Annotated in this window: 46 protein-coding genes and 3 pseudogenes (1 of these 49 running past the window's edge); 12 read left to right on the forward strand and 37 right to left on the reverse strand. The window is 39.7% G+C overall.

The annotated features are described in order from the left end of the window. Positions 1-430: 430 nt before the first annotated feature. From P20495_RS16655 to P20495_RS16645, 3 genes are all read right to left on the reverse strand, one after another. Entirely contained in the window at positions 431-1405 is a 975-nt protein-coding gene (locus P20495_RS16655; RefSeq protein ID WP_008134282.1) for a transposase, read from the reverse strand. Positions 1406-1853: 448 nt separating this feature from the next. Then, complete coding sequence (locus tag P20495_RS16650) at positions 1854-2528, reverse strand: glutathione S-transferase family protein (RefSeq protein ID WP_008134283.1); 675 nt, start codon at positions 2526-2528, stop codon at positions 1854-1856. A gap of 49 nt (positions 2529-2577) precedes the next feature. Beyond that, entirely contained in the window at positions 2578-3336 is a 759-nt protein-coding gene (locus P20495_RS16645; RefSeq protein WP_008134284.1) for an SDR family NAD(P)-dependent oxidoreductase, read from the reverse strand. 138 nt (positions 3337-3474) lie between these two features. On the opposite strand from P20495_RS16645, the gene P20495_RS16640 reads away from it, so the two are divergent. Next, positions 3475-4398, forward strand: a complete 924-nt coding sequence (locus P20495_RS16640; RefSeq protein WP_008134286.1) for an AraC family transcriptional regulator — start codon at positions 3475-3477, stop codon at positions 4396-4398. Positions 4399-4497: 99 nt separating this feature from the next. Here P20495_RS16640 and P20495_RS16635 read toward each other — a convergent pair whose 3' ends face one another. Next, positions 4498-5100 carry a LysE family translocator gene (locus P20495_RS16635; protein WP_008134287.1) on the reverse strand — a complete coding sequence of 201 codons (603 nt, stop codon included), beginning with the start codon at positions 5098-5100 and terminating at the stop codon, positions 4498-4500. 234 nt (positions 5101-5334) lie between these two features. On the opposite strand from P20495_RS16635, the gene P20495_RS20135 reads away from it, so the two are divergent. Then, on the forward strand, positions 5335-5835 hold the full coding sequence (locus P20495_RS20135) for an Lrp/AsnC family transcriptional regulator (RefSeq protein ID WP_050548455.1): 501 nt from the start codon (positions 5335-5337) through the stop codon (positions 5833-5835). A gap of 128 nt (positions 5836-5963) precedes the next feature. Here the strand turns inward: P20495_RS20135 and P20495_RS21460 are convergent, their stop codons facing one another. From P20495_RS21460 to P20495_RS16630, 3 genes are all read right to left on the reverse strand, one after another. Next, the gene (locus P20495_RS21460) at positions 5964-6164 is read right to left on the reverse strand and encodes an EAL domain-containing protein (protein ID WP_277910881.1); all 201 of its coding nucleotides are present in this window, start codon (positions 6162-6164) and stop codon (positions 5964-5966) included. 69 nt (positions 6165-6233) lie between these two features. Then, the gene (locus P20495_RS20140; protein ID WP_033015104.1) at positions 6234-6587 is read right to left on the reverse strand and encodes an MmcQ/YjbR family DNA-binding protein; all 354 of its coding nucleotides are present in this window, start codon (positions 6585-6587) and stop codon (positions 6234-6236) included. 99 nt (positions 6588-6686) lie between these two features. Next, positions 6687-7952, reverse strand: a complete 1266-nt coding sequence (locus P20495_RS16630) for a replication-associated recombination protein A (RefSeq protein WP_202945843.1) — start codon at positions 7950-7952, stop codon at positions 6687-6689. Between the two features lie 167 nt (positions 7953-8119). Between P20495_RS16630 and P20495_RS16625 the strand changes: the two genes are divergently transcribed. Then, positions 8120-8995 (forward strand): AraC family transcriptional regulator, encoded by an 876-nt coding sequence (locus P20495_RS16625; protein WP_158308533.1) that lies wholly within the window; start codon positions 8120-8122, stop codon positions 8993-8995. Between the two features lie 39 nt (positions 8996-9034). On the opposite strand, the gene P20495_RS16620 is transcribed toward P20495_RS16625, so the two are convergent. Further along, positions 9035-9598, reverse strand: a complete 564-nt coding sequence (locus P20495_RS16620) for an NAD(P)H-dependent oxidoreductase (RefSeq protein WP_008134293.1) — start codon at positions 9596-9598, stop codon at positions 9035-9037. Positions 9599-9934: 336 nt separating this feature from the next. Here P20495_RS16620 and P20495_RS21900 point away from each other — a divergent pair, with 336 nt between their 5' ends. Beyond that, positions 9935-10264 (forward strand): AraC family ligand binding domain-containing protein, encoded by a 330-nt coding sequence (locus P20495_RS21900; protein ID WP_158308534.1) that lies wholly within the window; start codon positions 9935-9937, stop codon positions 10262-10264. A gap of 312 nt (positions 10265-10576) precedes the next feature. Here P20495_RS21900 and P20495_RS22390 read toward each other — a convergent pair whose 3' ends face one another. The 4 genes from P20495_RS22390 to P20495_RS16610 all read right to left on the reverse strand — a co-directional run bounded on the left by P20495_RS22390 (position 10577) and on the right by P20495_RS16610 (position 14541). After that, the gene (locus P20495_RS22390; RefSeq protein ID WP_008134295.1) at positions 10577-11293 is read right to left on the reverse strand and encodes a site-specific integrase; all 717 of its coding nucleotides are present in this window, start codon (positions 11291-11293) and stop codon (positions 10577-10579) included. 758 nt (positions 11294-12051) lie between these two features. Further along, the gene (locus P20495_RS16615) at positions 12052-12285 is read right to left on the reverse strand and encodes a hypothetical protein (RefSeq protein WP_008134296.1); all 234 of its coding nucleotides are present in this window, start codon (positions 12283-12285) and stop codon (positions 12052-12054) included. 334 nt (positions 12286-12619) lie between these two features. Further along, the gene (locus P20495_RS20155; protein WP_033015109.1) at positions 12620-13711 is read right to left on the reverse strand and encodes an IS91 family transposase; all 1092 of its coding nucleotides are present in this window, start codon (positions 13709-13711) and stop codon (positions 12620-12622) included. Then, on the reverse strand, positions 13708-14541 hold the full coding sequence (locus tag P20495_RS16610) for a tyrosine-type recombinase/integrase (protein WP_008134300.1): 834 nt from the start codon (positions 14539-14541) through the stop codon (positions 13708-13710). The genes P20495_RS20155 and P20495_RS16610 overlap by 4 nt, the downstream gene beginning before the upstream one ends. Before the next feature lie 304 nt (positions 14542-14845). Between P20495_RS16610 and P20495_RS20160 the strand changes: the two are divergent. Continuing rightward, a pseudogene (locus tag P20495_RS20160) lies at positions 14846-15693 on the forward strand (integron integrase). A 384-nt stretch (positions 15694-16077) separates the two neighbouring features. Here P20495_RS20160 and P20495_RS16605 read toward each other — a convergent pair. The 5 genes from P20495_RS16605 to P20495_RS16585 form a co-directional block, all read right to left on the reverse strand. Then, positions 16078-18333 carry an acyl-CoA dehydrogenase gene (locus P20495_RS16605; RefSeq protein WP_007375505.1) on the reverse strand — a complete coding sequence of 752 codons (2256 nt, stop codon included), beginning with the start codon at positions 18331-18333 and terminating at the stop codon, positions 16078-16080. A gap of 489 nt (positions 18334-18822) precedes the next feature. Then, the gene (locus P20495_RS16600) at positions 18823-19851 is read right to left on the reverse strand and encodes a zinc-binding dehydrogenase (RefSeq protein WP_008134310.1); all 1029 of its coding nucleotides are present in this window, start codon (positions 19849-19851) and stop codon (positions 18823-18825) included. 10 nt (positions 19852-19861) lie between these two features. After that, positions 19862-21274 carry a TolC family protein gene (locus tag P20495_RS16595; RefSeq protein ID WP_008134311.1) on the reverse strand — a complete coding sequence of 471 codons (1413 nt, stop codon included), beginning with the start codon at positions 21272-21274 and terminating at the stop codon, positions 19862-19864. Continuing rightward, positions 21267-24419 (reverse strand): efflux RND transporter permease subunit, encoded by a 3153-nt coding sequence (locus tag P20495_RS16590; RefSeq protein WP_007375508.1) that lies wholly within the window; start codon positions 24417-24419, stop codon positions 21267-21269. Before P20495_RS16590 ends, P20495_RS16595 begins: the two co-directional genes overlap by 8 nt. Before the next feature lie 9 nt (positions 24420-24428). Beyond that, on the reverse strand, positions 24429-25598 hold the full coding sequence (locus P20495_RS16585) for an efflux RND transporter periplasmic adaptor subunit (RefSeq protein WP_008134312.1): 1170 nt from the start codon (positions 25596-25598) through the stop codon (positions 24429-24431). Positions 25599-25717: 119 nt separating this feature from the next. Here P20495_RS16585 and P20495_RS16580 point away from each other — a divergent pair, with 119 nt between their 5' ends. Next, positions 25718-26656 (forward strand): LysR family transcriptional regulator, encoded by a 939-nt coding sequence (locus tag P20495_RS16580; protein ID WP_008134313.1) that lies wholly within the window; start codon positions 25718-25720, stop codon positions 26654-26656. Between the two features lie 30 nt (positions 26657-26686). On the opposite strand, the gene P20495_RS16575 is transcribed toward P20495_RS16580, so the two are convergent. From P20495_RS16575 to P20495_RS16550, 7 genes and pseudogenes are all read right to left on the reverse strand, one after another. Next, the gene (locus P20495_RS16575) at positions 26687-27685 is read right to left on the reverse strand and encodes a GGDEF domain-containing protein (protein ID WP_033015114.1); all 999 of its coding nucleotides are present in this window, start codon (positions 27683-27685) and stop codon (positions 26687-26689) included. Positions 27686-28099: 414 nt separating this feature from the next. Then, positions 28100-29070, reverse strand: a pseudogene (moaA, locus tag P20495_RS22765) (GTP 3',8-cyclase MoaA). A gap of 95 nt (positions 29071-29165) precedes the next feature. Next, complete coding sequence (locus tag P20495_RS16570) at positions 29166-31457, reverse strand: xanthine dehydrogenase family protein molybdopterin-binding subunit (RefSeq protein WP_008134319.1); 2292 nt, start codon at positions 31455-31457, stop codon at positions 29166-29168. A 12-nt stretch (positions 31458-31469) separates the two neighbouring features. Beyond that, on the reverse strand, positions 31470-31958 hold the full coding sequence (locus tag P20495_RS16565) for a (2Fe-2S)-binding protein (RefSeq protein ID WP_008134323.1): 489 nt from the start codon (positions 31956-31958) through the stop codon (positions 31470-31472). Positions 31959-32061: 103 nt separating this feature from the next. Then, on the reverse strand, positions 32062-32676 hold the full coding sequence (locus P20495_RS16560; RefSeq protein ID WP_008134325.1) for a nucleotidyltransferase family protein: 615 nt from the start codon (positions 32674-32676) through the stop codon (positions 32062-32064). Next, positions 32670-33698 (reverse strand): XdhC family protein, encoded by a 1029-nt coding sequence (locus P20495_RS16555; RefSeq protein WP_008134326.1) that lies wholly within the window; start codon positions 33696-33698, stop codon positions 32670-32672. The genes P20495_RS16560 and P20495_RS16555 overlap by 7 nt, the downstream gene beginning before the upstream one ends. Positions 33699-33859: 161 nt before the next feature. Further along, positions 33860-34723, reverse strand: coding sequence for a DUF6279 family lipoprotein (locus P20495_RS16550; RefSeq protein WP_008134327.1), 864 nt, complete (start codon positions 34721-34723; stop codon positions 33860-33862). A 577-nt stretch (positions 34724-35300) separates the two neighbouring features. Between P20495_RS16550 and P20495_RS16545 the strand changes: the two genes are divergently transcribed. Continuing rightward, positions 35301-36026 (forward strand): tetratricopeptide repeat protein, encoded by a 726-nt coding sequence (locus P20495_RS16545; protein ID WP_007375520.1) that lies wholly within the window; start codon positions 35301-35303, stop codon positions 36024-36026. 62 nt (positions 36027-36088) lie between these two features. Here the strand turns inward: P20495_RS16545 and P20495_RS16540 are convergent, their stop codons facing one another. The 11 genes and pseudogenes from P20495_RS16540 to dnaK form a co-directional block, all read right to left on the reverse strand. Further along, positions 36089-37507, reverse strand: a complete 1419-nt coding sequence (locus P20495_RS16540; protein WP_008134329.1) for a coniferyl aldehyde dehydrogenase — start codon at positions 37505-37507, stop codon at positions 36089-36091. 180 nt (positions 37508-37687) lie between these two features. Further along, the gene (locus P20495_RS16535) at positions 37688-39157 is read right to left on the reverse strand and encodes an SLC13 family permease (protein WP_007375522.1); all 1470 of its coding nucleotides are present in this window, start codon (positions 39155-39157) and stop codon (positions 37688-37690) included. 9 nt (positions 39158-39166) lie between these two features. Then, on the reverse strand, positions 39167-40123 hold the full coding sequence (locus P20495_RS16530) for a porin (protein WP_007375523.1): 957 nt from the start codon (positions 40121-40123) through the stop codon (positions 39167-39169). A 176-nt stretch (positions 40124-40299) separates the two neighbouring features. Next, on the reverse strand, positions 40300-41664 hold the full coding sequence (locus tag P20495_RS16525) for a sigma-54 dependent transcriptional regulator (RefSeq protein WP_008134330.1): 1365 nt from the start codon (positions 41662-41664) through the stop codon (positions 40300-40302). Further along, positions 41657-43387: an ATP-binding protein gene (locus tag P20495_RS16520; protein WP_008134332.1), complete on the reverse strand. Its 1731-nt coding sequence runs from the start codon at positions 43385-43387 to the stop codon at positions 41657-41659. The genes P20495_RS16525 and P20495_RS16520 overlap by 8 nt, the downstream gene beginning before the upstream one ends. A gap of 372 nt (positions 43388-43759) precedes the next feature. Further along, positions 43760-44023, reverse strand: a complete 264-nt coding sequence (locus P20495_RS16515) for a hypothetical protein (RefSeq protein ID WP_008134333.1) — start codon at positions 44021-44023, stop codon at positions 43760-43762. Between the two features lie 150 nt (positions 44024-44173). Further along, positions 44174-44425 (reverse strand): hypothetical protein, encoded by a 252-nt coding sequence (locus P20495_RS22410; RefSeq protein ID WP_007375527.1) that lies wholly within the window; start codon positions 44423-44425, stop codon positions 44174-44176. A gap of 42 nt (positions 44426-44467) precedes the next feature. Then, on the reverse strand, positions 44468-44872 hold the full coding sequence (locus tag P20495_RS16505) for a DUF1761 domain-containing protein (protein WP_007375528.1): 405 nt from the start codon (positions 44870-44872) through the stop codon (positions 44468-44470). Between the two features lie 123 nt (positions 44873-44995). Next, a complete protein-coding gene (gene ybaK / locus P20495_RS16500; RefSeq protein ID WP_008134337.1) occupies positions 44996-45457 on the reverse strand; it encodes a Cys-tRNA(Pro) deacylase in 462 nt (153 codons plus the stop codon). A 99-nt stretch (positions 45458-45556) separates the two neighbouring features. Next, a pseudogene (dnaJ, locus tag P20495_RS16495) lies at positions 45557-46697 on the reverse strand (molecular chaperone DnaJ). 200 nt (positions 46698-46897) lie between these two features. Continuing rightward, on the reverse strand, positions 46898-48814 hold the full coding sequence (gene dnaK / locus P20495_RS16490) for a molecular chaperone DnaK (RefSeq protein ID WP_008134339.1): 1917 nt from the start codon (positions 48812-48814) through the stop codon (positions 46898-46900). A 241-nt stretch (positions 48815-49055) separates the two neighbouring features. Between dnaK and P20495_RS16485 the strand changes: the two genes are divergently transcribed. From P20495_RS16485 to P20495_RS16470, 4 genes are all read left to right on the forward strand, one after another. After that, the gene (locus P20495_RS16485; protein ID WP_008134340.1) at positions 49056-49871 is read left to right on the forward strand and encodes a thioesterase family protein; all 816 of its coding nucleotides are present in this window, start codon (positions 49056-49058) and stop codon (positions 49869-49871) included. 184 nt (positions 49872-50055) lie between these two features. Beyond that, on the forward strand, positions 50056-51222 hold the full coding sequence (locus tag P20495_RS16480) for a paraquat-inducible protein A (protein WP_008134341.1): 1167 nt from the start codon (positions 50056-50058) through the stop codon (positions 51220-51222). Beyond that, on the forward strand, positions 51219-52874 hold the full coding sequence (pqiB, locus tag P20495_RS16475; RefSeq protein WP_008134342.1) for an intermembrane transport protein PqiB: 1656 nt from the start codon (positions 51219-51221) through the stop codon (positions 52872-52874). The genes P20495_RS16480 and pqiB overlap by 4 nt, the downstream gene beginning before the upstream one ends. Further along, positions 52874-53482 (forward strand): PqiC family protein, encoded by a 609-nt coding sequence (locus P20495_RS16470; protein ID WP_008134343.1) that lies wholly within the window; start codon positions 52874-52876, stop codon positions 53480-53482. The genes pqiB and P20495_RS16470 overlap by 1 nt, the downstream gene beginning before the upstream one ends. Here the strand turns inward: P20495_RS16470 and P20495_RS20175 are convergent. Continuing rightward, entirely contained in the window at positions 53479-53985 is a 507-nt protein-coding gene (locus tag P20495_RS20175; protein ID WP_033015121.1) for a GNAT family N-acetyltransferase, read from the reverse strand. The two genes, P20495_RS16470 and P20495_RS20175, sit on opposite strands and share 4 nt — an antisense overlap. Before the next feature lie 323 nt (positions 53986-54308). Between P20495_RS20175 and P20495_RS16465 the strand changes: the two genes are divergently transcribed. Continuing rightward, a complete protein-coding gene (locus P20495_RS16465) occupies positions 54309-55691 on the forward strand; it encodes a Na+/H+ antiporter NhaC family protein (protein ID WP_008134345.1) in 1383 nt (460 codons plus the stop codon). A 67-nt stretch (positions 55692-55758) separates the two neighbouring features. Here P20495_RS16465 and P20495_RS16460 read toward each other — a convergent pair whose 3' ends face one another. Continuing rightward, a protein-coding gene (locus P20495_RS16460) for an insulinase family protein (RefSeq protein ID WP_008134347.1) crosses the window boundary here: on the reverse strand, positions 55759-57671 show its 3' portion. 970 nt of this gene lie beyond the right edge of the window; the window shows 1913 of its 2883 coding nt (coding positions 971-2883); its start codon lies beyond the right edge, outside the window; it ends in the stop codon at positions 55759-55761.

Below are 57671 nucleotides of genomic sequence, written 5' to 3' on the forward strand. Positions count from 1 at the left end.
TGAGGCTGGCCTGCCTACTGCGCCATGAAATACGCAGCTAAACGGACAGCCACTCTTACGCAGCTAAACTCAGCTAAACTGGACAGCCACTCTAATTGAGCAGCTCAATCAGCTAAACTGGACAGCTACGCAGCTAAACGCGCAGCTAAACGGACAGCCACTCTTACGCAGCTAAACTCAGCTAAACTGGACAGCCACTCTAATTGAGCAGCTCAATCAGCTAAACTGGACAGCCACTCTAATTGAACAAACAAAATGTTGCCATAAAATTTAATTTGTAGGCTAATAATATATCTTTTATCGACAGGTTATTTTTATTTCATCCATCAAATAAGTCACTAGCGCTCTTAATCTAAATTGCACGCATGAAAATGACTGCATGGTGCAGTTGTGATTTTTTACTGAATAGTTTTACTGAGTAGTTTAAATTTTATGCCAGTAGCTTTTCGCAGTTACTGATATTCGCTCGCCGCTTTCGGTTTAAGTTTTCACAATAACCTTCTTGTGAGACTGGCCTGCCCACTGCGCCATGAAATACACGCGTAAATTGTGTGGTGAGTTTTAACCAGTTTTCTGGAGATATATTCACTCTTTCTAGCAAAGGCAAGTGTGTACTCTCAATATACCCTCGCTTATTTTCTCGTATACAACGTCCTGTTAATTCAACAAGTTCAAGGTACGATTTAAGCTCAAATGGCAGCCCTTTTGGCATTATTTGACGTAGCATGCCTGAAAAGCGCTGTAGTTTTTTTGGTTGTTTACCATCCTTTGCATACGTCAAACGCTGTTTGATGCTGGTATGGCCTGAATCCTCTGGAGTGTTAGCCATTTTAGCTCTAATGGGATTTAAGTCGACATACGCCATGCAGGCCGCTAGGGCTGCTTCATCTAGTAATGCTTGCGATTTGAATCTACCCTCCCAGAACCTCCCTGTGCAGTTATCTTCTTTATTTGCTCTGCGAGCAATGTCTTCATTTAATAGCCGCATAAACCAACTGATACTTGATAAGCGCTCTCGGTATTGCTTAACCGTTTGATTGAAAAAGATGAGTTCAACTTTACTTAGCTTTTCACCTTGTACATATTTTTGCGTTAGCAATGTGCCTTTACAGAGTTTATGCCAGCGAATAATAATCGCTTTATCGTTTAATCGATTCGCTTTTTTATCATCAACATACAGTACTAAGTGGGTGTGATTACTCATAACAGCGTAAGCACATACATCAATACAAAATACCTTCGCTAATTCAAGCAGCTTATCTTCAACCCACCCTCGTCGATGCTCGTAAGATTGACCAGTAAAACGGTCTTCGCCACATAAAAATGCACGGCGCACGCAACGCGAAATACAGTGGTAGTATTTTGTATCAACCAAACTTACTTGTCGTTTTCTTGCAATTGCCATAAGACACCCTGCTTGTTTTTTGTACTAATTAAAAACTAGCCTTTAATTTTGAAAAGTGCAAAATTTAGGATGGGTGTCTAGTTTATTTCCTGCAAAATTTAGGATGGGTGTCTAGTTTATTTCCTGTTTTGAAAAGTGCAAAATTTAGGATGGGTGTCTAGTTTATTTCCTGCAAAATTTAGGATGGGTGTCTAGTTTATTTCCTGTTGTTGCTTCTCTATGTGATATCAAATTAAGAGATCTGTGAACTAAGGTTGTAATCCCTGCTGTTAATGGAACTACGGGACGCCCTAAGGCATTTAAGACGCCACACAATAAAGAGTTTACATTTGATGGTGAAAGGTTAGTGAGTGATGTAGCAATGTCAACTTTTTCGAGCATTATGATCAGTGATAGCGTTCATAGATTGATTTCCTTACATAAATGATAATTAATTTTCTATTAAGACTCAGCCAGCTAGTAGTGCCTGTTGTTTAACAAGGTGTTGCTGGAATTGCTCGGCGTAGTCTACTGATACTGCAGCTATAACACTCTCTCGTGATGCTAGGGCTACTCGCCACGCTGTGACGCGAGGTAGGTTCTCGAAGATTGGCTGAGACACGGTCGGATTAAGTAGGTCGAAATAGCGAAAGATGGGAGCAAATACAGCATCGACCATGCCGAAGCTAGTGCCATTGAAATAAGGGCCTTCAGTAAGCACAGCTTCCAGTTGCTTTAGCTTGTTCCGAAATGCTGTCTGCTTGCTATCAGCGATGAAACTATCCTTAGCGTTAAGGAATTGCCAAGCTTCAGTGAGTGTTGAAGAGCCAAACTCGACCCAACCACGCTGCTGAGCTTTAGCTAGGGCATCAATTGGATAGAGATCAGCACCACTCTGAGATTCTTCGAGATATTCACAAATCACCATACTTTCAAAGATAATCGCTTCAGAATTATCTGTTTGGCTTATCTTCAGTAATGGAACTTTACCTAATGGCGACAGTGCCAAGAACCAATCAGGCTTGGCGGAAAGGTCTACGTTGATCCTTTCAAAAGGGACATTTTTTTCCATCAGCACAATCGCCGCTCGCTGAACGAACGGGCATAATGGATGGCTGATAAGCGTAAGTTGAGCGTCCGTCATTTTACTCTCTCTAATTATAGTAAGGATAAAATAAAGTGAAGACAGCTGCTTAAAGCAGCTGACCACCAGAAATATCAAAGGTCGTTCCGTTAGCCCAAGCCATGTCATCAGATAAAATAGCCGCGACAGCCTGGCCTATGTCGTCAGGTAAACCAACGCGTCCTAGTGCAATACCTTGTGCTACATAAGCGTTAATATCATCGTTATCACGTACTGCACCACCGCCGAAGTCAGTGGCGATAGCGCCGGGAGCGATTGCGTTCACGCGGATACGTCGTTCACCAAGCTCGACCGCCAAGTAACGAGTTAGTACTTCAACGGCCGCTTTCATTGACGCGTAAAGGCTGTAGCCAGGCATAGTAAAGCGCACGAAGCCAGATGAAACATTTAGAATGCGTCCACCGTCTTGGATAAGAGGAAGTAGCTTCTGGGTCAGGAAGATAGGCCCGCGCAGATGCGTAGTGACAAGTGATTCGAATTGCTCTTCGCTCGCATCGGCGAAATTGGAGAACAGACCGTTGCCAGCATTGTTAACAAGAAAATCAAAGTTTTCACGGCCAAAATGGTTTTTTAGAGTGTTTGCTATGTTCTCTGCGAATGCTGGGAAGCTTGATGTGTCAGTGACATCAAGTGCCAGCATTTCTGCTTTACCACCTAGAGCTTCAATTTCTTGTTTTAGCGTCTCAGCTTCTGCTGCACCGCTACGATAAGTGCCGATGATATGAATGCCACGTTTAGCTAGGTTAAGTGCCATGTTGCGACCAAGGCCACGGCTAGCGCCAGTAATAAGTGCGACTTGATTAATCATAAATTTTCTCTCTAATATAAGGTTTAAATTCGATGCGTCTTACGACGCCTTTTTGACCTTTTCATGATAAATAATATTTGACTAATACAACACGCCGAATAAACTCAACTTTTTGCCTGATTGTCTCAATTATCTTGTATGGTGGAGGATCGTTGCTATAATCAATTGATGAAAAATGAATTGATACCTCACCTTGATATCACCCTACGCCATGCGCAATCGGGGTTGACTATTACACAGATTCCACGTGTAGATATTACTGTGGGCCAAGGTTCTACAGACAAGGCTCCTTGCCTGTATCGCTCGATGATCTGCTTTATCTTGCAAGGTTCAAAACGTGTTGCGATTAACGACAACCTTTTGAACTACGATAGTGAGCAATATCTTATCAGTGCACTTGATTTGCCTTTGATAGGACAGATCTTCGATACAGAAGATGGATTGCCTTATGTGGCTATATCCCTCGTACTGGATCCAGCTATATTGGCGGAACTAGCAGCGACTATGCCACCGATTAGCGATGGCATACAAAAAGGAATTGGTGTTGAGATAAACCCAATGAATGCACCGCTTCGTGATACTTTATTGCGCTTATTATCATTGCTCGATACGCCTGATGATATTCCCGTTCTTGCGCCTATGATTGAGAGAGAGTTGCTTTATCGACTCTTACAAGGTTCGCAAGGGCGTTTGCTACGTCAGATCGCTCAGCCTGACGGGGCCTTAAATAGCATCCGAAGGGCTGTTGCTTGGATCAGAGATAATTATAATGTTCGACTAAAAATTGAGGCTTTGTGTGATATCAGTGGCATGAGTCGGGCCAGTTTGCATCGTCATTTTCTATCAATGACAGGCTTCAGTCCTATCCAGTATCAGAAGCAACTTAGATTGCAGGAAGCCCGTCAGCTTTTACTTGCTGGCGAGCATCGTGCCTCTGACGTCGCCTTTGTGGTTGGTTATGAGAGCGCATCGCAGTTTAGTCGTGAATATTTGCGGCAATTCGGTGCCCCCCCTGCACGTAACGTACGAGAAATACGCAAAGAGATCGCTGTGAATAAGTAAAAGGTGAACAGCTTGGTGAATGGCTGGCCGACGCTAGTCATATCATTGTACAGAAAACCCTTTCATTGTCTGACTGTTTTTGATGCTTTCTTATAAGGGTTAAAACAGCATTATGGACAAAGCACAAAGTGCCATTATGCCTGCACAAATTTGATTGAACCGCCTGACTAACAGCATATCCGTAAGGTAGTGTTTGATCACTACACCAAACCAGGCCCAGATGCCAACACAGGGAAAACTCACAACAGCAAAAAGAACGGTATATAGCGCTAGATCCTCGAATAAAAACACACTAGGCAGACAAGTAGATATAGCGACGCTTGCCATAATCCAAGATTTCGGGTTAATAAACTGGAAAAAAGAAGCTTCGATAAAACTCATAGGATTTGATGTGACAGACTGCTTGGCATCACTGGCGCTTCCCAACATATTCGAAGACAAATAAAGAATATAGGCCGCACCACTATATTTCATGACTGCCTGAATATAAGGAAATATAGTAAAGATTTCATGTAATCCCAAACCGACTAAAAGTAGCATGAGTGCACTTCCAACACTTGCGCCAGATATGTGAGCAAGTGTTTTATACGCACCAAAACGGACACTTGAAAAAAGGACCATGAAATTGTTAGGTCCTGGGGTGACGGAAATAACGATCGCTAGTACCAGAAAGGAAGTTAACTGCTGCGCTGTGATACTCATTTTATCCAATCCTGCTGTCGTTTTTTTTCCTTATCGTCACCAAAAATTTGGGGCATTCTTCCATCTAAAACCGCTAATTTGAAGCACTGAGAGCTTTTAATTCCGTTTATCTCATCACTGAGGATGAAAAGAAAAACTAAATAAAAATTTTTCATATAACCTTTTGTTTTAATTTTATAAGTAATATCCTCATAATTAACTTATAAAATTAGTTTATCAATAGGTTTTCTTAAGATGAATAAAGATGCGAATGTAGTTCAAAAAAAACTGATTAAACAGCCGAAATTGGATGCCAAGGACCGAATATTATTAGCCATACTTTCGGAAGACGCTTCACTAAGTTATACGGAACTTGGGAGTCAACTGCACCTTTCTGCACCGGCAGTACATGAGCGAGTCAAACGGCTTAAAAAAGAAGGTGTTATTATGGGCACTGTCGCTAAACTGGACAGCACAAAAATCGGGCGAACGTTGCTAGCATTCATCCATATCGATACCTCAAGCTGGGCTGTAACACGTTCAATACTCTCTTTAAAGTCGCTTTCCGAGGTAGAGGAAATTCATACCGTAGCAGGTGATAGTGCTATGCTACTAAAAGTCAGAACCCAAAATACTCAGTCACTAGAAGCCCTATTGGAAGTGATTCATTCAATTGACGGTTTTACAGGAACGCGCAGCTATATTGTATTAACCCCTCACCTTGAAAGAGGACCGACCCCACTACTGTTAGATTAGAACTGAAGTGCTAACGACAGCTCTAATTATCAGCTCAATAGTAAAAGCATGTTTCTATAAAATTATCAATAGCTCGTATTACTCGGCTGGATTTAAAACCTTGATACCAACATTCGTAAATTTACTTCTTACGATATCACCGTAGGTTGATTTTGATGCTGATAAAATTCAAACCATTGCCGCTGCGTTAACGGGCGGCAATAGTAATAGGCTTGGATCACATCGCAGCCTAAATCCAATAAGTAACTATAATGGGCAAGCTTTTCGACTCCTTCAGCGATAACTTGTAAATTAAGACTATTCGCCATTGCCACTATCGCGGCAACAATCTCACTTTTAAAAGTATTCTAGCCTGATAATTATATACAGAGACCCTCGAAGTTTTCGATAGCTTTGCCTTAGGATGTCAGCTCATGGCTTTCAATAAGAAACTCGTATATCTCCTTGCAAGATAACGCGCCAGAAAGTGGGATGCTGATCCAGTGCTCTTTATTCATGTGATAAGCAGGCAAAATCCCCTCTTTTTGACGCAATGACCCTATGTACTCTGGTCTGCCCTTGACCTCAAGTACGTCGATTTCATCGTCTGTCTCAAGCCCAAGTTTAGTTCCAGGCACATTCATGAGGATTGCGAACCACTTATTACCATCATCATGACGTAATACTGCATAGCTTGGCAGATTTTTCCAAAGGTACTCTGGCTCGGAATTAAAATTTTCCCGAGCATATTTAAATAACGTTTCTCTTTTCATTGTAACCTTCCTGATATTTTTATGATGACTGAGAGCTGCTTTAGTGTGTTTACTTGAAGAGCGAATTTTTCCGCTTTAATTATCCTGTAATCAAAGACATTAATTATCGTTATTCTTTAGATAGTTCAACCGTTGAAGGCGTTGATTGATTTCTGTCTCATCACCTTCGTCTGTCGGAAAGTAGTAACGATGGCCTAATAATGCATTGGGCATAGTCTGCATTGTCGTTGTTTTATCCGTGTAATGATGAGCTAGTTTATACCCTTTACCAAAACCAATTTCTTTCATGAGCTTAGTTGGAGCATTACGCAGATGAAGAGGGACAGGTTCACATGGCGCATTTTTGATGTCTTTTACTACCTTTACCCTAGCCTGATAAATGGCGTTTGATTTGGGTGCAAGAGAAAGGTAAGTCACAGCTTGGGTTAAATGAACGTCACATTCTGGCATTCCCAGCATCTGACAGGATTTGAAAACATTAACGGCCAGATTCAGAGCATTGCAATCGGCTAAACCGATGTCTTCGCTTGCAAAACGAATCAACCGCCGCGCAATGTACACAGGGTCTTCTCCTCCTTCCAGCATCCTTGCGAGCCAGTATATAGCGGAATCAACATCGCTATTACGCATCGATTTATGTAAAGCAGAAACTATGTTGTAGTGTTCTTCACCATTTTTATCATAGAGCATAGATTTACGATTTAACAAATCATAAAGATGTTCTTGGCGAATAATAATACCACCGTTTTCTATTTTATCACCATTAATCACGGCCATTTCTAATGTATTTAATGCGGTTCTCGCATCGCCATTCGCAAAGTTAGCAATAGCTAATAAAGTGTCATCATCATACTTTACATCGTATTCTGCCAAGCCTTGAGAAGAGGTGAGAGTGCGAGTTAATAAAGTCATAATGTCTGAAGAGCTTAGGCTTTCAAGCACGAATACCTTTGCTCTGGACAGTAATGCCGCATTGACTTCAAAAGAAGGGTTTTCTGTAGTGGCACCAATAAGAATAATGCTGCCTTTTTCAACATAAGGCAGAAATGCATCCTGTTGTGCTTTATTAAAACGGTGTATTTCATCAACAAAGACCAATGTTTTTTGGCCAATCTGCCGAGTTAGCTCAGCCTCTTCCATTATTTTTTTTATGTCTTTTATGCCGCTTGTAACAGCACTAAAGCTGATGATGCGTGCTTTTGTTGATTTTGCGATAATTTCAGCAAGTGTGGTTTTTCCAATGCCCGGAGCGCCCCAAAATATCATTGACGAAATTGAGTCTAGCTCAATCATGTCACGCAATATTTTACCCTTTCCCAATAAATGAGATTGACCGACAAAATCATCTAAGGTCTCCGGTCTCATCCGGATTGCTAATGGCCTGTTTCGCTGTGAATCCTGATGAAAAAGAGTGCCCTGATGCATGTAACCTCGTTATAGGATTGAGATATTGTATCTAGTGATAATGGTCATATACTATATGGACAGGAATTTTATATAAAGGCTTTATATGGCCATGAATGAGGCTTTTTTTGGACAATAATCAACTTGTGTTAAACGATAGTCTTGGCTGTGTGACATTTCAGCCAGCTGGGTTACATTATGTCTACGATCTGGAAGTTGTTCGTGTTTCAGATTTACAATCTCGCAGCTGTAAACTTGGTTTCCAACGACATTATTTGTATGAATGCCCGTTAATTATACTTGTCACTGAAGGTGAATGTCGGCAGTGGATTGATTTTGAGCCAGTTGATTGCCATAGAGGAAGCCTTATTTCGGTTAAAATAGGACAAGTTCATAGTCTTGGAAGCCACAGCGGATGGGATGGATACATGCTACTACTAAGGCCTGAGGGCTTCATTCAGGATGCTCAGATTCAATCGTTGTCATCACTTCCCGCAATCTGCTCTTTGAATAATAAAGACAGTACCGTGGTTGAAATAAGTTTAAAGCAAATACATGAAGATAGTTTGCGGTTCTATAATGAACTTTCTTCCGAGCTGCTTCGATTTCAGCTCCATGCTTTGGCTGCAAGACTAAATCTCTTAGTTACGGAGCAAAAAAGCTTATCGATACTAGACAAATCAGGACAACGCTTTCTGTGTTTTCTGCAATGTCTAGAACAGCATTTTAAACAATGGCATAGCCCAGTTAGATATGCACAGAGCATGGCGTGCAGTGAAAAGACATTGTCCCGAATTTGTCTAGGGAACAGTGGCGAAACAGCCAAAACACTGATTACAAAGCGAATTACTTTAGAAGCCAAACGCCTGCTCTGTTACAGCGATCTTAATGTTTCAGAAATTTCCGAACAGCTCGGTTTCAGCGCAACGACATATTTTTGTAAGTTTTTTAAACGTGAAACCAAACTGAGCCCTATTGTTTTTAGAAACCATAACGGATTATAACCGTTCTGCTTTTAGGTACTTTAATGTTATTAAAATACTCTACTCTTTGTTATTCAATTGATTTAACAAGCGTTTTATATGATTTTCTACTACTTCCTGCATTTCTGACTTTGTAGTTTCGCTTAAATTAGGAAGATACAATAGCCCCCCGCTATAGACATAACCGCCCCATGTCATTTCACAATACATCGCTAAGCTTTTAAACGGTGGCAGAAAATCATTAACTGGGTAGCCTTGTTCGCCATCGTAACGGTAATCTTCCTCCGGTCCGCCTGAAGTAAACGACAGTATTAACTTTTTTCCTTGCAAATGAGAGCCTGTCGAACCATAAGCAAAACCGTGCGCAAACACGTCATCCAACCATTTTTTCATCAATGCGGGCAAGCCGTACCAGTACATTGGAAATTGCAGCACAATCACGTCTACTTTTTTTAAGCGCTCCTGCTCGGCGGCAATGTCAAATTCATAATTTTTGTGTGCCTGATGTAGATAATGGATACTTCCTTGCGGAAGACGGTTTCCCAGTTGTTGCATGATATATTTGTTAGAAAAAGATTCGGTGTCTAAATCTGGGTGTCCTGATACGATTAAAATATTGCTCATGATTGTTCCTTTTTTTAAATGGGAGGTATTATTTTTAACTCGCTATAGACACTCGAAAATTTCCACATTATTGGTTTTTTAGTCATAGCTTTGGTTTGGGCCAAAACAGGTGAAGCTGGCCTAGTTTTCCGTAAATATAGAGAGCTTCGGTAGCTACATATTTTCTATGTTCGCCTCTGATAGTTTTGATATTATATGGACATTAATAGATAAACAAGGCAGAAAACTGCCTAAGTGATAGCAAATATGGGACATGATATTCGAGAGTTGAATTTTTCTGCCTGTCAGGCTCTGCCGCACCCTTGTTCAATTGAAGTTTATACTTCTAGCGAGATAATGAGTTGTAGTACAGCACAGATTACGCAGACTAGTTATCGCTATGGTTGCTACATGTTGGTGTGGGTCACTCAGGGCAAAAGTCAGCAATGGCTGGATTTCAAGATGATGCAGGCAGCCGCAGGTACGTTGATTGTGGTTAAACCAGGACAACAGGTACATTGTTTTGGCAGCGACACTGATTGGCAAGGCTGGGTAATGTTGTTTCAACCAGAGGCTTTGAAGCGCGCAGTTTCATCTGAAATAGACATAGAGCAACTGCCGAGTATTAGCCACTACAGCGACGAAACTGTAAGCGTGTTTACACAAATTACCCAAGACAGCCTGTAGTGCATGACTATATTGCAACTTGTTTACAACATATTGCTGAGCAGCCAAGTAGCCTTGAGCTGCTACCCTGGAACATTAAATAAAGCTAGGTGTCGTTAGCTATACGCTTGCTTACTCTACAAACTGATATGACAATTGGGTTGATGTTTGTATTCGCTCTGCCTAAAAAGTAGCTGCCATCTTGAGATATTTGCTCAAAATAATCTAAGTCAAAATACCCTGCATTCGCAAGTAATAATATATCTTCAAGCGCGTGACTGCCCGTTAAGAAGGCAGATTTCGAGTTTGATTATGAAAGCTAGGTGTCGTTAGCTATACGCTTACAGTGTTACCTACTTCTAATTCTGTTGCTTCAAAGCTCAATGTTTGCTCTAGATCACCAAAGACGTCTAATACCCAAGATTGCATGCGTTTATCGTAAGTAACAGTTCGCGCCAAGTCGATGTACTTCTGCGTAGTTGAAAAGCTGGAATGACCCAATAGCGACATAAGCTTGTACTGGATAAAGCCAAGTAGTAAATCATTTTCTAATAAAAAACGAGCCAATGATGTTGCAAAAGTAGCGCGTAAATCGTGAAATGAATGAGTAAATCTTACCTTACTGCTTGAAAATTCTTTTGCTGCTATCGAAGTTATATTGGTGATTGAACCTTCATTTAAGCGCTTGCCTGAACGATTGATAAATAATGGTTTATCAATCGAACTATTATGGTTATCCCATTTTGATGAACGATTCAGGCGTTCACCAGAGTTTTTATAAACCCATAAGCGAGTCATTAAGGAACGTGGAACTAGTATTTTCCTGTGCTTGTTGAACTTACCAATAATATCAACAGCATATACCTTGGTTTCATCAAGGTTCGTATCAACGATTTCAGATTCGTTAAGTAAAGTAACTTCAAAAGCCCTTAAACCGCACAACAAAGCTAAATCAGCCCACAATTTGCGTGATTTAGATTGCATGTAATCGGATGAGTAGAAGCTCCATAGTTCTTTTTGACTAAAAGGAGATAAACTATCATTTAACATTATTTTCTTCTGTTGATGTTTTTTGGGGATAGTTAAATCATTGGTTTGAACAACAATGCCACGATTATTATTAAAAGATGTAAATATTAAATCATGCTCAGAGCTAGAATGTTTTTTCTTGATTACTTTGTTGCTATATCTGAATGGCAGTTTTTCAATACGTTTTGTTTGCCAAGCCCATTCGTAGAATTGACGAACATGTGAGATATAAAGGTTAGCCGTATTGAGCGATAGTTCACTTCGTTTAACGCGGTCAATTAAGTGAGCCCGGAACTGATATGATGGGAGCCATTCCTTCGCTTTTTCAGATTCTGATACGGCATATAAGTCTTTCCAATCAATTCCTCTGTTTTCAAGCCAATTAAGAAAAATTTTTAATGAGTTGGCAATACTCTTGATTGTTTTTACTGTTACGCCGCCTAAAAAATTTTTTTGCCCTCCTTTTTTGGGCCGGAGAAATTTCCCTTTGTATCTATATTCAAGAAAAAGATTTACTTCTAGACATTCTTTTAAACGGGTGCCACTAGTTAATAACGAAAATTTCTCGGAAATGTGTTCGCGCTGATATTTAATTGAGCGTATCTGTTGGTTTTTAGATATATTTATCAGTTCTCCATCAAAAGATGGGGTAGTGACCCCATATTAATATCTGCTTTCACTATAGAAATCATAACACCCTCAACGCATGGGTAATGTAAATTACATGTTAAATTAAACTATAGTAACAAATTAAAGATTCATCAAAAATGTGATTAGTTTTAATGTAATGTAGATGTGACTAAGCCAGTGGTTCCTGAAACAAAGACAAAATCAGGTTTAAAACATTGCGCTAAGTAACCCTTAATACGAGTTTCAACAAGATTTTTGTTTTCAGAAAAACACATAGGCTCACTTTTATTACCATTAGTAATTAATGCGGTTTCAGTCTGCGGAAAAATAGCACAACCTGATATAATGGTTGTTAATAACGCCAAAGGTAGAAATTTACTCATAATATCCTTGTATGCCTAACACTTTAGTATTTATGCGACACGCAGTTTGTGTTGCATAATCGCTTGTTGGACTGAGGCGCTACCTGCTCGGTGTGTTCGCGTTGGTATTGTTTATGCTATGGGAATTTACTTTTTATGGCCTAACCGATACCTAGCCAATTTCATTGACGTGTATATCGTATCTAAGCTTTCCCTGCATTGCTCAGCGTTTATTATGTCCTTATTACACCTAAATTTAGCTTGATAAGCAACCACATTATTAAAACACACAGCCGCTATTAGCCTGAGCAATTAAGCAGGTTAACTTATTAATTTGATGCAGCAAGCAAGGCTGCTAACTCGTTCGCGCTATTTTATTTGTCGCCTCATCTAAATTCATCACACCAATAAATCGTAAGGTACCCGTCTTGCATGACTGGCAAGGCCAATGGGGTATTAATCGTTCTTGCTCTACCTTCGGCTTCACCGCTTTGCATGGGGTTGCTGATACTTGAGCCTTTATTAACCCTAACTTTCGTTTGCGACACGCATTAGCTAAAAAGCCATAGTGGCGAATGCGCATAAACCCTTTGGGCAATACATGTTGTAAGTAGCGCCGTAAAAATTCATCACAACTCAGAGTCATGACTTTATCGCGGTTGTTATCTGCATAATCGCGGTATTTAAAGCTCACTGTTTCTTCAGTCGCTGACACTAATCGCGATTCTGACATCACGCCTTTTCGGGTATAACGTGCAAGGTAACTGACTAACTTTTCACTGTACGTTAAACAGGCTTTGCTATACACGCACCATTTGGCTGGCGTACTTATCTTCGCTAATGAACTATCGCATTCATTGAGCGCCGCGAGCATTTTTCCTCTAAAGACCGTTAATAATGCTTTAACGGGGTATAAATAACCTTTTTCTATTTCATGCCATTGCGCTTTATCAAGCGCACCTGCGGGTATCAAGCAATGCAGGTGAATATGCTGACTTAAGTTCTGCCCCCACGTATGCAGTACGCTTGTCATACCTAACTGACCATGCCTCTTTCGTTTCGCAAATTTACACAGCGTTTGCCATGCGGCTTTAAATAAACAGTGATACAACACGTTTGGGTTGTAGTGCGCAATGACATTTAACTCATGTGGGAGCGTAAAAACAAGGTGGAAATACCGACACGGTAATAAATCCTCCTGCTGTTTTTGCACCCATTTAGCCGTTGCCATACCTTGGTAACGTGGGCAATGACGGTCTCGACAACTACATCCAATTTGTTGTACTTCACTACAGTTATCACATTGCCATGCTTGGTAACCGAGCTGACCCGTTCTGCATGATTGAAGGTGCTGACAGACACGCAGTTGTTGATAGCTCATCGTATGATGCTGGCGATAATTCTCAAGATGTGAGTTTAAAATATCAGCGAGGTGTAAAGCGCTCATTGTTTACTCCAGCTCGCAAGTAAATCAATGCCGCCATGACCTAACTCTGGTAACCAATGTAAATAACTTTGTGTGGTTTTAATATCACTGTGACCAAGCTGATGTTGCAGTTGATGAAGTGGCATACCTGATTCAAGTTGGTGTGTTGCATAAGCATGGCGTAATACATGTGGATTACAGTGCTTTAAACCACACATTTGTGCATGTTTTTTCAATGCCTTTCTGAAGCTTGAGGGTGACATGGGTTTATCCATTAACCATCGTGAATAAAACATCCAGCCCGTTGGGTGATATATTTTCCAATAGCAACGTAATTGATTTAGCACGCTATCTGATACAACAACATAGCGTGACTTATCTCCTTTACCCTGTTCAATTAAAATGGTTTTACGCTGTCCATCGATATCTTGCACTTTGATGCGCAGCAGTTCGCCAATACGCAAACCACATCCATAACACACCACTATCAATGTTTTTAAGCGCATATCCGTGCAACTTTCTATAAGTCGTCGAATATCATCACGCGATAAATAAGTAGGTGCCCGAGGTTTTGCTTTAGGCAAGGCTATGTCTAAGTTCAATGGGCGATGTAAAATATTCTTAAACAGAAACCAAATGCTGTTTATTTGTATTTTTTGACTCGCTCTGGAGAGCTTGCGAATGGCGGGATCTTTAAAAAAGATATTCAGCTCATCATCAGTAATTAAATCGAGTGGTTTATTAAAATAATGGCTGAGTTTAAGCAAATGCTCGCAGTAACTTTTACAGGTACTTTGTGAATAACCACGGTAGGCTATTTCAGTTTTGACTTGTTCAATGAGTGTATTCATGACTTACCTCCAAATATGGGATAACCCCAAGGTAAGTGTGGCTCAAATGGTCAGAATAGGATCTCCGCGTAGCGGCTTAGTTCAACAGCTTTATCAGAGGACACTTTCCTCTTTTTATGATTAATGTATGTCCCCTTAATTGTTTTTCATATTAATAACAAATCCTGTAACACATTGCCAGCTTTAAACTTTAAGTCAGGCTGTTCTTTTATTAAAATGCAGAAAAGAGGAAAACGTCCTCATTTCTTGACTTAGGAGGAAAAACGCCAATACTGTATATAAATACAGCTAATTGAGATTTAAAATGAAAACTAAGTTCCCTTTCCTTAATAGTATTATCAACTATATGTATAGCCATCATTATGCTAAAAAATCTATTGAAACTTATGTCTTTTGGATTACTGCCTATATCCATTTTCATAATAAGCGGCACCCTACCAGTATGGGCAATAATGAAGTTGAAATATTTTTAAATCACTTAACAGTCACTAAAAAAGTGGCAGCGAGAACACAAGTAACCGCCAACAGAAACTTCCTGTCGTACTTACACAAACTGAGGTATCGCTATTTTTTAGAAATATAAATAAACGACATTATTTGATATCAAGCCTGCTATATGGAAGTGGTTTACGGCTGATGCAAGCAGTAAAAATAAGAGTTCAAGATATTGACTTCGACTATAAAAACATACGCATTTGGAACGGTAAGGGTAATAAAAATCGTATTGTGACACTTGCTGAAGAATTAATACCAATGCTAAGAAATCAAATAATTTAAGTTGATGAATATTTACAGTTAGATTTAAAAAATGATGCGTACGCCGGTGTATGGATGCCTCATCGACTTAGTAAAAAACACCCAAGCGCTAATAAGTCTTTACAATGGCAGTTTTTGTTCCCATCACATAAATTAAGTACGGACCCTGAAACAGGAGAAATAAGACGTCACCACTTAGATCATTCAGGGGTAAGAAAGGCAGTTAAACTATCTTCAGCAAAAGCTGAAATTAACAAACATGTTACGCCACATACTTTGCGCCACTCTTTCGCTACGCATTTGCTGCAAAGCGGCGCTGATATCCGCACAGTACAAACACAGCTAGGTCACAGCGATGTGCGCACTACGCACATAATACCCGCTGTATTGAATTAGTGAGCAATTATAGCGACAAATAAATAGCTCAGTAACAAGGCAAAAACTTAGTTATATAGTTTATCTATATGAGAAGTTTTTAACGCAGTTAATGAGTTATTTAGAACGCTAAAATGTTCAACGTTTTAATTCAGTGGTTATGCTACTCATGTATTGCAGCAAGGTGCTAACGGGGTTGTTAGCCCTTTTTCAAGATTATAAGCGTCTCTTTTTAATCCTCTACGCATACATATTCGCTTTAAGACCAATACCGCCATCTATTTCTACTTTTAAAAAACATAAAAAAGCCCCGCTTGTTTTTACACAAACGGGGCTCCACACTAATTTTTTAATCAAAAATAAAAGCGCCGATACTGCGGGCGCTTTGCATCATTGAATTTAATTTTACTGATTAACTACGCTTTTAAGCGGGTTAATCGGCTGTGCGTTATCGTCTAGTATGTTCATATCAAAATCGAACTCATCTACACGAATCGCTTTTTCACGTTTGATGTTGTAATCAATTAACTGAACGTGTTCAGCTTGGGTAATTACGTTCGCCGCTAGTGCGTTATCAAGCGTAATGTTAAAACGTGCACCTGGTTTAATTACTTTAGCACGTAGTGCTTTTTTAACTTTAGCCAGCTCGCCAAGTGATGCCATTTTAGCTTTGTAAGCTTGCTCATTAATATGATGACCATCGCCCTCAACTGGCTTAACTAAATGCGTAATTTGCGCTTTAAATGCGGTATCTAGCTGAGCTTGCTTAGCTAGTTCGCGGATTAAATCATCGCTAATTTTTGGCATTTTAGTTGAGTAGTTCATTGTAATGAAACGAATAAACTTACGTGTACCACTTGCAGGGAAGTTATCTAAAAACTTATGCAATGCTTCTTCAGCACTTTGTAGTGCAAAACGCGTCGCGTAATGGAAATACGGCGCTGCTTGCTCACGGTCACTACTTGATACTTTTTGCTCGTAATATTTAATTGATGCCATAGCTGCATATAAGAAGCTCATTACATCGCCTAAACGTGCCGATAGCATTTCTGCTTGTTTTAACTTACCGCCAAGTACAAGTAACGAAAAATCTGCGTACACTGCAAGTTTTGCAGATAACTTATGTACTGCTTTTTCGTAGTCGCGTACTTCTGGTAATTCAGAGTTTGCACTTGCTGTAAATGGTAAAACACCAAGGCGGAAAGCACGTAAGCTGTTTGCTGTGCTGTAGCCAATTGTTTTACGTAAAATACCGTTAAATTCTTTATCTGCGCCTTTGTCTTCGCTATGAATTGACTCAACCATAGATTGTAAATATGGGTGACAACGCATAACACCTTGACCAAAAATCATTAGGTTACGAGTAAGAATGTTCGCGCCTTCTACCGTAATGGCAATCGGCTGAGCAACATAACCACTTGCTAAGGTATTTTGTGGACCGTTTTGAATCGCTTTTCCTGCTTGAATATCCATTGCTGAATCAAGTACGTCGCGACCAAGCTCTGTCATGTGGTATTTAGCGATTGCGGTTACTACTGATGGCTTTAAGCCCATGCCTAAGCCTTCAGTTGTAAGTACGCGCATTGCTTCTTGTAGGTATGTTTTACCTGCAATGTCAGCTAGTTTTTCTTGAATACCTTCAAATTGGCCAATCGCTAAACCAAACTGTTCACGCACTGCTGCGTATTCAGACGCTGATTTAAATGCAACTTGTGCTGTACTCACACCTAGCGCAGGTAATGAAATACCACGGCCGGCACCTAAACAGCTAACCAGCATTTGCCAACCACGGCCGATGTTTTTCTGTCCACCGATAACAAAATCCATTGGTACAAATACTTTGTTACCACGTGTAGTACCGTTGTAGAAACGAATACCCATAGGGTCGTGGCGATTACCAAGCTCAACACCTGGGTGCTCTTTTGGAATAAGTGCACAGGTAATACCTAAGTTTTCTTTACCACCTAATAAACCATCAGGGTCAACTACTTTAAATGCTAAACCAAGTACGGTAGCAATAGGTGCTAGTGTAATGTAGCGCTTGTCCCAAGTAATTTCTAAACCAAGGACTTCTTCGCCGTTGTACATACCTTTAGTTACTTTACCAACATCAGGAATACCGCCTGCATCAGAACCCGCTTCTGGGCTTGTTAATGCAAAACATGGAATATCTGTACCATTTGCTAGGCGTGGTAGGTAATGTGCTTGCTGTTCTTGCGTACCAAAGTGAAGTAGTAACTCACCTGGGCCTAACGAGTTTGGAACCATGACGGTTACCGCAACTGCTGAACTTTTAGTCGCAATTGTGCCAACAATAGTAGAGTTTGCATAAGGGCTAAACTCTAAACCACCAAACGACTTAGGAATGATAAGCGAGAAAAAACGCTCTTTTTTCAAAAATTCTAAGATGTCATTTGGTAGATGAATGCCGTTTTGAATCACTGAATCGTCAATCATGCCCAGTAGTTCTTTTACTGGACCGTCTAAGAATGCTTGCTCGTCTGCGCTTAATGTAGCTGCAGGTACGTCGCGCAATGCGCTGAAATCAGGTTTACCTTGATAGATAGACCCTTCGAGCCATACATCACCCGCGTCTAACGCTTCTTGTTCAGTGATAGAAATACTTGGTAATACTTTTTTTAGTTTTGTACGTAAACTCATGATTGAACTCATCCGACCAGCTAAATAATACCTACATTACGTCATAAAAAATCGTTTAGATCAATTACTCTATTCAATTAATTAACAGTTTTTTCAATTTATTTTCTTTACCTGAACGTAAACTGTTGAAACACAAAGGCTTACAGTTGTACGCTGAAAATAACTGTTTTTATTAAAATGACGAATAAAACAGCTAATAAACCTGAACTCTGGATAATAAATCTATCTCTAGCAGCTATTTTCAGCGCTAACTGCGTTGAATTTACTTGCAATAGGCCAGCTATTGACGCGTAAATTCGCCTTGTTTTCATTGAAAATCTCTGGCTAGAGAAAATAAATTTAAATATCACCATGATTCAATATGTTAGTAAATCTCTTAACCAAAGTTCAGGTTAATAAATAAAAATACGATTTGGTGGGATGCAAAATACATAAAATAGGCATAAAAAAACGCAGCAAAAATGCTGCGTTTTTTAAAGTGACGTATGCTTATGGAGCTACATGAACAACTTGTTTACCCGTAAAGCCACCCGCTAATTGCTTATTAAGCGCATCAGACACAGCCTGTGCATTAAACTCAACTGCGGTGAGTGCAGGCGTTTTAATATCGCCATTACACGCGCCTTCTAGCAATAAGTTACCCATAAAGCTTAAACGCTGTTGCGCACATAAACTATTAGCAAGCCATGCACCACCAAGCGATACCACGCTAATATTGGGCGCTCTGCGATACATTAGGTCCTGATCAAAGCATGGCAATGGATTTAGGCATGCAATTTTGCCGCAAAAACGCATTAACTCAATATTACGAGCTGTTGACTCACCACCAATTGTATCTATAACGGCATCAAAACCTTGTGGGCCGAGCTCTCTGCGAATTTTGTCACACAACTTTTTATCGTTGTAATCAAAAACCACCTCAGCACCTAACTGCTTAACCAGTTTATGGTTTCTTTTCGATGCAGTTGCAAAAACGTTTGCCCCCCGCTGCTTAGCATACTGAATAGCAAACTGCCCTACGGCCCCCGCACCACCTTCGATAAGTACAGTGTCGCCTTCGTTAATACTTAATTTGTCTATGCTTATAAGTGCAGCCATACCGGCACAAGGCAAAATAGCGGCCACCGCAGGGCTTAACCCTGCTGGTAATACCGATACTGCGTAGTTAGGTACTTTTGTGTATTCACTCAATACACCTTGACCACCCACACTGGCATGCCACATGACCCGCTCACCCACGCTAGGAAAAACGCCTTTATTTGCTTTTACCACCACTCCCACGGCGTCAAGACCTAAAACATGGGGGTATTGCCAATTACAAAAACCCGATTTGGCAAATTGCCCATCAACAGGATTTAAGCCAACGTATTCAACTTTAATAAGCAATTCGTTGTCTGCACACTCTGGGACAGGCAATTGAACGTCAGCCAAGCTAATTTCTTCGTTTGGCTCTGGTAATACAATGGCGCGCATAGTGTGCGGTATAGTGTATTCATGTGTAACATCAGTATTAGGCATCAATATAACTCTACTTCTTAGTGTTGCTTAAAGCATAACTCCATCGCCCGTTAAATGACTGATAAGCATTAACTTTAGCTAGTAGCGATGAAATTTTTGAATCGACAGCGTTCTCTTGCGCTATTAAAACATCCTGACGCGCATCTAACAACTCAAGATAAGGAATTTGCCCTTCTTCGTACATTGCCTGTGCTTGTAAAAATGCTTTATTAGCAAAGTCATAACGCTCATCGGCAAAGCGTTTTTGCTGTGCTTGATTGACCAACAATTGCAGTGAAAGTTCACTTTCACTTAGTGCACTTAACACCACTTGTTGATAATCGCTGTAAGCGGCCTCACTTAAAAACTGCTGCGCGTCACGCTGCGCTAAAAGCGCAGGATAACTTAAAATAGACCACTGTAACTGCGGCGCTACTTGCCACTGTTGTTGTGTATCACTAAAGCCATTACTACCTAAACTAAGTACTCCAGCAAAACCACTTAAACTTATATCTGGCAATAACGCTTTGCTTGCGGCAACACTTAAACTGTTAGCTTGGCTAAAGTCATAAAGCGCACGACTAATATCGGGTCTTAGCGCAATTGCATTATTTGGCTCATTAAGAGACACCTTAAACTCATGCTCTAAAATAGCTTGTTCATTACTTAATTCAACGTTTTGCGTTAAACGCCCAGTAAGCACGGCAAGCGTTGACAGGTCGCGATATTTTGCATATTCAAAAGCAGGAACAAGTGCTTGCTGCTGTCTAAGCTGCGCCATAGTACGATTTAAATCAAGTTCGCTTGCAACACCTTCATCAACGCGAGCTTGTAGTACGTCTATGCTTTGTTCAAGCGCTTCTATTTGCAGCGCTACAATGTGTTGTTTTTCAACATTACCCTGATAGCTTACAAACCCTTTAACAACCGACGTGACTACTTCAATCTGAAGTAAACGTACTTGCTCTGCTTGGCTCATAGCCGATGCATTTGCCGCATCAACCAATGCTGTAATGCGCCCAAACAAATCAAGTTGCCAGTCGAGCGCTAAATTAGCAGTTGATTGGCGGCTATTTACATCGCCTAGGCCACTGCGCTGAGCACTAATTTCAGCACCACCTTGCGGCAGGTATTGTGCTTTTTGCTCACCTAATCGTGCGAGCGCACTTTTAAGCGTTAATTGGCTAGTTTTTAAATCGTAGTTATTTGCAAGTGCCTGAGTTACCAGCTGATTCAATTGGCTTGATTCAAGCCCTTTCCACCAGCTTGTTTCGTCAGCGCCAGTAAGCTGCTCAGCAACGGCTGCTTTTGCAACAAACTCATTAATTGCGTTTTGCTCACTGAGCGTATCTATTTTGCTCGCACAGCCTGATAAAAACGCAGTCACCAATACAGTACTTATTGTTAAGCGTGTTTTTAGCGTTTTATTTGCTAACTTATTCATGTGGTAACTCCTGCGCTTTTTCTTTTTTATTTACTACAAGCATATAAAATACCGGTGTAAACAATAAGCCAAACACGGTTACACCAATCATGCCTGAGAACACGGCATTACCCATTGCATGGCGCATTTCGGCTCCTGCGCCGGTTGCCAATACAAGCGGTATAACACCAGCTGTAAACGCAATTGAGGTCATTAATATTGGGCGCAGGCGCATACGACACGCCGCTAATATGGCATCAAAATGTGATAATCCAGTCTCATTTTGATCTTTCGCAAATTCAATCATAAGAATCGCATTTTTGGATGCCAAGGCAACTAATACGATTAATGCTATTTGCGTAAATATATTGTTGTCTGAACCTACAAACCACACACCAAGTAACGCTGAAAATATGGTCATTGGCACGATTAAAATAATAGCCAATGGTAAACGCAAGCTTTCATACTGAGCAGCAAGTACCATAAATACCAGTAGCACTACCAGTGGGAATACATACACCATGGTATTACCCGCAAGTACTTGTTGGTAAGTAACCTCAGTCCACTCGTATTCAATACCACTTGGCAAGTTATCAGCAAGGATTGCTTCAATCGCCAGCTGTGCTTGATCTGAGCTGTAACCCGGCGCTGGGCTGCCGTTAAGTTCTGCACTTGGGTAGCCGTTGTAATGCATTACACGGTCAGGACCAATTGTTGGTGTAACCGTTAATACTGAACCTAATGGCACCATGTTACCCGCGCGGTTTCTTACTTTTAAATTAAGGATTTGGTCAGGGTCTAAACGGTAATCAGCATCTGCTTGCGCATTTACCTGGTACGTACGACCAAACAAGTTAAAGTCATTTACATACACCGAACCTAAGTAAATTTGTAATGCATTAAATACTTCATCAAGTGGAATACCCTGAATTAGTGCTTGTTCGCGGTCTACATCTATATCCATTTGTGGTACTTGAATACGAAAACTTGAGTAAAGCCCCATTAACGCAGGATCTTGCTGTGCTTTACCAATAACCGTTTGCAGGCTATTAAATAACGCTTCGAATCCTTTGTTTGATCGGTCTTCAATTTGCAACTTAAAGCCACCTGTTGTGCCTAAACCTTGAATTGGCGGTGGTGGGAATACCGCGACAAATGCTTCATCAATTGCGGCAAACCGTTGGTTTAGCTGCGCGGCAATTGCCATAGCTGATTTACTTGGATCGGCGCGGTCTTCAAACGCATCTAAAGGGGTAAAAACTATGCCGCTGTTAGGGCTGTTAGTAAAACCATTAACAGATAGGCCAGGAAAAGCAACCGTATGCGCAACACCCGGCACATCTAAGGCAATTTGCTGCATCTGTCTTAATACATCTTCAGTACGGTCAAGGCTTGCTGCGTCTGGTAACTGAGCAATCGCCACTAAGTATTGCTTATCTTGTTGTGGAATAAAGCCACCAGGTACGGTATCAAACAGTTTAATTGTACCGCCAACCAGTGCAACATAGGCCACCATAGCAATTAGGCTTAGGCGAATTAGCTTTTTAACCAATTTTTCGTAGCCCTTTGCGCCACGGTCAAATATGCGGTTGAATGGTTTAAATAACCAACGACCAAATAATTTATTTAGTAAACGTGTAAATGCATCTGGTTTTGCATCGTGCGATTTTAATAACAGCGCTGCTAATGCAGGTGAAAGTGTTAATGAATTAAACGCTGAGATAATAGTCGAAATTGTAATTGTAAGTGCAAATTGCTTATAAAACTGACCAGACAAACCCGTAATAAAGGCGGTTGGAATAAATACTGCACTTAATACCAATGCAATAGCAATAATAGGGCCGGTTACTTCGTTCATAGCAACGCGGGTGGCTTCAAGTGGTGATAAACCTTGCTCTATATTACGCTCAACGTTTTCTACTACTACAATCGCATCATCTACAACAATACCTATGGCAAGTACTAATCCAAATAACGATAAGGTATTAATCGACACACCCAACCACTGCATAACAGCAAACGTACCAATAAGTGAAATAGGCACAGCAATAAGCGGGATAATAGACGCACGCCATGTTTGTAAAAATACAATAACTACAATTACAACCAGTACAATGGCTTCAAGTAACGTTGCAATTACTGCGTCAATCGAGCCGCGTACAAATACAGTAGGATCGTAAACAATGTCGTATTTAACCCCTTCAGGAAAATCTTTTGATAAACGCGCCATGGTTTCGCGCACTTGATCCGAAAGCTCAATAGCATTAGAACCTGGGCGCTGAAATATAGGCATTGCGAGCGCTGGTTGAGTGTCTAACTCTGCGCGCAGTGAGTAAGTATCTTGCCCTAATTCAACACGTGCAATATCAGATAAACGTGTTAACTGACCTTCATCGCCTACTTTAATAATTACTTGTTCAAACTCTTCAATACTATTTAAACGCCCTTTCACATTTAATAGTATTTGGAATTGGCTGTCGTTTGATACCGGCTGAGCACCTAAGCTACCTGCGGCCACTTGTTGGTTTTGCGAACGAAGCGCAGTTACAACATCGGTTGCTGTTAGCTCACGTGCTGCTAATGCATCTGGGTTTAACCATACCCGCATTGAGTATTTGCCCGCACCAAATAAGCGAATGTCGCCTACACCAGGTAGTCGTGCAATTTCGTCTTTAACATACAAATCGGCATAGTTAGATAAATACGCGGTATCGTGTGTTTTTTCTGGCGAATATAAATGCACCACCATGGTTAGATCCGGTGATGACTTTTCGGCTACCACGCCTAAACGTTGTACTTCTTCTGGCAAACGCGGCAATGCACTGTTTACACGGTTTTGTACTTGTACTTGAGCACGGTCTAAATCGGTACCCAATGCAAATGTTACCGTTAGGGTCATACGCCCATCGCTGGTTGCTTGTGAAAACATGTACAACATGTTTTCAGTGCCGTTTATTTCTTGCTCCAGTGGTGTTGCCACTGTTTGAGCAATAACCGTTGGGTTAGCACCGGGGTAACTTGCTGTTACAACTACTGTTGGTGGAACAACTTCTGGATATTCACTGACCGGTAGCTGAAATAAAGAAATGCCACCTGCAATTAAAATAACTAAAGACAACATAGCCGCAAATATCGGCCGTTGAATAAAAAAGTGTGAAAATTTCATCAATAAACCTTATTGCTTAGCCACTAAGCGTGATTCGTCATTAGAGAGTGTGAATGCAACATCACTGCTGTCTATTGTCACTGTGTTTGGTGCAATTGGCATACCTGGGCCTACGCGAGCAGGACCATTTACGGCAATCACATCACCTTCAGACAAACCCGATGTTACTGCGCGAAGCGAACCATAACGCTCACCCACAGTGACTAATTTGTACTGCAATACGTTGTTTTCGCCAACGGTTAATACAAAGCGATTTTTTAAATCAGTGCCGATTGCTCTGTCTGGCACAATAATTTGTTCACTAATTGAATTCGCCGCTAATTTAATACGCGCAAATGACCCTGAACGAAGTTGGTTATTATCTTCGTCAAATACAGCGCGCACACGCAAAGTACCCGTAGAGGCATTAATTTGGTTATCAATAAAGTTGATATACCCTTTGTATGCAAAGTCGTGTTGCCCTACTTTTTGCATAACAACAGGCTGGCGGCTAGCGGCTGTTACATTACTAAAAGCACTATTCCAAGTGCGTTCATCAATATCAAAGTATGCATACATTTTTTCATTAGAAACAATACTTGTTAATACACTTTGACCCGCAATAATATTATTGCCTTTAGTAATGTTTGCACGCGAAATAACACCATCAATTGGCGATACAATTGAAGTGAATTCTAAATCTAGTTCGGCTGATGTAAGCTGTGCTTGCAAAGCAGCAAGCTGTGCTTCACGTTGGCGTAAAACAGATGTACGAGATTCAGCCTGCTCAGTAGAGATTGCTTTACGCTGTGTTAAACGTACCGCGCGTTTAGCTTCACTTTTTGCTTGTTCTAATGCAGCTTGTGCACTGTTAATTTGTGCTTCAAGGCTTGCTACCACAGCCGCAAATGGGCGGTCATCTAACTTAAATAATAGGTCGCCCTTTTTAACATTGTCGCCTTCATTAAATGCAATGTGATCAATAACACCTGACACACGCGGCATTAATGCCACTTCTTGAGGAGACTCTAAACGCGTTGTATAGGTGTGCCAACTCTGTACTGGTTTAACAAGTACCGTTGCAACATCAATTGGTTGAAGATGTTGCGCCTGAGCTGAAGGTGGTGTGCTTTCGTCAGCACAACCCGCAAGTGTTAATAATGCGCCAGCGAGTGCAGCAGCAATTAAATGTTTTTTCATGAAGACGCTCCTTTTATAATTAGTGTTGCATAGTACGTATTAAGCTTGCGGACAAAAAGCATAGATTTTTAAATTCATTAGTGCCAAAATGGCATCAATAAATTAATTAGGATGTAATAATGGATACGACAAGTCGGCTTTTGATGTTGCTTGAGGTGGTAGAACAAGGCTCTTTTGCCAAAGCGGCTGAAATTCGTAACATTGACCGTTCTGTTATTTCTAAGCAAATTAGTCGCTTAGAAGACGAACTCGGCGTTAGGCTACTTAATCGCACGACTCGCTCATTTTCACTCACTGCTGCAGGCGCAGAAATGATAAAAAAAGCCGCTGAGCTAAGAGAGCTGCTTGGTGAAACAGTGCGCATGGCTGAAAACTACCATTTAGAGCCCCGAGGCGTATTAAAAATCACATCATCAACCTTGATCGGACGCCGTTACTTGCAACCGGTACTGAATAACTTTCAAAAACGCTTTCCTCAGGTTGAGGTAGAACTTCGTTTAGATGATAGGCTCGTTGATATTGTGTCCGAAGGCTTTGATTTAGCATTTAGAGTTGGCGAGCCAAAAGATTCATCGCTTATTGCTCGTAAAATTGCGCGTAACCGACTATTGATTGTCGCAGCACCTGAGTTTATAGAGACTTATGGGATGCCTAAAACAATGGAAGATTTAGCCGATTTGCCCGCAGCAAGCTATGCTAGCAATTCTATAAGGGTTGAAGGAGTCGATTACTACAATAGTAAAGGTGAGCCTTGTGAGCAAAAAATAAAGAGCGTATATCGTGCAAACGATGCGGAAGTACTCCTAATGAAAGCAATTTCAGGCACGGCCTATTTTGTAGCACCCGCATTTATAATTGGCAATGAAATCACAGATGGTAAATTAATTCCGCTCTTAACGGATATAAAATTGATGGAATACAGTGCTATGTATGCTGTTTACCCACATCGTGACTTACCTGTGCGAACGCGATTGTTTTTTGATGCGGTCCGAGAGTACTTAGGAAAAGATAAACCAATTTGGGAAAATGGCATTCCTAACTTTGAACAAATGTATTAAACCAAGTTGAGTAGAGTTTTCTTCAATACGTTAACCATATACTTTATTGCGCCCAAGGCGTTTTGCTTTATAGAGTTCTTTATCTGCTAAGTTCACAAATTCAAGAAGAGTTTGACCATTTTTGTATTCAGTTACCCCAATACTGATGGTTAAATTAATCACTTTACCGTCAATGTCTATATTAGTGGTTTCAACTATCGATCTTAGCTTTTCTGCAGCGGCAAACGCATCATCAGCGTTTTTGAATGAGCTAAGAAGTGCAAACTCCTCGCCTCCGACTCTAAATACATACCCTTTAGCGAGAGTCACTCTTAACAATGCAGCAATTTCTACGAGTACTTTATCGCCAACATCGTGACCATATTTATCATTCACTTGTTTGAAAAAATCTAAATCTAATAAAAACAAAAAAAGTTGAGATTTATCTTGTAGTTCCACTTCAAAATAATGGCTCATTGAAAGTCGATTGCCTGCTCCTGTTAATGGATCAAGTAATGCTAAGTTTTTTAATCGTTTAGAAGAATGTGCCCTACTCACTTCAAAAATATGTGATACTGCCCATATACTTATGTACGTGAGTGATAAATTTAAGCTTAGATTAAATGTGGTAAAGGGGAGCAATGGCGACTTTTCGAATAAGATAATACTTTGCAGACTAAGTAAGGACGCAGATAAAATTACCCCTGGGTATTTACCAAGCAGAAGATAATATAAAATGGGGAGCGCAAATGACCAAATGAATACACCATTTTTAGGCGTTGCTATGTAAGTTCCAAACACCACTATTAATGTAATAAGCGCGCACATTACAATCGATTGCCAAACTTGAAGAGCTTGTTTACCTAAGCGAATAAAAGTGTACAAACAATATAAAGAAAAACATATTTCTAAATAACCAAGTGTATAAAAGTTGTTTACTGTTAAATTAAAGGCAGAAAAGATTGCAGATAAGCTGCCAAAGCAGAAGCACATCCACCTAAGTACATTCCATCTCAGAACTTTAGTACTATTAAGAGCTGCGATATCCATTCATAAAACTTAATAATGAAATAAAAATCCAGTTTAACGTGAAAAATAGAGATAACAAGCTTTACAAATATAAAATTCTGAGTATTAGTACTGTTTTTAGTAAGTTAAGTTAGGCCGTGTTGACCTTTGGTGGGTGAATTTGCAGCAGTGTGTTTGGTTTTTAGGGAAGGCAGAGCCTATGTAGTGTGGTTATTCCCCATCAATAGGCGATACCGCAACATAAATACCAAACACGCGCAGTCAGTTGGCTCATCCTAAGAGCGATTTATTCCTTGTTGCATACATAGATGTAACAAGGAAAGTAACGCAGAAACTGTTACCAAATTCGCAAACTTCACGCTGCGATTAAATCGCCCTTCCATAGTAATAAAAAAACACTTTATTGCTGCGGGCTTATTTATACTTAAAAATCAGCTAGCCACCCAACATCGATAAATTAGTCGTAATACCCGTATTACCTTGTTGCAATAAGTGGGATGGCTTTTTAGTTTTAATATAGCGCGATAACAATGCGATTAACGCTTCGTTTGAATCGCTGTTCATATGCTCTCTTAGAGAGATGCCCTCTTCAGAGAATAAACACAAATGTAAATTACCTAACGAAGACACCCTTAATCTATTGCAGGTACTACAAAAGTCGTTGCTATAGGGCATTATTAAGCCAATATTACCTTGATAATCTGGGTGCGAAAACTCTTGCGCGGGGCCCGCTGAAGCACCTTGAATGATACGTTGCCACCCTTTTTGCAATAACTTGGTTTTTATTGATTCACCTGAGAGATGGTTTGCATCAAAAAAATCTTTATTATCGTTTGTCTGCATCAATTCAATAAAACGAATAGTGACAGGTCGGTGTTTAAGCCAACTTAAAAAGGTGTCTAGCTCTGAGGCGTTATATTGTCTCATCAGTACACTATTTATTTTTACTGACGAAATACCGCTATCAACCGCTGCATCTATACCACGCATCACAGACGCAAATTTATCGTGCCCTGTAATTGAGTTGAACATACGTGGATCAAAGCTATCAATACTCACATTAATGGCACTTAAGCCGGCATTTACCCAATCATTAATGTTTTTTGTAAAGAAAAACCATTTGTGGTCGCGGCGATTTGACTTATACCGGTTGTGTCTTTTGCTGCGCGGATGACATCTATAAAGTCTTTTCGAAGCGTTGGCTCCCCGCCGGTAATACGTACCTTTTTAATACCATGATGAGCAAATGCTTTAATTGTATTACTTATTTCATTAAGCGAAAGAAAGTCTCGGTCGTGGTCACATTGATAACCATTTGGTAAACAATAAACACACTTAAAATTACACACGTCGGTAATTGATAAACGTAAGTAACTAAATTCTCGTCCTGCTGGATCGACTAACATAACTAAACCTTGGGTATAACTTAAGTATATTTATTACATGTTAAAGAGGTCGCATTAAAATACAAACCTCTTACACATATACTGCTTTTACTGTTTTATGTTGACAAGCCCTTTTTAAGCTCATCTGGTTTCATAGGTAGGTTTCGTAAACGAACGCCAACCGCATTAAACACGGCATTACCAATCGCGGGGGCGATACCAATAACGCCCGGCTCACCTAAACCAACCGGAAACTCGTCACTTTGTATAAATTCAATATCCATATCCGGTACATCTTTCATTCTAAGTGGTAAGTAAGTATTAAAGTTGGTCGCTGAAACCTGTCCGTTTTGATACGTATTTGATTCATGCAACGCAAGGCTCGTTCCCCAAAGTGCAGACCCCTCTAATTGCGCTAACGCGCCATCAGGATGAACTATTAAACCTGCATCAACAACAATATACAGCTTTTTAAGGGTAATTTTTCCATTACCACGATTTACATGCACATGTGCCGCTGTAGCAATCCATGCAGGCATTGTACGTTCTTGCCCTGAACTCGCTGAAAAGCCGATACCTTCACTTTCACCTAACTTAATATTGGCTACTTTTTCAGATACTTTTGTAAGTACGTTATGCAAGCGTGCTGCCCCGCCGATACTCTCTGGTGCTTTACCTGCTTGCTTGCCTTTTGCATCTAGCATTTCAAGGCGAAAAGCAACAGGGTCTTTCCCCTGTTTGTGTGCAACCTCGTCAATGAACGATTCAAGGCTCCACGCAATCCAACCTGGCCCAACCGAGCGTAACCATCCTGGAATGAATGTGCTTTGTACAAGCTCATTATTAATGGCTCTTGCGCGATGGCTGTTCATGCTATACCAATGATCGGCACCCGATGCAGAAAACGCGTCAAACTTGCCTTTTCCATCAACACCTGGGGATAAAAACCCCGGTGCCATTGCTTTGGTTGGCCAACCCGCAGCAAAAGCATGTTCTAAGCCCGTGAAAACGCCGTTTTTATCAAACGATGCTGTCATTTTTGCAACAGAAGCTGAGCGTGATTGGTCAAATAAGCTGTCATCAGCGCGAGTAAATACAAGTTTTACAGGTTTGCCTACTGCTTTAGCTGTAAGGGCTGCGGGTACAGTCCAATCACCAAATAATCTACGACCAAAGCCACCACCTAAATAATAAGGGCGAATAATCACTTTCTCTTGCGCTACTTCAAGTGCTTTAGCTATCGCAGGTAGTGTTAGCGACTGCCATTGATTACCGGTATGGATAATCCAATTTCCATCTTTATACTGAGCAAGGGCATTTAAAGGCTCTAATTGGTAATGGCTAGCGGTCGCTGTGGTATACATTGATTCAAGTAATTCTTTGGCATCGCTTTGCGTTTTCTTAATATTGCCTTCATCAACAAATAAAGTGCCTGAATCGGTTTGCTCACACAAACGTATACCCTCTTTTTGAATATCAGACTCAGTTACGTTTGCTGCGTTACCTTTTTTATACTTAACCTTTAATACATCAACCGCTTTAATGGCACTGGGGTAGTTATCAGCAAGTACAACAACCCACCCTTCTACCGTATTACTCGGGTCGGTTAAAATCTCATAACCTTTGTACCCTTTAATAGCTTTTGCTGCTGTGTCATCAACACTTATCACTTTGCTGCCAAACCGTGTTGGCGGAATTACTGGACGAGCATAGAGCATCCCCTCAACTTCTACGTCAATACCATACACAGCAGTACCATTGGTTTTAGCTGGTATATCAAGCGCTTTAAAATCTTGTTTAAGCCCTGTTAAATGGCGTTTATTGGCAGGTTTTAGTGGTAAAGTAGCAACTTCTTCACTTGTAAAAGTACGATTAAACTCACCTTTTTTAACTAAATCAGCATAACTAACAGATTTATCGCCAGAGATTATATACCCTTTTTCAGCGTGGCATGTATCCACAGCCACACCCAGCATTTTTGCGCCTGCTTCTATTAGCGCAATTCTACCAGCGGCACCTGCTTGGGAGAGTGGTTTAAAGCTTTGAAAAACCGACCACGAACCGCCAGTTACCATATAACCCCATTTTTCATGGGTATCTACATACGTAATTGATACTTTTTCCCAATCACATTCCAGCTCATCTGCAACTATACGCGCTAATGCAGTGCCTATATGTTGACCCATTTCAGCCTTTGCAATGCTTACTTCAACGCCACCTTCGGTGTTCATTGTCCACCAAATTGTAGGAGAGAATGCTTGCTGAGCTATTGATTCTTTAGCGCTTAGCGAGCCCGAAAAAAATGCTGGAGCAAACGCCATAACCAAACCTGCGCTTGCAGTACCAATCATGAACGAACGGCGGTTTAAATTAACGGTTTCACTATTTTTTTGAAATAATTTTTTCATTATTAGCTCCAGTTAAGCGTCTTGTGCGTTTGGATCAAAAATATTGACAACACTTTGTGGCTCATCAGCCGCTCGTTGAATCGCTGTTTTAATGCGTTTGTATGCCATACAACGGCAATAGTTGCCGTTCATATAGTTGGCTATTTCGTCTTCAGAGGGATTTGGGTTCGTTGCCAGTAATGTAGCTGCTTGCATTATCTGACCCGATTGGCAGTAACCACATTGTGGGACTTGTTCGTCAACCCATGCCTTTTGCAGTGGGTGTTCGTTATTTAATCCTTCGATGGTAGTAATTTTTTTGCCCGCAATAGCGCCTACAGGTAACAAGCACGAACGCGTAGCTTGTCCATCTAAGTGCACAGTACACGCACCACACATCCCAATACCACAACCAAATTTTGTCCCTTTTAGTCCAATTTCATCACGAATAACCCATAACAACGGTGTATCTTCACTCGCGTGTGATTCAATCACCTTGCCATTAATTGTAAACGTCACCATAGCTTGCCCCTTGATTAAGCTTTTATAGCAACTCTTTAAGTTATACGTATAACTTAAAGAGTTGCTATAACTATTAAAAAAATGTAATTACTGACCTTACTCATTACTTTTGTCGTGAAAATGCTTTACAGCGTTTTTCTATAAACTCATGGAGTTGCGCTTGAGTGTCTATATCCAAACTCGCACATTTTAAATTAACAGTATTAACTTCTTCATCATTGCAACGCAGTAGATGCTGCGCACCTTTATCTGTAGTTAAGCCGCTAAGCTTCGATAGATCAACGTTAGGAAATATCGCAGGCACGCCTAAACGCTCGCCGTAATTAGCACACCAACGAGCAGGATGCTTTTTAAAATTTGCAACTAATTCACTCAAATGTTCTGTAGTAAGCTCAACCTGATCAGCAAGCATAAATAAAATACCATCTGGCTGCTGATTTTTTAAAATAGCTTTTGTGGCTGTCGCAATAGAATCACCTAACCCTTTATCCCATTGTTTATTTTCAATCAGCTTAATATTTTTATTATTTTCGACCGTGTTTTTTACTTCTTTATGCCATGCACCCGTGACGACAAATACAGGTGAGCTATCAAGTGCTTGTATAACATCAACCGCACGTTCAATCATCGTTTGACCTGCGCCAATATCGGCAGTTAACTTACAACCATTGAACCGTGATGACTGCCCCGCCGCTAATATCACCTTAGCGATTAACACTTTTCATTTCCCCAGTTACTCAATGAGGTGGCATTTTTATTTGAAAACACGGCGTGTATTTCGCTAATGAGTGAAAGTGCAATGCTCTCTGGTGAGTCGCCGCCTAGATTTAAGCCTACAGGACCAAATACAGGTGACTTTACTTTCTCTAGCGAAGTATTCGCCTGCGTTAGCACTTGCGCCCGTCTATGTTTAGGGCCAAGTAAACCTATGTATTTAAATGCTATATCAGCGAGTACGCAAAGCACACTAGCATCAAGCTCAACACTGTGGGCCATTAAAACAGCGGCATCCACTTTGTTTTCTATACAATACTCACGTAATTGATTTGGCTTAGAACGTAAAATAGCATCAGCATTTGTAAAGTACTGCCTTTTAGCATTTGCTGGACGCGTATCCCATACGGTTACACTCCAACCAAGTTGTTTAGCAAGTGTATAAACAGGCACCGCGTCTGCCCCACCTCCTACAATAAGTATATGAGGCGCAGGGTAAATAGAAATATCTAAAAACGTTGCATCATTAATTTCAATCAGTTGAGCTTTTCGATTAATTGATAAACCTTGTTGCTCTGCGTTTAGAGCAAATTCCCCACAGCCACTAGGTATAATAGGGTTCACTTGTTGAAGGTAGTGCCCCGCTACATTGTCGTTAAGTGCTTTTCTCATATGTTCAAGCTGCAAATACTCGTTAGCCTTATGAATTGGCTGAAGTAAAATATGCACTATACCGCCACATCCAATACCTAACTGAAATGTTAAATCATCTTCATCTGTTGCATCGTAACTTATCGTTTTACTAGTTAACGTGCTCATTACTTGCTTAGCATGTCGCTGTATGTCAGCCTCTAGGCAACCACCAGAGAGCATACCTAAACGCTGCCCTAAACTCGAAATAAGCATCATTGCGCCTAGCTTACGATAACTAGAACCTTCTATTTGATACAAAGTGGCTAAAACCCACTCTTGTTTATCTTTGAGAGGCTCCCAGCTATTTAATATATTTTTTAAATCAGTAACCATACACTTTTACCTTAAAAAATCATCGTGTGTGCCGATGATTACTGCCACTTTACGTGACAATTTTTAGATTCGTTTAAACAACTACAAAAATTGAACAGCAACCTTACTTTGCCGTAACCTTATGTAACACTTTTATAGCAAAGTGATTGATTATTAATGTTTTAGCCCTCAATAATATCATCCAATGTGTCGATTAGCTCATCAAAACGTTCATTTACATTTTCGCGTTGTTTATCACTTAAAGTGGTATTTAACTCATTTAATAAATTTACATATAAACTAAGATTTTCATCATTAATTTTAAGCAGCTCTGGGCTCATATATAATTCACGCTCTTTTATAACCGTGCTTAATTGCTCAATAAACTCAGATTGCGTTAAATTTTCACTTTCAAATACTTGCTTAGCAGCATTTAAACGCTGTTGTTTGTATTCGAGCCACAGCTCACTTGAGTCCTGATGTTTATCGTTGGTCAGTTTAATTAGTATTTTTTGCTCAGCATTAAGTTTTCCGAGCCATTGCTCGTAATATTCTAATTGTTCTTCTAAACGATCTTTTTTACGTGCTATAAATGTTTGCTCGTTAAGTTCATCGCGTTCTTCATCAATTTTTTCTTGAATATTATTTATGAATGTTTTGCGCTGTAAAGGCGTTAAATTTTCACCTAATTCAGCCAAAGGCAAATAAGCGAATTCAAGTAAATTTCGCCAATGTTTTTTTGCAAAAACAACGTGTTCTTTAAGCTGAACGGGTTTTAAACCTTCGTTAAACAAGGTTTTTATATTTTGTATATCTTGTTTGTATGCTGGTAACTGCGTTGACCTATGCCAATGCTGTGTTGTTTCGATAATTTTTTTTAGTTGCTTGTTTTGTTGTTTATTTAAATCAACATAATCATCAACCCAAAACGATGAAAGCCAGCTTAAATTATTATAAGTAAATGAGGCAGAGCAACTGCATAAAAACAACATGCTAATAGCGACGCCTACATGTTTGAATTTTTTCATTTTAGTGTTGTTTAGCATCCCATTCCTTTTTTAACTTATATTGTTATTAAATAAATTCATTTGATAATAATTATCATTTACTATTGACTTACATTCTATTACAAGTGATAATCGTTCGCATAAACACGGTGTAACGACCTCAGTGCCTAAGGAAGAAGTTACAGCAAGGATGCTGATATTTAATTAAGAAGACTGTGCCGCTTCGTGTTTGCTACTTACTCGACCCAAGTAGTCAGCACTCAAGATCACAATTACTTGCTACATTGCTCATATTAGTGACGGTTGATATGACTCAAAAAAGCCCTAACGGGCTTTTTTTATTTCTTTAAATTTTCTGCAATATCTGTATCTTACACACCACTTATAAATTTACTTCATGCAAAAAAACTCTGTTTTGAGCTATACATTACATATTCAGCCAAACTAGAAGCACTGTATCTTGCGTTTATATAAAAGCTGGCGTAAAACATAACAGTAGACACTTCTTTTTGCACTCACATTTAAACGTTACAACAGTCTATTTAGCGCATTAATTTGTAATAAAATGACGTTTGACTAATACATATTGCAACGATTACTAATTGGAGACATGAATATGTCACAGTTTAATTTAAAAACTTTAATACTTGCTAGCGTGTTGCTTACAAGCCCTTTTGCCCATGCAGGGCTCGAAGATGGCATTAAAGCAGCTAATGAAGGTTACTTTGAAGAAGCCCTGAAAGAGTTTGAATACCTTGCTGATAAAGGTTATGCACCTGGAATATATGAACTCGCGAAGTTATATGAAGGGGGTTACGGTGTAATTCGCGATTACCGTAAAGCCGCTCAACTTTATCAAGAAGGTGTTAAGAAAAACCATGTAGACTCTATGTTTGCATTAGCGGTGTTATATGATGAAGGCAAAGGCGTTAAGTTAGATAAACAAATGGCGTTAAACTTATTTGAAAAAGCAGCCAATAAAAATTTACCCGCTGCGCAGTTTAATCTTGGTGTTATGTACGCGAATGGTGATGGCGTTAGCCACGATTTTGAACTTGCAAAAAAATGGTACGAAAAAGCAGCCGCTAATAATTACTCACTAGCGCAATTTAACTTAGCACTCATGTATTTTGAAGGTTTAGGCATGCCAAAAGACTTAGAAAAGTCATACATTTGGAATACTATTGCTGAATACAACGGTAATATGCAAGCAAGCCATAGCCGAAAGCTCGATGAACGAAAAATGCTACCTAAAGAAGTTGAGGAAGCTAAAGAAAAAGCAGACGCTATTTATACCAAAATTTTAGCTGGTACATATGCAGGTGAAGGCCGATTGTTCTAATCTTTATATTCACTAAAGCTGAACTATTACCATAGTTCAGCTTTTTTCATCTGAAGCCACACCTACTTAATATAAAGCCACTTTAAAAGCTTTATAAGCACGTTACTTTGCTTGAGTAACATACCAACTCGCGGATTAAATGAACCTGAAACTAGCGTGTTTTTAGCATGGCTAAAGGTTAAAAATCCTTCTTTACCATGGTAATGCCCCATACCTGAGTGCCCAACACCACCAAATGGTACATCATCTGCTGTAACTTGCACTAGCGTGTCATTAACAGCAACTGTACCGCTGAGTGTTTGCTTAATAATATAGTCTTGAGCAGATTTATCTTGCCCTAAAATATAAAGTGCTAATGGATGGTGATGTTGTTTAATGTAATCAATAGCATCGTCAAGTTTGTTATAACTCATTATTGGTAATATAGGGCCAAATAATTCATCCTGCATGAGCTGCATTTCATCGCTTACCTGTGTAACAATATGCAGCCCCATACGGTGTTTTTCTGCATCTTGCTGGTTTTGCTCAAGCGGTTTTACAATCGTTGCACCGAGTTCTTGTGCTTGCGCTAAATAACCCGTTAAACGCTTGTAATGTGCATCGCTAATAATCGATGTTAAGTTTTTACCTTCAACACCCTCTTTAAAATGCTTTTTATAAAGCTCACATAATTGCTGAATGAGCTGATGCTCAAGTGCTTGTGGTACCAATACATAATCGGGTGCGACACATATTTGCCCAGCGTTAGCCATTTTCCCAAATAGTAACGTTTGCGCTGCTTTTTTAATATCAGCCTGCTCGGTAATAATAACGGGTGACTTCCCCCCAAGTTCAAGTGTTACTGGTGTTAAGTTATGACTCGCTGAGGCCATCACCAATTTACCCACCGCAGTTGAGCCCGTAAACAATAAGTGAGCAAATGGCAACGATGAAAACTCACTTGCAACCTCACTGCCGCCCTGAATTACTTTGCAGTGCTCTTGTATTTCGGCGCTAAATAATTTTTCAAGTACCACATTTGTGTGTGGTGTAAATTCGCTCAGTTTTAACATCACTCTATTACCTGCGGCAATCGCTGTTACAACAGGTACTATGGCTAATTGAATAGGGTAATTCCACGGTGCAATAACACCAACAACCCCTTTAGGCTGATAAGTTACACTGCCTTTTGAAGGCCATAAACTTAAACCAACCGCACGATTACTTGGTTTAGACCAGTTAGGCAATTTTTTTATTATATGCGCAAGTGTTTGTACTGTAGGCAGAATGTCGCCAAGTAAAGTGTCAAATGCCGTTCGGTAGCCAAAATCTTTTGAAACTGCATCTACAAGCTCTTCTTCAAGTTCAACAATTCGTAATCGGAGATTTTTTAGCAACGTAATACGTTTATTGATTGGTAAATAAGGCGTACTTAGAAAGGCATCTTGTAACCCATCAAACTGTGTGGTTAAAGAAACTGTATTAGAAGTGTCAGTGGTCAAAGTAGGTTACTCAATTTTCAAAGTTACTACAGATAATAACCCTGAACTGTTTTTCGAGCAATCACACTAATTTAGCTATAATAGCCAAACAAGTAAGCATTAAGAGTCGTTTTGCCCAGCACTGAGATGATAAGCAAAACGACTCATATCGAGATAGCTATAAGCTAAGTTTAAGTTTGTTTAAAAATTAAATACTTTTGCTGCAATAGTCATCGTCACTAATGTAATTAAAATTATCGCAATAATATTAAGCATAAACCCTGCTTTTATCATATCTCGTATTTGTATTTTCCCCGAGCCAAAAACAATTGCATTTGGTGGTGTTGCCACTGGCATCATAAACGCACAGCTACATGCAATAGCTGCTGGAATAACCCAAACTAAAGGCGATCCGAAAATACTTTCCGCAACAGGGCCTAAAAGAGGTAAAAAACCAGCGGCAGTAGCCGTGTTACTGGTTATTTCGGTTAAAAATGTAATTAACGCAACAACCACTAATACAGCCATAACCAGAGGTATTGCGCTTGCACCTTCAATTAAATGCGCAATGTATTGTGCTAAGCCAGATGATTTTATTTGCGAAGCGAGTGATAACCCTCCTCCAAATAATAATAGTACTCCCCATGGTACTTTCGATGCACTCACCCAATCTAAAATTCGTTCATCACTGCCTTTATTGGCTGGTAAAACAAATAATAACAATGCAGCCGCTATTGCTATTGCTGTATCTGAAATTTTAAGTCCAGAAAAATCAGCGAGTAAAGGTCTAAAAACCCAACAAAGAGCGGCTAATACAAACACATAAAACACCCCTTTTTCAGCACGCTGCAAAGGACCAAGGGTCGTCAGTTCTTTTATAAAAACAGATTTACTGTCGTGTAAATGTTCTGTTTTTTCATCAACCTTGTAGCTGAATTTTGTGAGCCAAACCCAACATACTATCAACATAACAATTGCTAACGGAACACCAACAAGCATCCATTGACCAAACCCTATTTCGATTTGATAGCTTTCTGACAAATAGGCCGCCATTAAGGCATTCGGCGGTGTACCTATTAGTGTTGCAATTCCTCCAATGCTCGCACCATATGCAATAGATAACAAAAGTGCTTTAGCAAATCCATCATCCTCTGAGTTTGATTCGCTCACTAAGTGTATGATTGAAAGTGCAATTGGTAGCATCATTACTGTTGTTGCAGTATTTGACATCCACATAGATAAAAATGCTGTTACCAACATCATGGCTAAAATCTGTAAACTCGGCTTTTTACCCGCATAAAGCATCGTCGTTAACGCGATCCGTTTATGTAGCCCCCAACGTTCCATCGCAATGGAGATCAAAAAACCACCTAAAAATAAAAATATTAAGGGGTGTGCATAAGGCGCTGCGGTACTTTTTATAGGTGCTATATCAGCAATCGGCGATATAACAAGTGGCAATAATGATGTTGCAGGTATTGGCACAACTTCACTAACCCACCACGATGCCATCCAAAAAGCTAACCCTGCGGTTTTAAATGCAAGACCAGACATACCACTAGGAGGGTCTATCAAGCACGTTAATAACATTACAGCAGGGCCAAGCCATAATATAATTTTTTGCGTTAATGTATTTTTCACTGGCTCGTTTTTTATAATTTTCTGAGTCATAATTTGCCCTTAAAATTTGTACTTGAGACCAAGTGCGACACTATTATCCGCATTTTCTTGGAGATCTAAATCGGTATACAAAAGATACGCTGTGGTTTGCTTGTCAAAGACATAGTCAAGTCCAGTACTCCACTGAATCGCTTTTGACTCTTGACGAATTGCAGAGTCATCTTTAGCAAATTGTAATTTTGGAACCCATTTATCAATTGTATAACTTGCACTTAATACATAACCGTTGCCTGACTTAGTCTCATCAACTGATTCCGAATGTTGGTACAGTGCACCTAGCTGTAATTTCTCAAATTTATACACGCCCACGATTCGGCTAGCTGTAATATTGTTCAAAGAATCAACCCTACTTAATGAGACGTAATAAGGTGTATTATTTAAATTACGGTCACCGTAGATTAGCGTCGCTGCAAACCCTGCTTTGTTATTTTTATTATCGTCTTTTGGAGCATAGGTAAACGAAAACTGAGCATTAGACCAATATTGAGATGTGTATGTAAGCGTATCACCAAGCCGATCTTGCCCAGCAATTACCTGCGCCATATCACCTTGGGTTTCATTGAAGTTATCTAATTTTCCTTCGGAGTATTTAAAGCGCGTATCGTTTCTACCTATAACGATTTCACCAAACGCCCCTTTTAGACCCAAATAAGTATTACGTGCTGTAAACGGCTCTTCTGTATCATCCTCTTCAAAGCCTTTCACCTGTACTTCGTATTTAAAAACTGCACTTAAGTATTCATTTAATTTATGCTGACCTTTTATACCAATACGAGAAAAAGGCGCTTCAATTTGCGTACCTTCTTTGGCGTAGCGCATAATACCAGTGTCGGTATTTGCGATTTGAACTTCTGCTTTACCGTAAACGGTATAATCAGCGGCTAAAGTAATACTGGGCAATATTGCTAAACTACTCAGGGGTATAAGCAAAGTAGATAGGTGTGTTGTTTTTATCATTGTGCGTCCTAATTATTAGAATCAACTTATTGTCAGCTCTAATAAGGCAAATTTACTGCCAATGATATAAAAACCTTTTTTTTCATAATCTTAAAAAAAATTGCTGTTATTATTTATACAAGCGTGTGCGGTTAACCGCACACTTAGAAATACATATTGTCACTAAATCCGCACAACTATTCCGTAAACATATCTCGATTAAGATTATATTTACTCATTTTATCGTAAAGTGTTTTACGCGCAATTTGCAGTGTTTCCATGGTATTTTTAATGCTTCCATGATTTTGCTCAAGCGCATATTCAATCAGTGATTGCTCATAAAAAGCCACTTTTTCTGATAAGCTCAAATCAGGAGATAATCCACCAAACTGCTGCGTATTAACCTCGGTAAAGGCAAGTTCGGCGCCAAGTAATACCGCACGTTCGGCTTGGTTTCTGAGCTCTCTTACATTACCAGGCCAATCATAAGCAACTAAGCGCTGTTGTATTTCGCTGTTCAGGGGTGCTGGAGGCTTGTGATAGCGCGTTGCAGCAATGGAACTAAAATGCTTAAACAATAAAAGTATATCTGCTTTTCGCTCTCGTAAAGGCGGAATATTTACTTTAACTAAGCTCAACCTGTAATATAAATCAGCTCTAAATTCGCCTTTCTCCACCAAGGAAAGTAAATCAACTTTTGTCGCAGCTACAATCCTTATATTTAAATCGATGGCTTTGTTATCGCCTACAGGGGTTACTTTTCGCTCTTCTAATACGCGCAGTAATTTAACTTGCAGCGACATTGGGGTACTTTCTATTTCATCTAAAAAGACCGTACCGCCTTGTGCATATTCAAACTTACCTTTACGGCTTTGCGTAGCACCCGTGTATGCTCCACTTGCTGCGCCAAACAGTTCGCTTTCTATTAATTGCTCTGGTACAGCCCCACAGTTAATCGCCACAAAGTTACAACTCGAACGAATACTCTGATCATGTAAATAGCGTGCTACGAGCTCTTTTCCTGTGCCGGTTTCGCCTTCAATCATTATATCTGTTGGCGTATCTATTACTGTATTTAATAAATGCATCATATGTTGCATTTTGGGCGTATCCCCCAATATACGTACACCCGGCGCAGATGCTTTTTGCACAACCACTTTTAATGCGCGGTTTTCCATAACAAGACTGCGCTTATCACAAGCTCTGGCAATACAATCAAGTAGGTGTTCGTTCAGCGGTTTTTCGAATAAATCGTATGCCCCTAATTGCATCGCTTTTACCGCAATGGACACGTCGGCATAGCCGGTTAAAAATATCACAGGAAGCTCACTGTCAAAGGCTGTGATTTGCTCGAGTAAAGTTAAACCGTTCATTGTGGGCATATTAATATCGCTAAGCACAATTCCATTATACCGTCGGCTAAGCTTACTAAGAGCCGTACTTGCGTCGTTAAAACACTCTACTGTATAACCTTCTAGTGTGAGTAGTTGTTTTAGCGAATCTCTGATCATCGCTTCATCATCAATCACTATAATGTGTTTACACAACAAACTATCAATCATGCTTATCCCCCTGCTTACTTGAAAGACTAATAATAAATTCAGCCCCGCCTTGCAATCTATTGTGTGCGCTTAAAGAGCCATTAAATGAATCAATAATCTGTTTTGATATTGATAACCCTAAACCGAGACCTTTGCTATCTTTAGTGCTGTAAAAGGGCTCAAATAAATGACTAAATACATGTTGTTCAATACCCGAACCGGTGTCTAAAATAGAGAATTTAACGCGTTCTTCAAAACATTCCAAATTGAAGGTCAAATTACGTTCAACAGCACCATTCATAGCTTGGCTGGCATTGGTAATTAAATTAACCAGCACTTGTTCAAACTTAAGAGCATCAACCCAAACGATGACTGCTTCATCAAATTGCGGGGGCTCTACCTGCACATTGTCTTGCTTTAACTGCGCGCTAGAAATCATTAATGCATTATTAACAAGCGCAGCAAGCGGGTATGGTCTTAATTGCATCCCTGATGGTTTACTAAAGTGCTTCAGCTGCCCTACAATCTTATGCACTCGCTCGACTAGCCCTTCAATAATAACCAAACTTTGACTTAAGGCTTCGTAATTACCTTTTGCTAATAGCCGCTTAGCACTTGCTAGGTATGTATTAATTGCACTAAGAGGTTGGTTTATTTCATGATTTATACCAGCACTCAGCTGCCCTATAGTAGCCAGTTTAGCTGATTGCACTAGAGCCGTTTGTACCTTTTCAAGCGTTTGGGTACGCTCTATTACTTTTTGCTCAAGACTATGCCTTGAATAAAGTAATTTTTTATATCCAGCAAAACGAGCTAATAAGCTATACCCAATAATAATTATAAAACTGTAGATAATAATAACCCAAAATAAGCGCGATATTTGTGCGCTATCGACCTTTGATACATCGACAAGAATATGCATTGTGGCATTAAAGTTATTGAGTTTCATTGAGGACGAAACATATCGCTGTTTATCAATTTTAAATTGCGTCGTACTTTGGCTCTGAGACTGATACTGCTTTATGTATATCGGTTGATGATCCAGATAAGAACGGCTAGATTTGATCTCCTGCTTTGCAGTAATTCCGAGCTGAGTAAAGCTATTCAAACGCCACTGTTCAATATCAGACATGGCAATAACGTGATCGGGAAGTTGTAAATAAAAATGGCTCCCTTTCGACGTGTTTAGCAACTCTCTATCATTTTCGAACTTACTCACATTAACTTTTAAAACCACTACTCCAATGGCTTTATTATCACTATAAACTGCTTGTGAAAAATATATGCCTCGTTTATTTGAACGTATACCAAGTGCAAAATAGGCCACTTTATCATCCGTAAAAGCACGTTTAAAATAGGGTCTAAAAGCATAGTTACTGCCCAAAAAAGTGTAATCAGTCTGCCAATTACTACTTGCAATAACATCACCTTGCGTATCCAACACAAAGATGTCAGACGCACCACTGGCTTGCTGAATATCAGCTAGATAATTATTAATTGCGCTATAATGTTGTGGTGATCCTGATACAAAACTTATCATCAACTCATTATAAGTTAATAACTCTGGGATCGCAGAAAAGCGTGCAAGTTCAGTATCAATATAATTATTTAATTGAGTAACTTGGCGTTCAGCCTGAAGGTTTGCTTGCTCAATATCATGAGTTCGTCCGAGAAAAAATGATATCAACAAAATAAATATGGGTAATATACAAGTAATAATGATTCTTTTAGAAAGAGAAAACATACTGACCCACAAAGTAACCTGATGAATTTAAAGAACCTAGTTTAACGGCTTATTAGTCATAGCGATATAAACTTTTGTTGACAAAAATCAGAGCGAGTAAAAAAAATCACCGCAACCAAAAATGTTCACGGTGATTTTTTATTATACCAATTCACTTCATTAAGTTATCTATTTTGAGGTAGTAAACATTGCCGATAACAAGGTAAAAAATCGTTATTTAGTTGTTCCCAGCAATGACTTCTACATTGTTTTATCTACTGCATCCATGGCGTTGTAAATCAGAAATTTTGACTTCTGTTAGCCTCAGGCTTTATCCCTTAAATTGATAACGTATTATTGCAAATTGATATAGAGCATTATCTATTCGCTAAATTAGCTTGCAGTTACAGCTCTTCGATTTTTAACATATTTGTATAAACCAATTAATGACGCTGCAATCCAGAATATTTCGATTACAAAACTGGCTAAGTTAAAGTTATAACAAAGGCTGATCAACAATAAAATGGCCCCTGTTAAATTCATCATATTGTAAATTAAGCTAGTTGGAGATGTTTTACCTAGCTGCAGTAAAAAGAATGAGCCAACGACTAAAAAAGTGCCTGTCATACCTATGATGTCAAATAAGAGTGCTATCACGAAACTATCCTTTATCCATTTTTAAATAACCCAAAAAACTGGCCCGATCCGTGGGGAGGGTATTTTTTCATTCATTGAAACAGCAAAACCGAGCGATTCTATCAAGATGATAAATTCTAACAAGGCCATATGTCCGTATAAGCAATATGCTTATTTAAATGTAACTTTACCACCAATAATTTTATAAGCGGGTATCCCTCTTATCACAGCAGGCCTTGCAAAAGGACGATTACAGTTAGGGCAAATACAGGGCTCTTTTGTGAAATTTTGGCTAATACGTTCTATAAAACATTTAACAAGCGCTCCTTTACCGCCCTTTCGATACTTAAATAAGGGGGTTTTACAAGCAGAACAAAAAATATCAACCGTTTTTGTTGGCCCTTTTTTATTTGGTTTAGCCATAATTAGTCATTAATTCAAAGTAATACCTAAAGTGTAACAAGACTAAGGCCAAATACCCAAAATTAGGCCCATTAAAGAAAATTGTAAAATATGAAAACTACCATTAATTAAAAACAGCTTCATCGGCCGTTGCTCAAAAATATAACTAAGCCCAAGTGAACTACTAACCCAAAATACACCGATAATAAATCCAGTTCCTACACTTTCACCAACGTTAGGGTTTTCACCTAGAAACAATGCAAGCAAAAAAGTGGCTATAAAAGATAATAAAAAGCTCCCTCCAAAAATTAATTTTGGATCTGCTGATTGCAAATCTAGCTCTGTTAAACCACAACTTTCAAGCCAAGCTTGTTTAAACATTCTATTTGAATACCAAATGCCACCAAGCATAAAGCAAGAGAGCGCGGCAATTAATACCGCAAAATAATCAACATCAGAAAAATTCATATACTGCCATAACTTATGCATGAGAGGTTATTTGACTGTAGTTAATAATTATTAAAGCGGCAAACTCATAATCTGGAAACTAGGGCCTTATATGGACTCCCCGTAAATATCAAAAAGAAAAAGTTAAAATATCCCCAGTTTTGCACCAGTTAATGTAATAAGATCGGTTGTCATTAATTTCACTTCTAAACCGCGTTTTCCTGCACTTACATATACGTGCTCAAACTGTGATGCACTACCATGAATGTAGGTAGCGAGGCGTTTTTTTTGTCCCAGTGGACTTACCCCTCCTAAAATATACCCCGTACTGGCTTGTACTTTTTGTGCAGCCGCCATCGCCACCTTTTTAGATGAGGCTAATTTTGCCAATTGCTTTAAATGAATTTGTTGAGAAACAGGTGTTACTGCAACAATTAATTCGCCTTCATGTGTTTCAAGCACTAATGTTTTAAATACTTGATGGCTATTAAGCTTTAACTTTTCAACTGCTTCAAGCCCATAGTGATTATTGCTAGCGTCGTGCTCGTAACTTAAGACATCAAACGAGATTTTTGATTTTTTCAATAGATCGATTGCAGGTGTCATAATACTTAATCATTTTTTATTAACAGTAACAAAAATAAAATTTAAAGCAAAAAAAACGACGCTAAAAAGCGCCGTTTCATTATTTATAATAATTTAAATTTACTTAGTTAAATCATCAAAAAACTTTTTAACACCGTCAAAAAAAGCCTTGCTCTTTAGGACGGTTTTTAGAGCTATCTGTGCCCATGCTTTCATCTAATTCAGTCAGTAGTTCACGTTGACGCTCGTTCAAATTAACTGGCGTTTCGATTACCACTTTACAAATTAGATCGCCTTGGGCACCACTGCGTACAGACTTAACACCTTTGCCACGCATACGGAACATTTTTCCCGTTTGCGTTTCAGACGGTATTTTAAGTTTTGCACGACCATCAAGTGTCGGCACCTGAATTTCGCCACCAAGGCCTGCTGTCGTAAAGCTAATTGGTACTTCACAATATAAGTTATTCGCTTCACGTACAAATATTTCATGCTCGCGAACCGATACTTGCACGTACAAGTCGCCAGATGGCGCGCCGTGCATTCCGGCTTCGCCTTCACCTGTTAAGCGAATACGGTCACCGGTATCAACGCCAGCTGGAATCTTAACTGAAAGCGTTTTGGTTTTTTCTACGCGGCCTTGACCATGACACTTGTTACAAGGATCTGAAATAATCTGACCTTGTCCTTGACACGTTGGACATGTTTGCTGCACAGCAAAGAAACCTTGGCGCATTTGCACTTGGCCAGCACCATGACAAGTAGTACATGTTTTAGGTTTAGAACCCGCTTTAGCACCACTGCCGTCACATGGCTCACAACCCACCCATGTAGGTACTTTAATTTCAACTTCTTTACCACGAACCGCTTCTTCTAAGCTTAAGTCCATGTTGTAACGTAAGTCAGAGCCTCGTTGCTGACGAGATTGACGTCGACCACCGCCGCCACCAAAAATATCGCCAAATACGTCGCCAAATACATCACCGAAATCACCTTGGCCGCCGCCGAAACCACCATGGCCACCACCGCCGCCTTGCTCAAATGCCGCATGACCATGCTGGTCATACATTTGGCGTTTTTGCGCATCGGTTAAAATTTCGTAGGCTTCTTTAACCTCTTTAAACTTTGTTTCGAGATCTTTATCGCCTGCGGTACGATCTGGATGATATTTCATCGCTAAGCGTTTATACGCTTTTTTTATGTCTCGCTCACTCGCATCTTTGCTTACGCCGAGGGCTTCGTAATAATCGCGTTTTGACATATCTATCACACTACTCTTTTCTATTTGCAGCGTAAGCTGCTGGATAAACCGATAAATCGCATCGATTTATCATTGAATTTGAACCTTAAACACATGCAAAAGGCGCGACAAGCTATTGCTCGCGCGCCTCAATTGTTCATCCTAACCTAAACACTCAACTGAGTTAAGTGTTTTTGGCTAGCGAGAAGCATTAGCAACAATTATTTGTCGTCTTTCACTTCTTCGAACTCTGCATCAACAACGTCGTCGTCTTGCTTAGCTGATTGCTGTTGCTCGCCTGCATCTGCTGAACCTTGCTGCGCTTTCGCTTGAGCAATTTCCATCAGTTTTTGAGACTTTTCAGCAAGCGCTTGAGTTTTAGCTTCAATCTCTTCTTTATTGTCGCTCTTAATAGCCGCTTCTAAATCTACAACAGCCGCTTCAATCGCTTCTTTGTCTTCGCTTGGTAATGCATCGCCAGCTTCTTCAACTTGCTTACGTGTACCGTGAACTAAAGCATCAGCTTGATTACGGGCAGCTACAAGTTCTTCAAACTTTTTATCGTCCTCAGCATGTGCTTCTGCATCACGAACCATCGCTTCAATTTCGTCATCGCTTAAGCCTGAAGATGCTTGAATCGTAATTTTTTGCTCTTTACCTGTATCTTTATCTTTAGCAGATACATGTAAGATACCATCGGCATCAACATCAAATGTTACTTCGATTTGTGGTGTGCCACGTTGTGCTGGACGAATACCTTCTAGGTTAAATTGACCTAGAGATTTATTGTCGCTTGAACGTTTACGCTCACCTTGAAGTACATGAATTGTTACAGCAGATTGATTATCTTCAGCTGTTGAGAATGTTTGCGATTTCTTAGTAGGAATCGTCGTGTTTTTCTCAATCAATGCAGTCATTACTGAACCCATTGTCTCAATACCTAGAGATAATGGAGAAACGTCTAGTAATAGTACATCTTTAACGTCACCAGCAAGTACACCACCTTGAATCGCTGCGCCTACGGCTACTGCTTCATCAGGGTTAACATCTTTACGAGGCTCTTTACCGAAGAACTCTGCAACGATTTTTTGTACTAAAGGCATACGTGTTTGACCACCAACAAGAATAATGTCGTTGATGTCGCTTACTGATAAATCAGCATCAGCAAGTGCACGTTTAAGTGGCTCAATTGTTTTAGTTACTAAATCTTCAACTAGTGACTCAAGCTTAGCACGTGTTAGTTTCACGTTCATGTGCTTAGGACCAGATGCATCAGCAGTTACATACGGAAGATTTACTTCAGTAGATTGTGCAGATGAAAGTTCAATTTTTGCTTTTTCAGCAGCTTCTTTAACACGTTGCATTGCAAGCGGATCATTTTTAAGGTCTAAGCCTTGATCTTTCTTGAATTCAGCTACTAAGTAGTTGATTACACGGTTATCGAAATCTTCACCACCTAAGTGAGTGTCGCCGTTTGTAGCAAGTACTTCAAAAGTGTGCTCACCTTCAACTTCATCAATTTCAATGATTGATAAATCGAAAGTACCGCCACCTAAGTCATATACTGCAACGATGTTTTCGCCACGGTTTTTATCCATACCGTAAGCCAGTGCCGCAGCAGTTGGCTCATTGATAATACGTTTAACTTCAAGACCCGCAATACGACCAGCATCTTTCGTTGCTTGACGTTGTGAATCATTAAAGTATGCAGGTACTGTGATTACGGCTTCAGTTACTTCTTCACCTAAGAAGTCTTCAGCTGTTTTCTTCATTTTTTTCAGTACTTCAGCAGAAATTTGTGGTGCAGCACGTTTTTCGCCGCCCGCTTCTACCCATGCATCGCCGTTATCAGCTTTAACAATTTTAAACGGCATGATGCCGATATCGCGTTGTACTTCTTCGTCTTCAAAACGACGACCAATTAAACGCTTAATTGCAAATAATGTGTTTGTCGGGTTAGTAACCGCTTGACGCTTAGCAGATTGACCTACTAATGTTTCGCCGTCTTGCGTGTAAGCAATAATAGACGGGGTTGTGCGATCGCCTTCCGCGTTTTCAATAACACGTGCTTTGCCACCATCAAGTACTGCAACACAAGAGTTTGTAGTACCTAAATCGATTCCAATAATTTTACCCATGAAACTTCTCCAACTTCAATATTCGTTAATACGTTCGATGACTTAGTAAATAGGGATGCGCCAAACTTATTTCAACTGTAAAAATGAAAAAAAATTCATTTTTTATGATTTATTTACAAAATAACCCTAATAATTGTAAGGAATGATGATTTTTACACCGCCAGAGGCGCTTTTAATTACTGGTCTGACTAGTTTGGTTGTGTTATAAATTTATTAAATCGCACTTTAAAAGGACATCTTCATGCATTTTGAACAATTACTTCTCCAAGCTGAAAAAATTGGAAGTTCAGACAATACCGAACAATTAACTAGCACAATGCAATTTCCAGAAAACTGGTGCCAAGGCAGAACTGCTTTTGGTGGGCTATCAGCCGCACTGTTGTATCAAGCAATCAGAGGTAAGGTTGCAAGTGATCGTCGTCTACTTTCTCTTAGCACTAATTTTGTAGGACCATTGCTTGCCGATACTCCCTTTTCTTTATCAGTAGAAATATTACGACAAGGTAAAAGTAGTACACAGGTACTTGCCAAAGCCATTCAAAATGAACAAGTGTGCGTTATCGTACAAGCATGTTTTGCTAAAAGTAGAGAGTCGGGTGTTAATGTGCCCGTTTCAAAATCTTTAGGGTTAAAACCGGTAGACGAGCGCTATACACTCCCTTTTGTTAAAGGCCAGATGCCTGAGTTTTTTCAGCATGTTGATTTATGCCCACAACAAGGCGCTATGCCATTTAGCAGCGCAGAAACTTCTCACTTAGGGGGCTGGATGCGCTTTAAGCACACCCCAGAGCAAATAACAGAAGCGCACGTTATTGCATTAACAGATGCATGGCCACCTACGTTATTACAAATGTTTAAACAACCCGCTCCAGCTAGTAGCATGTCTTGGTACTTAGAGTTTGTGCAAGAACCAAACTTAACACCTGGCGAATGGCTTGGCTTTGAAGCAATCACTCATCATTCAAAAGATGGTTATGGTTTAGAAGATGGCTGTATTTGGTCACAATCAGGGGAGTTAATAGCCCTTACACGCCAAACGGTGGCGTTATTTGACTAAAAGCCCTAAAGCCAAACAATATTAAAATGTTTGGCTTTTAAAGGCTTATTCACTGTTCGCGTTGTATTAATGCATTAAATATTGCAAAATTGGACAAACATTCTTCTTGCTTGGTATTAAATTGCAAACTGTCTGCCCCTGCTGCGATCTGATCATAGACATACCTCGCATAATCGCGAAACAAATGGCGATATGCCCACATTGTCATCATAAACTTTGCGAAGCCGATGTGAATCACGACAGCCGTATTGTTGCACTGAGTTTTAGCGCTTTGTTAATGTTGCTAAGCAGCATGTTTTACCCTTTCATTTCATTTAGCAGTAGCGGCATTACTCAAACAATTACTCTACCCGATGCCGCACGAATTTTATTTAATTACGATAGCGAACTACTCGGCTTATTTATTGATTTGAGTATTATTGCCCTGCCTATGGGTTTACTCCTTATTTTGATCCCTCTGCACTTAGGGGTATTAAAAACATTGCCCGAAGGCATAGCAAGGCGGTTATTGAAATTCACGCTTGCGTTAGAGCCTTGGATTATGTCAGAAATATTTTTAATCGGTGTGCTGGTCAGTATGGTTAAAATTATGTCGCTGGCTGATATTAGCTTTGGGGCAAGTTTTTGGGCTTATGTAGGGTTTGTTATTTTATATATAGCAGCACTTGTTCACTTAAATCGCCCGCGTTTATGGGCTCAAATTAAGCCTGTAAAAATACTCGAAGGCGCTGATCACGCAAAACGCGCAATTGATGAAAATATTAAAGCCTGCCATGTATGTCACCAACTATGCACCGGTGATATATGCCAGCGTTGCCACACTAAAACACACGTCAGAAACCCTTATAGTGTACAAAAAGCAACTGCATGGTTAATAACCTCAGTTATTTGCTATATTCCTGCTAATGTTTTACCAATAATGCATACCACTAGTTTAGGTGATGAATCCCCCTCTACATTAATTGGTGGTGTAATTACACTTTGGAAGAGTGGTTCCTATCCCATTGCTGCCATTATATTTTTAGCCAGTGTGGTTGTACCGCTTGCTAAAGCGTTTGTGCTGAGCTTTTTATGTATTATGGTTACAAAGCCTGCAAATCAGCATACAAAAAGTTATACTCGAATTTATCAACTGACTGAGTTTATTGGAAAATGGTCAATGATAGATGTATTTGTCGTTGCTATTTTAGTTGCCTTGGTACAGCTTGGTAATTTAATGTCGGTAACTCCAGGTCTTGGCATTGTATTTTTTACAGTTATGGTATTATGCCAAATGATGGCTGCCCATGCCTTTGACCCACGACTGTTGTGGGATTCACCTAAAAATAAGATATCAGAGAATAAAGCATGACCGAAACTGCTGAAATAACAAAAGAACCGAAGATTTCCGCCATCTGGATCATTCCGGCAATTGCGCTTTTAGTGGGCATGTGGATGCTATATCAGTATCAAGCAAATAAAGGCCCTACTATTTTTATCGAAATGCCACAGGCCGAAGGTATTATTGCAGGTAAAACGGAAATAAAAGTACGCAGTGTAAAAATAGGTCAAATCGATCATATTCGTTTATCTGACACACAAGACAGTGTTATTGCTCGTGCACAAATAGATAAAAATTACAATGGCTTATTAACCGATGATGCAAAAATTTGGGTCGTTAAACCTCGCATTGATGAAACAGGTATTAGTGGTATGAGTACTCTTTTATCAGGTGTTTATTTAGAGTTTTCTCCAGGAGAAAGTAAAGAGCTAAAAGAAAGGTTTACGCTCCAAGATGAACCCGCACTTATCGGCAAAGACGTTAAAGGCGGTCGCTTTAAACTCCTTAGTTATAACGCTGAAGTACTAGATGTAAGTACCGGTATATTTTTCAAAAATTACAAAATAGGTCAGATAGAAACCGCTATTTTTGATTGGGAAAACCAAGCAATGAAGTATGGCGTGTTTATTAAAGAACCTTATCAAAACCTCATCACTATGAATTCTATTTTTTGGGTGAACGCGGGTATTGAAATTGACCTCTCTGCAGACGGTATTAATATAAATACTGGCTCTTTAAGCAAACTTTTAAAAGGCGGTGTTTCTGTTGGGTTACCCGAGCAACAGGCCCCGGGTGAAATAGCACAAGATGGGCATAGCTTTTCATTAAGCCAAAGCTATAAAGAAGCGTTAGAAGAGCGCTTTTACGACTTTGATTACTACCTAATTGAATTTGAACAATCCGTTAGAGGGTTGCGCACAGGAGCGCCTGTAGAATATAGAGGTATGCGTGTTGGGACTGTTGTAGAAGCCCCTGCTAATGTAATTGTTAACGGTAAGCCCGCTCACTTTAGAAACCACAATACGGCTGTTCCGGTACTTATAAAAGTAGAATACGGACGTTTGTATCATGACAGTGCTTCAGCTAAAGAATATTGGCAAGGTAGTTTAAAAGGCTGGATTGAAAGTGGGATGCGCGCTTCATTAAAGCCCGGCAATTTATTAACGGGTGCGGTGTATGTTGATTTTGATATATATCCCGACGCACCCGCAGCGCATTTAGGCAAACTTGTTCAATATGATGTTTTTCCAAGTATTTCCAGCGGTATAACCGTATTGGCAGATCAAGTATCTGATGTACTCAATAAAGTTAATGACTTAAAAATTGAAGATAGCTTAGCGCAAATGCAAGCGACATTTACTGACTATCGAGCGCTTGCTAATGAAATGCGAGAGCTACTGAGCCAAAAAGACACACAAAATTTACCGGGTGACTTTAACCGTAATTTTGAGAAAATGACAAAAAGTATGGTGCAATTTGAAGTAACCATGCGTCAATTCGACAAAACAATGGCCAGTTACCAAGCCGGTTCTGAACTTCATCATCAAATACAGCAAACATTAAAAGAATTTAAACGTTTAAGTGAAGGGTTACAACCGCTTACTCGTGGTTTGAACGAGCAACCTAATATGCTAATTTTTGATAAATCATTACCCGCAGATCCAAAACCAAGGAAGCAATAATGAGATCGTTATTTTTAACTGCAAGTTTATTATTACTATTGTCAGGTTGTAGTTCATCAATACAAACTGCGACACAGTATTACCAGTTTGAACAGCCAATAGGCGCTTCGTCTCGCAACATTGCGGATACAGATGCGCAACTAAGAATACAAACTGTTGTACTCAGAGGCGCTTTAAATAATTTGGGCATTGCTATGAAAATAGACAGCAACCAAATTCATGCTGCTAATTACAACCTGTGGGGTGAATCGCCAGATGTAATGCTTACTGCCACAGCCCAGCAAACACTTTTTAATGCTATGCCTAACTGGATGGTAATAAAGGGCTTACCGGTCATTACTGAACTCGATCAACAAACATTTTATGAACTTGAATACGAGATTCACCACTTTAATGGCGATATGGAAGGTAACGCCGATATTTCGGGGCTCTGGCGCTTGTACTATACACATCCAGAAACCGGACGACGTCTTGTAAGTATTCATAATTTTTCAAACATAGTGCCTATTGATGATGATGGATACGATGGCCTGGTTTCGACACTTGAAGCAACATGGCTAAATATAAACCTAAATGTTGCAAAACAAATAGAACAAGCAAGACTTTAATCATTAAGTGACAATATAATCACGGCGGTTTTATCATTATTGATAACCGCTCTGCCCTCTATTTTAAAACCCAATTTTAACAACACATTCTGCGATGCCCTATTATCTAGTGATGTTATTGCACACAGTTTTGTAATTCCAAATTTATGTTTATGTTGCAAAAGTGCGCTGGCCGCTTCAAAAACATAGCCCTTTTTTTCAAAACCGCTTACAAGTGCAAAACCTAAATCAGGTTGTTGTAACGCTGCACGTTTATAAAACCCAACAACGCCAATCACTTCAGCATTATGCAAAGTAATAACGTAAGGACCAAAGCCTTGGTAGTTATGAGAAGCAATAAATGACTGATTGATGTACGACTTGGCATCATCAAGGGTATAAATTGCTTTATCGCCAATGTGCTTTATAAAACTAGCCTGATTAACTAGCTTAAGTAAAACCGCTGCATCAATCTCATTCGCATGGCGTAACAACAGACGATTTGTTTTAAATACTGCGTTCAATGTAAGTTCCTCTAAAAAACTTTGTTTAGCATGTAACTTTTTGTTGACTGAAATTAAAAAGCAGATTATTTTTGCGCCGATGTTTTTACAGGCACAACAATAGCGGTTTGCACTCCTCGCACCGTCTGGCGCCAAAGCCAACGCGTTTCACTTAAACAGCTATTTAACATAACTGTTTAAGTGTCCCTCCCACGCGTACAAAAGCAGTGACTTGGAAAATGATTTAACAACAAACTTATCATCTTCTTTGTTTTTGTATAAGCAGTTTAAAAATTAATACTATTTTAATTTTTATACATGCTTTTAATTTTGTGAATACTTAAATGCTTGAACCTTCTGCGTTAAGTTTACTGCCACCGTTGGTGGTAGTTGTATTGGCTGTTGTATTACGCCGCCCTATTTTATCTTTACTTATTGGTGCTTTAGTTGGTTTAGTTATAGCCGACCCTGCACAGGTACTTACTAACTTTGCGAGTACATCGCTAAAAGTGATGACAGACGAAACCATCGGCTGGCTAATACTTGTATGTGGTGGTTTTGGCGCACTTATCGCACTATTAGTGCGTACAGGTGGTGCATCGGCTTTTGGCAAGCTAGCTCTTAAGTACACCAAAGGTAAGCGTTCATCTTTGTTTATGACCTTTTGTTTAGGTGTGGTTATTTTTATTGATGACTATTTAAATGCGCTTACTGTGGGTGAAACCATGAAACGCATTACCGATAAATTTAAAGTGAGCCGTGAGATGCTTGCTTACGTTGTTGACTCAACTGCTGCACCAATTTGTGTGCTTGTCCCTTTATCTACCTGGGCGGTATTTTTTAGTGGCTTATTGGTAGATAACGGTATTGCTGAGGAAGGCAAAGGGATTGCTGTTTATATTCAAGCTATTCCGTACATGTTTTACGCGTGGTTTGCAGTGCTTGTTGTTTTACTTGTTGTGCTGGGTGTTATCCCTGCGATTGGCCCAATGAAAAAAGCAGAGCAAATGGCTCAAATTGAGCAAGCTCAAGTTGATCCAGCCCAATACAATGACGTTCAAACAGCGGATGAATATGCAGTAAAAGCCGTAGAAGAAAACTTTGAAGATGCTGATCCTAAAGGTAAATTACGTAACTTTTTGGTGCCGATTATTTTACTGGTTGCATTTACTGTTTACTTTGAAATAGACGTATACAAAGGCTTATTAGCAACAATGGCGGTCACTCTCCCGTTTTATGCTCTACAAAAATTAATGAGCGTAAGTGAAATGATTGAACGCATGCTTGATGGCTTTAAAAGTATGATCCCCGCGATTGGTACTGTTATAGCTGCGTTTATATTTAAAGATGTATGCGACTTAATTGGTTTGCCTCAGTTTGTTATTGGCAGCTTAAGCCCTTATATGACCGCTGCATACTTACCAGCCGTGGTATTTATTTCAATGGCTATTTTAGCGTTTGCAACTGGGTCTAGCTGGGGTATTTTTGCTGTATCAATTCCGATTGTTATGCCACTGGCAAATGCGGTTGATGCAAACATACCACTGGTCATTGGTGCGCTATTATCGGCTTCCTCTTTTGGTAGCCAAGCGTGTTTTTACTCAGATTCAACCGTACTCGCAGCGCAAGGTTCTGGTTGTAATTTAATGAGCCATGCCGTTACACAATTGCCATATACACTGATTGCTGCGGCATTAGCTGTTATAGGCTTTTTGATAATGGCTTAAATTTGCTTAAATAAAAACCCCAATGTAGTGATACATTGGGGTTTATTTTTAGCTACATAGATAAAGCTTATTTTTGTAGTTTAATACCATTGTAATAGGCATCAAGCGTTGTGATTTTAGTTTGATTTGGTAAATCGGCAAAGTCACTTTCTATAAACTTAGTACCGCGTAATTGCACATTTAAACGGGCGGCATTAGGGTTAAGCATTGTTTGCTTGTAGTAATCTTTTATATCTGCAAGCGTTACTTTTTCAACTTCATCAATCAGCTTTTGCTTAGAATCAAAGGTAAAGTTTTCACGGTACCAATCGTTTATAAGTGGGCTCATTTCGTCACTTAAGTTTTTAGGCTGCTCTTTAAGTGATACAAGGGTAGAGTTTTTAAGCTGCTCAAAAGTCTCGTCGCTCATGTTATCAAGTTCAACTGCGTATTCTTTTTTAAACTCATCAAAACGAGCTTGTATTTCTTTTGGTCCTTTAACCGGTGTTTGAATATACAAACCAATTGCTGAGTAATCTTCAATTGGGCGAGCTAACGCACCTACTGCGTATGCAAGTTGCTCCTCAGTACGCATTTTATCAAACGCAACTGTTCTAAAGTGGCTTTGTAATACAGCTGCTTCTGCTTTTTGTTTGTAACCCGCAACAGGGTGAACGGTCATATCGACCACCGCTACATCGGCTACATCAATATCTTTTTGCAGTACCAGCGTTTCGCCAGGTTGTGGCAACCATGCTTTGCTTCGCGCAAATTCACTGTGTTTATGATTACTTGGTAATGTTGCACTTAATTCTTGTGCAATCGCGTCTATATCTTGCTGATTGTAGTTACCATAACTAAATACACGTAAATCGTTTTGTGCAAACGTAGCGGTTTTTAATTGTGCTAAGTCGGCAACACTCAGTGAGTTAGCGGCTTTAATAAGCGCATCTGTATCAAAACCACCTGTACGCGTTAGTTTTGAATACTCACCAAATGCTTGTGCATACGGAAACTGCTTTTGTTGGTTTAGTAAATTACGTTTAAAACGATCTACCGCTTGGCTAAATGCTTGTGCTGTTTCATCGGCTTTTAATCCGGTTAAAGCTTGTTTAAGCAATACATCTTGCTTATCTGTAAAACCACTCATAGATAAAACAAGACCATTACTCGGTGCTAAGCTTACGCTCATACCGGCGATTGCTGCTTCGGTACTTAACTGACTTTGTTGAATATTATATAAATCGGCCCAAACAGAATAAAGGACTTCCGCTTTAATATCGTTCAAACCTGGTTGAGTATTTATATAAACTTCGACAAGCCCTTTTGGCTGCTCTGCAAATTTTTGACTTGCTTGGCGCCATACTTTTACACCATTTTTATCGTAAGCAAGTTCTGGGTGTTTTTGCTCTTTAAATGCTTGAGTTTTTATTGCAAAATTTTCAGGCAATAAATTGTTTACTGTTGGTAGTGCTAACTTAAATTCGCTTGGTTTTTTCCAGCTGGCAATTTCATCATCGCTAATGTCACTGATGCGGTATTTACCGTCGTAAAAGTGTAGTTGTGAATCAGTCTCTTCTTGCTGCGATACATACCAAATACGAAGGGTATCGGCATTTAACTGCTCAAGTACATTGTTTACGGCGTCAGCGTCAAACTTTGCATAATAATAAGGTGCATTAATAGCGTGATTTAACGGATAGTCTTGCATGCTTTGCGTAAGCGAGCTTACATAATTAAACTCATCACCTTTTTCTAAAAACTTAAACTGGTTATTTAGTGATGTACGAATTTCGTTGAAGTACTTGCTATCAACGCCTTCTTTTTTAATTAAATCGATGTACTGCATAATAGTCGCAACTATTTCGTCACGATTTTTCATGCCTTCATCTGTAAGCTCTATATTTACATTTAACGAACCGTAGTTGCCATATTGATTTGGTGCAGCTGAAGCTGAAAGCTGAGACACCCACCCTTTATCACGAAGAAGTTGCGCTGGGC

Source organism: Pseudoalteromonas sp. BSi20495, from assembly GCF_000241185.1.
Taxonomy (GTDB): Bacteria; Pseudomonadota; Gammaproteobacteria; order Enterobacterales; family Alteromonadaceae; genus Pseudoalteromonas; species Pseudoalteromonas fuliginea.

Coding starts and splice junctions, on each gene's coding strand:
- P20495_RS16655 (WP_008134282.1), bottom strand. CDS start 1,405: ATGGCAATTGCAAGAAAACGACAAGTAAGTTTGGTTGATACAAAATAC.
- P20495_RS16650 (WP_008134283.1), bottom strand. CDS start 2,528: ATGACGGACGCTCAACTTACGCTTATCAGCCATCCATTATGCCCGTTC.
- P20495_RS16645 (WP_008134284.1), bottom strand. CDS start 3,336: ATGATTAATCAAGTCGCACTTATTACTGGCGCTAGCCGTGGCCTTGGT.
- P20495_RS16640 (WP_008134286.1), top strand. CDS start 3,475: ATGGTGGAGGATCGTTGCTATAATCAATTGATGAAAAATGAATTGATA.
- P20495_RS16635 (WP_008134287.1), bottom strand. CDS start 5,100: ATGAGTATCACAGCGCAGCAGTTAACTTCCTTTCTGGTACTAGCGATC.
- P20495_RS20135 (WP_050548455.1), top strand. CDS start 5,335: ATGAATAAAGATGCGAATGTAGTTCAAAAAAAACTGATTAAACAGCCG.
- P20495_RS20140 (WP_033015104.1), bottom strand. CDS start 6,587: ATGAAAAGAGAAACGTTATTTAAATATGCTCGGGAAAATTTTAATTCC.
- P20495_RS16630 (WP_202945843.1), bottom strand. CDS start 7,952: ATGAGACCGGAGACCTTAGATGATTTTGTCGGTCAATCTCATTTATTG.
- P20495_RS16620 (WP_008134293.1), bottom strand. CDS start 9,598: ATGAGCAATATTTTAATCGTATCAGGACACCCAGATTTAGACACCGAA.
- P20495_RS21900 (WP_158308534.1), top strand. CDS start 9,935: ATGAGTTGTAGTACAGCACAGATTACGCAGACTAGTTATCGCTATGGT.
- P20495_RS22390 (WP_008134295.1), bottom strand. CDS start 11,293: ATGTTAAATGATAGTTTATCTCCTTTTAGTCAAAAAGAACTATGGAGC.
- P20495_RS16615 (WP_008134296.1), bottom strand. CDS start 12,285: ATGAGTAAATTTCTACCTTTGGCGTTATTAACAACCATTATATCAGGT.
- P20495_RS20155 (WP_033015109.1), bottom strand. CDS start 13,711: ATGAGCGCTTTACACCTCGCTGATATTTTAAACTCACATCTTGAGAAT.
- P20495_RS16610 (WP_008134300.1), bottom strand. CDS start 14,541: ATGAATACACTCATTGAACAAGTCAAAACTGAAATAGCCTACCGTGGT.
- P20495_RS16605 (WP_007375505.1), bottom strand. CDS start 18,333: ATGAGTTTACGTACAAAACTAAAAAAAGTATTACCAAGTATTTCTATC.
- P20495_RS16600 (WP_008134310.1), bottom strand. CDS start 19,851: ATGCCTAATACTGATGTTACACATGAATACACTATACCGCACACTATG.
- P20495_RS16595 (WP_008134311.1), bottom strand. CDS start 21,274: ATGAATAAGTTAGCAAATAAAACGCTAAAAACACGCTTAACAATAAGT.
- P20495_RS16590 (WP_007375508.1), bottom strand. CDS start 24,419: ATGAAATTTTCACACTTTTTTATTCAACGGCCGATATTTGCGGCTATG.
- P20495_RS16585 (WP_008134312.1), bottom strand. CDS start 25,598: ATGAAAAAACATTTAATTGCTGCTGCACTCGCTGGCGCATTATTAACA.
- P20495_RS16580 (WP_008134313.1), top strand. CDS start 25,718: ATGGATACGACAAGTCGGCTTTTGATGTTGCTTGAGGTGGTAGAACAA.
- P20495_RS16575 (WP_033015114.1), bottom strand. CDS start 27,685: ATGGATATCGCAGCTCTTAATAGTACTAAAGTTCTGAGATGGAATGTA.
- P20495_RS16570 (WP_008134319.1), bottom strand. CDS start 31,457: ATGAAAAAATTATTTCAAAAAAATAGTGAAACCGTTAATTTAAACCGC.
- P20495_RS16565 (WP_008134323.1), bottom strand. CDS start 31,958: ATGGTGACGTTTACAATTAATGGCAAGGTGATTGAATCACACGCGAGT.
- P20495_RS16555 (WP_008134326.1), bottom strand. CDS start 33,698: ATGGTTACTGATTTAAAAAATATATTAAATAGCTGGGAGCCTCTCAAA.
- P20495_RS16550 (WP_008134327.1), bottom strand. CDS start 34,723: ATGCTAAACAACACTAAAATGAAAAAATTCAAACATGTAGGCGTCGCT.
- P20495_RS16545 (WP_007375520.1), top strand. CDS start 35,301: ATGTCACAGTTTAATTTAAAAACTTTAATACTTGCTAGCGTGTTGCTT.
- P20495_RS16535 (WP_007375522.1), bottom strand. CDS start 39,157: ATGACTCAGAAAATTATAAAAAACGAGCCAGTGAAAAATACATTAACG.
- P20495_RS16530 (WP_007375523.1), bottom strand. CDS start 40,123: ATGATAAAAACAACACACCTATCTACTTTGCTTATACCCCTGAGTAGT.
- P20495_RS16525 (WP_008134330.1), bottom strand. CDS start 41,664: ATGATTGATAGTTTGTTGTGTAAACACATTATAGTGATTGATGATGAA.
- P20495_RS16520 (WP_008134332.1), bottom strand. CDS start 43,387: ATGTTTTCTCTTTCTAAAAGAATCATTATTACTTGTATATTACCCATA.
- P20495_RS22410 (WP_007375527.1), bottom strand. CDS start 44,425: ATGGCTAAACCAAATAAAAAAGGGCCAACAAAAACGGTTGATATTTTT.
- P20495_RS16505 (WP_007375528.1), bottom strand. CDS start 44,872: ATGAATTTTTCTGATGTTGATTATTTTGCGGTATTAATTGCCGCGCTC.
- ybaK (WP_008134337.1), bottom strand. CDS start 45,457: ATGACACCTGCAATCGATCTATTGAAAAAATCAAAAATCTCGTTTGAT.
- dnaK (WP_008134339.1), bottom strand. CDS start 48,814: ATGGGTAAAATTATTGGAATCGATTTAGGTACTACAAACTCTTGTGTT.
- P20495_RS16485 (WP_008134340.1), top strand. CDS start 49,056: ATGCATTTTGAACAATTACTTCTCCAAGCTGAAAAAATTGGAAGTTCA.
- P20495_RS16480 (WP_008134341.1), top strand. CDS start 50,056: ATGGCGATATGCCCACATTGTCATCATAAACTTTGCGAAGCCGATGTG.
- pqiB (WP_008134342.1), top strand. CDS start 51,219: ATGACCGAAACTGCTGAAATAACAAAAGAACCGAAGATTTCCGCCATC.
- P20495_RS16470 (WP_008134343.1), top strand. CDS start 52,874: ATGAGATCGTTATTTTTAACTGCAAGTTTATTATTACTATTGTCAGGT.
- P20495_RS16465 (WP_008134345.1), top strand. CDS start 54,309: ATGCTTGAACCTTCTGCGTTAAGTTTACTGCCACCGTTGGTGGTAGTT.